Source organism: Streptomyces sp. NPDC048352 (assembly GCF_040651895.1).
Classification (GTDB): domain Bacteria; phylum Actinomycetota; class Actinomycetes; order Streptomycetales; family Streptomycetaceae; genus Streptomyces.
The window spans coordinates 10,101-65,005 of the sequence record NZ_JBEZKZ010000036.1 but is presented as its reverse complement, the minus strand read 5'-3'; the positions used below and the strand labels follow the sequence as shown (position 1 = coordinate 65,005).

Below are 54,905 nucleotides of genomic sequence, written 5' to 3'. Positions count from 1 at the left end.
CGGTCTTGACCGCCTCGGCGGCGGCGCGTACCTCGGCAACAGTGGGCAGAGCGGCATCAGACATAGTGCAGACGCTATCCGTAGGGGGCCGGTGCCCGCACAATAGATGCGATGCCGGAATACGAATTCGTCGACGTGTACGTGCCTCGCGGGACGCCCCGCAAGGAGGCGACCCGCCTGCTGACCGATCATGCGGAATACGGGAACTGGGAGCTGGAGCGCCTGACCCTGCACCGGGACGGCAGCCGCCGCGTGCGGTTGCGCCGCCGGATCATCCGCCAGGTCCGCGCGACCTGGTGACGCGGGCCCCGCTGCCGGGGCCCGCGTCGTGAGTGCCCGTCAGGCGGCGTTGCGGGCGCGCCGGTAGAGCACGGCGCCGGCCAGCAGCAGGCCGCCGGCGAGCGGCACGCCGGCGGTCAGGGCGTCGCCCGAGCCGGTGGCGGCGAGCTGGGCGTGGTGGCCGGCCGGGGCGGCGGGCTCGGCCGGGGTGACCGGGCCGGTGGGGGTGCCGGGCGAGGCCGGGGTGCCCGGGTTCGCGGGGGTGTGTCCGGCCGGGGTGCCGGGGTTGCCCGGCGTCTGACCGCCCGGCGTACCGGGGTGCCCGGGCTCGTCCTCGTCGCACGGCTCGTCGTCCCCGCCGCCCGGGTGGCCGGGGTGCCCCGGGTGGCCGGGGTGCCCGGGCTCTCCCGGATTCCCGGGGTGACCGGGGTGGCCCGGGTGGTCCGGGTGCTCCGGATGTCCGGGGTGGCCCGGGTGCTCCGGGTGGCCGGGGTGCTCCGGGTGGCCGGACTGACCCGGGTACCGCGGGTTGCCCGACTGGTTTGCGCAGCGGTTCCCGAAGGCCGGGTTCAGCGCCCCCACCACGTTCACCGTGTTGCCGCAGACGTTCACCGGTGTGTCCACCGGCGCCTGCACGTTGTTCCCGGACAGCAGGCCCGGAGAGTTCGAGGCGTGCCCGGACGCCCCCGAGTCCGCCTGGGCCTGACCGCCGGCGAACGCGAGGACACCTCCCGCGGCCGCCATGGTGATCAGCGTCTTCCTCGTGACCTGGACCGGTCGTCGCATCTGTACTCGTCCCCTGGTGTGTACGTACCGTTCGGCACGCAGGCCGTACGGGCTCCCCCGCCCGCCGCGCCGAATGTGAGCGGCCGGGCCGGAAAAGCCCGGCGGCCCCGGAGCGCTGGCAGCGCCCCGGGGCCAGAACTTCAGATGCGTCAGGCGTTGACGCAGGTGTTGCCGAAGGCCGGGTTCAGCAGCGCGATCACGTTGACGGTGTTGCCGCAGACGTTGACCGGGATGTGGATCGGGACCTGGACGACGTTGCCGGACAGGACACCGGGGGAGCCGACGGCCGCAGCCTGGGCACCCGCGTCGGCGACAGCCAGACCCGCACCCGCGAGCACCAGACCACCAGTGGCAGCCGCAGCGGCAGCAACCTTCTTGAGCATTGTTCCTCCTAGTAGGCAAGTGCGGTCCCAGCCGCGGACCGCATCACCTGTAACGAGGAGGACTCACCGGGGCTACGAGCGTATGAGCGCATTCACTCTTCTCAGTGGAATGCGCACACCTTCCCGAATCTGCGGCGTTATCGGGCGTCAGGCACCAGGCCGCACGCGTCGCGCGTCACGCGTTGTCGAGGAACCGGTCGAGGACGCGGACGCCGAACTTCAGGCCGTCCACCGGCACCCGCTCGTCCACGCCGTGGAACATGCCGGCGAAGTCCAGCTCCGGCGGCAGCTGGAGCGGCGCGAAGCCGAAGCAGCGGATGCCGAGGTCGTCGAAGGACTTGGCGTCCGTCCCACCGGAGAGCATGTACGGGACCGCCCGCGCGATCGGGTCCTCGGCCTTCAGGGCGCCCTGCATGGCGTCCACGAGCCGCCCGTCGAAGTCCGTCTCCAGCGCCTTGTCGGCGTGCACGTCCTCGCGCTTGACGCGCGGGCCGAGGATCCGGTCGAGGTCGGCGAAGAACTCGTCCTCGTAGCCCGGCAGGAAGCGCCCGTCGACGTGCGCGGTGGCCTGGCCGGGGATGACGTTGACCTTGTAGCCGGCGCCGAGCATCGTCGGGGCGGCGGAGTTGCGCAGGGTCGCGCCGACCATCTTGGCGATCCCGCCGAGCTTGGCGAGGGTGGCGTCCATGTTCTCCGGGTCGAGCGGGGTTCCGAGCGCGTCCGAGAGTTCGTCGAGGAAGGATCGAACGGTCTTCGTCACGCGCACCGGCCACTGGTGGCGGCCGAGGCGCCCGACGGCCTCGCACAGCTCGGTGATGGCGTTGTCGTTGTTGGTCATGGAGCCGTGGCCCGCGGTGCCCTCGACCGTGAGCCGCATCCAGTGCATGCCCTTCTGGGCCGTCTCCACCAGGTAGAGGCGCAGGTTCTCGTTCACGGTGAAGGAGAAGCCGCCCACTTCGCCGATGGCCTCGGTGACGCCCTCGAAGAGGTGGGGGTGCTTGTCCACGAGGTGCCGGGCGCCGTACGTGCCGCCCGCCTCCTCGTCCGCGAGGAAGGCCAGCACGATGTCCCGGGGAGGCTTGCGCCCGCTGCGCATGCGGTCGCGCACGACGGCCAGCGTCATCGCGTCCATGTCCTTCATGTCGACCGCGCCGCGGCCCCACACGCAGCCGTCGGCGATCTCGCCCGAGAAGGGGTCGTAGGTCCAGTCGGCGGCGTTGGCGGGCACCACGTCGGTGTGCCCGTGGATCAGCAGGGCCGGCCGTGAGGGGTCCTCCCCCTCGATCCGGGCCACGGTCGAGGCGCGCCCCTTGTGCGATTCGAAGATCTGCGGCTCCAGCCCGACCTCGGCCAGCTTCTCGGCGACCCACTCGGCCGCCTTGCGCTCGCCGGGGCCCGAGTGGTCCCCGTAGTTGCTGGTGTCGATCCGGATGAGGTCCCGGCAGAGGTCGACGACCTCGTCCTCGCCGGAGACGGCCTTGCCCGCGCCCGTTGCGCTCACGCTGTTCCTCCCACTGATCAGTACCGGCTACCGCCCCCATCCTCCCGCCCCGGGCCCGTCCGCCCAAGGGCGTTCCGGGCCCGCCGGGGGGTGTGATCGAGGACCCCCGGCGGTTTGGTAATGTTTTCCATGTCGCAACGGCCCGCGAGGGACGTGAGGCGCACACCCGGTCCGGGTGGCGGAATGGCAGACGCGCTAGCTTGAGGTGCTAGTGCCCTTTATCGGGCGTGGGGGTTCAAGTCCCCCCTCGGACACATGTGAGAAGGACCCCGCTGAGGCGGGGTCCTTCTTCGTTTCGCCCCGGTGGCGGCCGGAAACGGGCCGCGTAGGGGCCGGCGAGGGCGGGGACGAGCCGCCCCGGAATGTTTGGTAATGTTTTCCACGTCGCAACGGCCCGCGAGGGACGTGAGGCGCACACCCGGTCCGGGTGGCGGAATGGCAGACGCGCTAGCTTGAGGTGCTAGTGCCCTTTATCGGGCGTGGGGGTTCAAGTCCCCCCTCGGACACATGTGAGAAGGACCCCGCTGAGGCGGGGTCCTTCTTCGTTTCGCCCCACACACGGGAGAGGCCCCCGGGCCGGGATGCGGGATCCCGGCCCGGGGGCCTCTCGCGTACGGGCCGGTCAGCCGTTGGCGGCGGCCAGTTCGGCGACGCGGCGGCGGACCAGGAACCAGCCGCCGACGAGTGCGGCGGCGATGCCCGGGAGGAACATGACCGTGGTGCGGCCGACGCCGCCGTCGCTCCACATCAGGACCAGGACCGCAGCCAGGAAGACCAGGGTGACGATCTGGGTGTAGGGGGCCCAGGGAAGGCGGTAGGCCGGGCGGTCGAGCTCGCCGTTCTTCGCGCGGCGCCAGAAGAGCAGCGAGCAGAGCATGACCATGGCCCAGGTGCCGAGGATGCCGATGGAGGCGAGGTTGAGGACGATCTCGAAGGCCTCGCCGGGCATCCAGTAGTTCAGGCCGACGCCCGCGACGCCGAAGGCGGCGGTGAAGAGGACGCCGCCGTAGGGGACCTTGCCCTTGTTCATGACGCCGGTGAACTTGGGGGCGGAGCCGGACATGGCCATCGAGCGCAGGATCCGGCCGGTGGAGTAGAGGCCGGAGTTCAGGCTGGACAGGGCGGCGGTCAGGACGACCAGGTTCATGATGCCGGCGGCACCGGGGACGCCGAGCTTGTCGAACACGGTGACGAAGGGGCTCTGGTCGGCCGAGTACGCGGTGTACGGGAGCAGGAGGGCCAGCAGGACCACGGAGCCGACGTAGAAGAGGCCCACGCGCCACATGATCGAGTTGATCGCCTTCGGCATGATCTTCTCGGGGTTCTCGGTCTCGCCGGCGGCGACGCCGCAGAGCTCGACGGAGGCGTACGCGAAGACCACGCCCTGGACGACGAGGAGCATCGGCAGGACGCCGGAGGGGAAGAGGCCGCCGTTGTCGGTGATGTTGGCCAGGCCGGGGGTGTTGCCGCCGATGTCGTGGCTGGTGGCGACGAGGTAGATGCCGACGATCAGGAAGACGACCAGGGCGGCGACCTTGACCAGGGAGAACCAGAACTCCATCTCGCCGAAGTACTTCACCGAGATCAGGTTCGCGGTGAGGACGACGGCGAGCGCGATGAAGGCGAGCACCCACTGGGGGACGTCGGTGAACATCGACCAGAAGTGCGCGTAGGTCGCGGCGGCGGTGATGTCGGCCACGGTGGTGGTGGACCAGTTGAGGAAGTAGAGCCAGCCCGCCGTGTAGGCGCCCTTCTCCCCCATGAACTCGCGCGCGTACGAGACGAACGCGCCCGAGGAGGGGCGGTAGAGGACGAGCTCGCCGAGCGCCCGGACCACGAAGAAGGCGAAGACGCCGCACACGGCGTAGGCGATGGCCAGGGAGGGGCCGGCGCCGGCGAGGCGGCCTCCGGCGCCGAGGAACAGGCCGGTGCCTATCGCCCCGCCGATGGCGATCATGTTGATGTGGCGGGACTTGAGGTCCTTGCTGTAGCCCTCGTCACCGGCGTCGACAGGGCGGGGGGACGCCGTGGCGGCGGGCTCGGTCAAGGTGCGATCGCTCATGCGGAACTTCGCCTTCGTGGGGTCGGACAGGCAGGCCGGGCCGGGCGCGGGAGAGCTGGGTGGGGTCCCCGTGCTGCGGTTCCGGTGATTTTGTCGCCCCAGGAGACCATGAGCTCCGGCTACCCGCCAAAATCGGCCTCATACGCGCGGAAGCCCCCGGCGACCTTGGAAACGGTCTCCGGGGGCTCCCCACGGGTACGAATGCGAGGCCCGGGGCCTCAGGGACGCGGGGTGGCCTCCGCGGCCTGGTCCAGCCGGAAGGCCTCGTTGCCCAGGCCGATGCGGGCGTGGACCTCGGGGCGGCGTGATTTGAGCAGCAGCCCGTGGACCAGTCCGCCCAGTGCGGCGACGGCGATGATCGCGGGCAGGGCCCAGCTCAGCGCGGACCCCTCCTCGGCGCCGACCAGCAGGGCGAAGTCCTTGACGGTGTAGACGGCGATGCCGACGAGGGCGAGCCCGGCCAGGCCCGCGGCGGCCAGCCGGCGGACCTGGGCGGCGGCGGTGCCCCGGCGGACGAAGAAGGCGATGACGGCGAAGGAGGCCGCGGCCATCAGGGTGGTCACGCCGAGGGCGCCGACGCTGCCCATCCAGGTGAACAGGTGCAGCACGGGGGCGGTGGGGTCGCCGGTCGGCATCGAGTCCGTGACGGCGAAGAGGAGGACGACCACGGCGGCGACGACGGTCTGCAGGAGGGATCCGGTGGCGGGGGCGCCGGTGCCCGGGTTGGTGCGGCCGAAGCGGGCGGGCAGCAGGCCCTCGCGGCCCATGGCGAAGGCGTAGCGGGCGACGACGTTGTGGAAGCTGAGCATGGCCGCGAACATGCCGGTGACGAAGAGCACGTGCAGGACGTCGGTGAAGGTGGCGCCGAGGCGGCTCTGGGTGAGCTCGAAGAGCAGGCCGGGTCCGGCCTCGGCGGAGGCCTTGGTGATCGCGGCGGGTCCGGTGGCGACCGAGAGGGCCCAGGCGCTGAGGGCGAAGAAGACGGCGACGAAGCCGATGGCGAGGAACATCACCCGGGAGACGACGAGGTGCGGCTTGCTGGTCTCCTCGGCGTAGACCGGGGACTGCTCGAAGCCGACGAAGGCGGCGATGCAGAAGCACAGTGCGGTGCCGAGGCCGGCTCCGCCGAGGGTGGAGGGGTCGAAGGCCTCCAGGGAGAGGCCTTCGGGGCCGGGCTTGCCGAGGGCGGCAAGGTCGAAGACGACGACGAGGGCGCACTCGATGAGGAGCAGGACCCCGAGCACCTTCGCGTTGAGGTCGATCTTGAGCCAGCCGAGGGCGCCGGTCGCGGCGACCGCGAGCAGGGCCGGGATCCACCAGGCGAGCCGGACGTCGAGGTAGGTCGCGAAGAGGCCGGATATCTCGAAGCCGAGGATGCCGTAGACGCCGACCTGCATGGCGCTGTAGGCGACGAGGGCGACGAGGGAGGCGGCCGCGCCGGCGGTGGGCCCGAGGCCGCGGGCGATGTAGGCGTAGAAGGCGCCGGCGTTGTGGACGTGCCGGCTCATCTCGGCGTAGCCGACGCCGAACAGGGCGAGGACGACGCCGAGGATGACGAAGAGCAGCGGCTGGCCGACGATGCCCATGACCCCGAAGATCGTGGGCATGACACCTGCGACGACCATCAGGGGCGCGCTGGCGGCGAGGACGGAGAGCAGCAGTCCGGCGGTGCCGAGCCGGTCGGCACGCAGGGCGCGGTCCTGGCCCTTGTACGTGCGGATCTCGGCCGCGGAGTCGGCTGGGAGCGTGGTGGATCTGCCCGTCGGCATGGCAGGGTCCTTTCGGGGGTGACTGGTCAAGCGGTGCCGAGCGCGGTGCTGCGCGCGGCGAGGAAGGCCTTGTGCGGATCGCGGTCCGGGTAGGACCAGGGCGCGCGGGTGGCGTGGCTTCCGATGCGGTGGAAGAGGGCGGCCGCTTCGGCGGGGCGGCCCTCGCAGAGCTTGGCGTGGGCGAGGAAGTTGAGGTCGACCCGGTTGCGGGGGTGGTCCTCGCGCTCCCATTCCAGCCACCAGTCGAAGGCGGACCGCAGGACCTGGCGGGCGCGGCGGCCGGTCCAGTGCTCGGCGGCGGCCTCGCCGGTGGCGCTGCCGCGGGCGGCGGCGAGGACCCGGAACCGCTCGGCGTGGGCGATCACGGGCAGCACGGCGAGCGGGGAGTCGGCCGGGGACTCCTCGGCGGCCCAGGCGGCGAAGTCGTAGACCTCGTGGAGCGGGTCGTGGCCGGAGGCGGGGGCGCGTTCGGCGAGCTTGGCGACCATGAGGTGGTGGGCGTGGTGGTGCTCGCGGTGGCGGGCCCGGACCTGGTCGAAGTGGCGGCTGAACTCCTCCTCGGTGCCGAAGGCGCGGGCGAGCATGAGGAGGCCGAGCCAGGGGGTGGGGTCGGCGGGGAGCAGCGCGGCGGCGCGGCGGCAGGCCTCCTCGGCGGCCTCGGGGGTGCCCTTGCGGCGCAGGGCGGTGAAGACGGAGGCGCAGGCGAGGAGGGTCGCGGCGTCGGCGCTGTCGGGTTCGGCGAGCAGCCACTCGCCGGCCCAGGCGGTCGCGGCCGGGGTCTCGGCGAGGACGACGACGCGGTGGCCGCGGCGGTCCCAGTCGTCGCCGGTGGCGACGAGGAGGGTGCGGGCCTTGGCCCAACGGCCCTGGGTGAACTGGCTCCGTACGCCGACGAGCTCGGTGTCGCACAGGGCCGGGTCGAAGAGCTGGGCGTCCCGCTTGCGGGCGCGGCCGAGGGGCGGCGGAGGCGGGGACATCCGCGGGTTCCCTCCAGGACGCGGGCGCGGGTGGACTCCGTACGCGGGAGCGCGCACGGCGGTACGGTGTGGCAGGTGGTGCGGGTGGTACACGGGGAGTGCCGACGGCGCGGCTTGATCATGCCGGTGAGCGATCCGGATGATCACACACAGCAAACCGGTAGGCACAGCTCCGAGTCAAGGTCCGGTCCAGCGGGTGGCGCGATTCAACTGGTGATCTAAAGGGGCGAGTTGGGACGCATGCGACGCTTCGAAATTCGGGTGTGACCTGCGGGAACGGTTCGTAGGGTGGTTCCATGACGAGCCGTGACGATCTGCCGCCCTTCGAGCTGGGCTTCCCGGGAGAACTGCGCGACCGGCTGGTGGCCGCCGTGCTGAGCGGGGCGAAGACCACGACGACGGCCCTGCTCAAGGCGTACGAGGCCGAGGGCGAGCCGCTGCCCCGGCCCGGGGAGCGCGCGGTGCTGGTGGACTCCGGCGAGCAGCCCCTGGCCGTCGTGGAGCTCACTGACGTCCGGGTGCTGCGGCTGGCCGAGGTCGATCTGCGGCACGCGCTGGACGAGGGCGAGGGTTTCGCCTCGCTGGCCGAATGGCGCTCCGCGCACGAGCGGTTCTGGCACGGCGAACCGTCGCGCACGGCGCTGGGCGACCCGGCCTTCACGGTGGACGACGACACGCTGGTGGTGGCCGAGCGCTTCCGGGTCCTCTAGACACGACCCGGGGATCCGGCTCCCTCAGGCGACCGCCCCGGCTGCCGCTCGGCCGGCGGCGCGGCCCGAGAAGATGCAGCCGCCCAGGAAGGTGCCCTCCAGGGCGCGGTAGCCGTGGACGCCTCCCCCGCCGAAGCCGGCCGCCTCGCCGGCCGCGTAGACGCCGGGCAGGGGGTCGCCGGTGGGGGTCAGGACGCGGGAGGACAGGTCGGTCTCCAGGCCGCCCAGGGACTTGCGGGTCAGGACGGAGAGCCGGACGGCGATCAGCGGGCCCGCGGCCGGGTCCAGGATGCGGTGCGGGGCGGCCGTGCGGATCAGCTTGTCGCCGAGGTACCTGCGCGCGCCGTGGATGGCCGTCACCTGGAGGTCCTTGGTGAAGGGGTTGGCGATCTCCCGGTCGCGGGCGGTGATCTCGCGCCGGACGGTGGCCTCGTCGAGCAGGGCCTCCCCGGTGAGCTCGTTCATCCTGCGGACCATCGCGGACAGGTCCCGTTCCACGATGAAGTCGGCGCCGTGGTCCATGAAGGCCTTGACCGGGCCGGGGACGGACTGCCGGGCGCGGTTGATCACCTCGCGGACGGACTTCCCCGTCAGGTCGGGGTTCTGCTCGGAGCCGGAGAGGCCGAACTCCTTGCCGATGATGCGCTGGTTGAGGACGAACCAGGTGTGGTCGTGGCCGCTCCGCACGATGTGGTCGAGGGTGCCGAGGGTGTCGAAGCCCGGGAAGAGCGGTACGGGCAGCCGCCTGCCGGTGGCGTCGAGCCACAGCGAGGAGGGGCCGGGCAGGATGCGGATGCCGTGCCGGGCCCAGATCGGGTTCCAGTTCTCGATGCCCTCGGTGTAGTGCCACATCCGGTCCTTGTTGATGTGGCTGGCCCCGGCGGCCTCGGTGATGCCCAGCATCAGGCCGTCCACGTGCGCCGGGACCCCGGAGAGCATCCGCGCCGGCGGGGTGCCGAGGCGGGCCGGCCACTGCGCGCGCACCAGGTCGTGGTTGCCGCCGATGCCCCCGCTGGTGACGATGACCGCCTGGGCCCGCAGGCTGAAGGCGCCGACGGCCTCGCGGCTGCTCGCGGTGCCCCGTACGGCGTCCGAGGGCGCGAGGACCTCACCGGTGGCGGTGTCCACGGCACCCGCGGTGGCCGACAGCCCGGTGACCCGGTGGCGGAACGCGAAGCGGACCAGCCCGCGGGCCGCCCCGGCGCGCACCCGCCGCTCGAAGGGCTCCACCAGGCCGGGGCCGGTACCCCAGGTGATGTGGAAGCGGGGTACCGAATTGCCGTGGCCGTTGGCGTCGTAGCCGCCGCGTTCGGCCCAGCCGACCACGGGGAAGAAGCGCACCCCCCGCGCGTGCAGCCAGGGCCGCTTCTCCCCCGCGGCGAAGTCCACGTACGCCTCGGCCCAGCGGCGCGGCCAGGCGTCCTCCTCGCGGTCGAACCCGGCGGTGCCGAGCCAGTCCTGGAGGGCCAGGTCGCGGCTGTCCTTGATCCGCATGCGGCGCTGCTCGGGCGAGTCCACGAAGAACAGCCCGCCGAACGACCAGTGCGCCTGCCCGCCGAGGGACTGCTCCGGCTCCTGGTCGAGGAGGATCACCTTGCGGCCCGCGTCGACCAGCTCGGCGGTGGCCACGAGACCCGCGAGGCCCGCTCCGATCACGATCACGTCAGCGTCGTACGTCATGCCTGCCGGTCCTCCGGTCGGTCGGTGGTGGGGCAGATCCTTGGCTACGGAGCGGTAACCAGTCAACAGCGGTGGTTGGATGGCTCCGTGGATCCCGCTGAAGAGGTACTGGACGTGGTGGACCGGGACGACCGGGTCGTCGGGCAGGCCCCCCGGGGCGAGGTGTACGCCCGGGGGCTGCTCCACCGGTGCGTGTTCGTCCTGGCCGGGGACGCGCAGGGGCGGGTGTTCGTGCACCGCCGGACCGCGTCGAAGCTGGTCTTCCCCTCGCACTACGACATGTTCGTCGGCGGGGTGCTGGGCGCCGGGGAGGAGTACGCGGACGCCGCGCTGCGGGAGGCCGAGGAGGAGCTGGGGGTGAGCGGGCTGGCCCCGCCGGAGCCGCTGTTCAAGTTCCTCTACGAGGGGCCGGGCGGTGCCTGGTGGTCGTACGTCCACGAGGTGCGGTGCACCCTGCCGGTGGCTCCGCAGGCCTCGGAGGTGGACTGGTACACCTGGCTGCCCGAGGAGGAGCTGGACCGGCGGGTCGCGGGCGGCACGTGGGCGTGGGTGCCGGACGGGCTGGAGGCGTACCGCAGGCTGCGCGCCTTCCGGGAGGGCGGGGCCTGATCCGGCGGGGCACGGCCCGGCGCGCCGGGTGCGCGAGGGGGACGTAGATTGGCCACGTGATCGACTTCGTCAAGGACGTGCGGCTCTGGTTCGCACCGGAGCAGCTGCGGGACGAGGGCGAGACGCCGGACTACCGCTTCTCCCTCGCCAACGAGCGCACCTTCCTGGCCTGGATCCGGACCGCGCTCGCGCTGGTGGGCGGCGGGTTCGCGGTGGACCAGTTCCTGCCGGACCTGCGGTGGGCCGTGCGGGTGGGCATGGCCTTCGCGCTGCTGGCGGTGGGTGCGGCGTGCGCGCTGCGGGCCGTGAACCACTGGGTGCGGTGCGAACGGGCCATGCGGCGGGGCGAGGACCTGCCGCTGTCGCGGTTCCCGGTGGTGCTGAGCCTGGGGGTGGGGGTGGTGGCCGCCGCGATGGTGGTGGTCGTGCTGCTGGGCTGGACGGCCGGGCGGTGAGCCGTCCGGCGGCGGCCGGGCGTGACGCGGGGCTCCAGCCCGAGCGGACGCGGCTGGCGTGGCGGCGTACGACGCTGGCCTGCTCGGTCACCGCGGTCCTGGCGCTGCGGCAGGCGCTGCACGGGACCGGGTCGAGGGTGGAGGTGGCCGCGGCGGCGGTGATCGCCCTGATCTGGGCGGCCTTCCTGTGGGTGGCGCACCGGCGGGTGCGCCGGCTGGCCGGGCCCCGGCCGCCGGCGCTCGCGCCCCGGGTGGCGCTGGGGGTGGTGCTGTGCTCGGTGGGGCTGGCGGTGTTCGCGATGGCGTTGATCGTCTGAGCTGCTCGTCCGATGGTCCGGCTTCCACCGAGCGACTGCGACACCCGGGCGGACACACCGGGTGATACCGGGCGGGCGCACCAGGCCGTCTCTTTCGGATCTTGCCGGTTAAGCCCGCGTCGTCCGGTGCCGTGCATCGCAAGGCGGAGAGGCTCCCGATTACTGGACGTCCTCGGGTGCCTCGACAACGCGGCGAGGTGCGGTGCCGGGCGACGCGGGTCAGGCAAGATCCGGAAGAGACGGCCTGGCCTCTGCGGCATGACCACGCTGCACCAGGAACATCCCACGCACGCCCACGCGCACGGCCCCGCCTGCGGGCACCCGGCGGTCGAGCACGGCGACCACCTCGACTACGCGCATGACGGCCACCTGCACCGGCGGCACGCGGGGCACTGGGACGAGTGCGAGGCCCCGACGCACTCCCCGCACGCGGAGCACGGCCACGAGCACGGCGAGGGCTGCGGGCACGACGCCGTCCCGCACGGCGACCACCTGGACTACCTGCACGACGGCCACCGGCACGCCGAGCACGCGGGCCACTACGACGACCACTGACCCGCCCCGGGTGGTGCTCCCGGTCAGGTGCCGCCCCCGCTCTCCCCGGCCGGGACCCCGGCTGACAGGATGCTGACCGCCTGTCACAGCGACCCGGGGAGAGCGCCCATGACCGTCGATGAGCCGTACGTCGTCCAGCCCGCGGCCGGGGTGTACGCCTACGTCCAGCCCGACGGGGGCTGGTGCCTGAACAACGCCGGCTGGATCAGCGACGGCGGGCGGACCCTGCTCGTCGACACCGCCGCCACCCAGCGGCGGGCGCTGGCCCTGCGCGAGGCGGTCGCGGCGGCCGGCGTGCCGATGCCCCGGACGGTGGTCAACACCCATCACCACGGTGACCACACCTACGGCAACGGCGTCTTCGCGCCCGAGGCCGTCGTCGTCGGGCACGACAACGCGCGCGCCGAGCAGCTCGCCGCCGGGCACCAGCTGGAGCTGATCTGGCCCGGGACCGACTTCGGGGCGATAGAGATCACCGCGCCCGACCTGACGTACAGCGACCGGCTGACCCTGCACGTCGGGGACACGGAGGTGCAGGTCATCCACCCGGGCGTCGCCCACACCACCGGGGACTCCGTCGTGTGGCTGCCCGGCCGGCGGGTGGTGTTCACCGGCGACCTGGTCTTCGCCGGGGGCACGCCGTTCCTCGCGATGGGCTCCCTGGCCGGATCGCTGCGGGCGCTGGAGCTGCTGCGGACGCTGGGCGCGGAGACCGTCGTACCGGGCCACGGGCCGCTGACCGACGCCTCGGCGTACGAGGCCACCGAGCGGTACCTGCGGTACGTGGCCGAACTGGCGCGGGAGGGCCGCGAGAAGGGGCTGACCCCGCTGGAGGCGGCGCGGGGGGCCGAGCTGGGCGAGTTCGCCGGTTGGCGGGAGAGCGAGCGGCTGGTGGCGAACCTGCACCGGGCGTACGCGGAGCTGGCAGGCGAGCCGGAGGGGGCGCCGCTGGACATCATGGCGGTGCTGAGGGACATGACGGTGATGAACGGCGGCACGCCGATCCTGTGCCACGCGTGACGCGTGGGGCGCTTGGGTGACGCGTCACGCGGCCGCTGGTGGTGGCGCGGGGCCTGACGGCGGTGCGTGGCGCGTGACGTGAGGGCTCCGGCCGGAGGAGTTGTTCCGGCCACCCTCTGGACGGCATACCGACTGGTCGGCATGATGGCGGGACCGACCATCCCGTCGTCGACCCGGTACGGAGGCGCACCCCATGACCCCAGCCGATCCCCGAGGCCTCGATCTGGAACGGCTGCGCGGCCATCTCGACGCCGCCCGGCCCGGGCTCGCGGCCGGGCCGCTGAGCGGCCGGCTGATCGAGGGCGGCCGGTCCAACCTCACGTACGCCGTCACCGACGGCAGCACCCGCTGGGTGGTGCGCCGGCCGCCGCTCGGGCACGTCCTGGCCACCGCGCACGACATGCGGCGCGAGCACAGGGTGATCTCGGCCCTGCACGGGACGGCCGTCCCGGTGCCCGGGCCGGTGCTGCTGTGCGAGGACGAGGAGGTGCTGGGGGCGCCGTTCTACGTCATGGAGTACGTGGACGGGGTCCCGTACCGGACGGCCGGGCAGCTCGCGGAGATCGGCCCCGAGCGCACCCGGCGGGCGGTGCTGGGCCTGGTGGACACGCTGGTCGACCTGCACGCGGTGGACCCGGAGGCCGTCGGCCTGGGCGACTTCGGCCGGCCCGAGGGCTTCCTCGACCGCCAGCTGCGCCGCTGGGGCAAGCAGCTCGCGGCCTCCCGGGGGCGGGAGCTCGCCGGGATCGACGAACTGCACGGGGCGCTGGGGCGGGCCCTGCCCCGCTCCCCCGCCCCGACCGTGGTGCACGGGGACTTCCGGCTGGACAACGTCCTGATCGGGGGGCCCGACGACGCGATCCGGGCGGTGCTGGACTGGGAGATGTCCACCCTCGGCGACCCGCTGACGGACCTCGGGCTGCTGGTGATGTACAGCTCGGACCTGGGCCTGCCCGCCTCCCCGGTCAGCACGACGAGCGGGGCGCCGGGCCATCCGGCAGCCGCCGAGCTGATCGAGCGGTACGCCGCCCGCTCGGGACGGGACACCGGGGCGATCGCCTGGTACACGGCCTTCGCCTGGTTCAAGCTCGCGGTGATCCTCGAAGGCATCCACTACCGCTACACGCTCGGCCAGACGGTCGGCGCGGGCTTCGACCGGATCGGCGAGCTGGTCCCGGTCTTCATCGCACACGGACTGACCACCCTCCAGGAAGGCTAGGAGCCGGCAGCATGGACTTCGCATTCGACAGCAGGACCGGGGAACTCCGCGAGCGGCTCCTCGCGTTCATGGAGGAGTACGTCTACCCGGCGGAGCCCGTCGCCGCCGAGCAGCGCGCGCGGCTGGCCTCGCCCTGGGACACCCCGGCCGTCTTCGGTGACCTGAAGGCCGAGGCGCGCCGCCAGGGGCTGTGGAACCTCTTCTTCGTCGACCAGCACAGCCTGCCCGACGGGGAGTACGGCGCCGGCCTGACCAACCTCCAGTACGCCCCGCTGGCGGAGATCACCGGCCGGAGCCCGCATCTGGCGCCGATGGCCACCAACTGCGCGGCGCCGGACACCGGGAACATGGAGCTGCTCGCGCAGTTCGGCGACGAGCAGCAGAAGAAGCAGTGGCTGGAGCCGCTCCTCGCCGGTGAGATCCGCTCCGCCTTCGCGATGACGGAGCCGGAGGTGGCCTCCTCGGACGCCACGAACATCGAGACCCGGATCGAGCGGGACGGCGACGCGTACGTGGTCACCGGGCGCAAGTGGTACATCTCGGGGGCGATGAACCCGGACTGCAAGGTCTTCATCGTGATGGGCAAGACCGACCCCGACGGCGCCGATCCGCGCCGCCAGCAGTCGATGGTCCTGGTCCCGCGCGACACCCCGGGGGTGGAGGTGCGCCGGGCGATGACGGTGTACGGGTACGCCGACCACGACCACGGCGGGCACGCCGAGGTGGTCTTCGACGGGGCGCGGGTCCCCGCGCGGAACCTGATCGGCGAGGAGGGCGCCGGCTTCGCCATCGCCCAGGCCCGGCTCGGCCCGGGCCGGATCCACCACTGCATGCGGCTGATCGGCATGGCGGAGCGGGCCGTCGAGCTGATGTGCCGGCGCGCGGTGGGGCGTACGGCCTTCGGGAAGGAGCTGGCCGCGCAGGGAGTCGTACAGAACTGGATCGCGGACGCCCGGGTCACCATCGAGCAGCTGCGGCTGCTGGTGCTGAAGACGGCGTGGCTGATGGACACGGCCGGCAACCGGGGCGCGCACACCGAGATCCAGGCCATCAAGATCGCCACCCCGCGCGCGGTCGTGGGGATCCTCGACCAGGCGGTGCAGCTGCACGGGGCCGCCGGGGTCAGCCAGGACCTCCCGCTGGCCGAACTGTGGGCGGCGGCGCGGACGCTGCGGCTGGCGGACGGCCCGGACGAGGTACACCAGCGCTCGCTGGCCCACCGCGAGCTGCGGCGCTACCGCGCCTGAGCCGGAGGGAGCCGCCCCGCGCCCTCAGACGGCCGCGGGGCGGCCCGACGCCGCCTCGATGACCTCGTCCAGCACTTCGCGGGAGCGCAGCAGATCGCCGATCATCCGGTCGATCCGGTCCCGCTCGGTGGCCAGTTCGGCCACCAGCGCGGGCGTGGCGCGCACCGACGGGCCGCCGTCCTCGTCCCGCATGCAGGGCAGGATCTGCGCGATCTTGGAGCTGTGCAGCCCGGCCGCGTAGAGCTCCTGGATGCGGATGACCCGGTCGACGGCCCGCTCGGGGAAGTCCCGGTGCCCGCCGGGCGTCCGGTCGGACGCCAGCAGGCCCTGCTGCTCGTAGTAGCGCAGCGAACGCTCACCGACTCCGGTGCGCGCCGCCAGTTCACCGATCCGCATGGCCACCTCGGGGGAATCAGCCTTGAACCTGACACTGGTGTCAGGTTCTACGGTACCGGCATGACGCAGACACGACAGGGCCTCGCCGCATCCCGCCTCTTCTCCCCCGCCCGTCTGGGCGGCCTGGAACTCCCCCACCGGCTGGTGATGGCCCCGCTGACCCGCAACCGGGCCGGAGCCGACGGGGTTCCCGGAGACCTCATGGCCACCTACTACGCGCAGCGCGCCTCAGCCGGGCTGATCATCGCCGAGGCCACCACTCCCAACGCCGTCGGACAGACCTATCCGCACATCCCGGGCATCCACACCCCGGCGCAGATCGCCGGCTGGCGGCGGGTCACCGATCCCGTGCGCGCCGCCGGCGGACAGATGTTCCTCCAGCTCCAGCACGGCGGCCGGGTCGGCCACCCCGACACCAGCGGACACGTCCCGCTCGCCCCGTCCGCCGTGCGGTTCCCGGAGCCGCTGCACACCCCCGGCGGGCTCCGGGACGCCGTCACGCCCCGCGCGATGACGGAGGAGGACATCGCGTCCACCGTCGCCGACTTCGCGGACGCCGCCCGCAACGCGGTCGAGGCGGGCTTCGCCGGGGTCGAGGTGCACGCGGCCAACGGGCACCTGCTCCACCAGTTCCTGGCGCGGAACACCAACCTCCGCACCGACGCGTGGGGCGGATCGGCCGAGGGGCGGATCCGGTTCCCCGTCGAGGTGGTCCGGGCCGTCGCCGAGGCCGTCGGCCCGGAGCGGGTCGGCGTACGGATCTCGCCCGGGATCGAGGTCAACGGCGTGGAGGAGGGCGACGCCGAGGAGGTCTACCCGGCCCTCGTCACGGCGCTGGCCGAGCTGGAGCCGGTCTACCTGCACCAGGTCCACGCCGACCCGGACCGGCCCGCCTTCGCGGCACTCCGCAAGGCCTGGCCCGGCACCCTGATCGCCAACCCCGTGCTCTCCCACGAGGAGGTCGCCTCCGACGGCGGAAGGCGGCGGGGCGAGCGGCTGCTGGCCGAGGGCGCCGATCTCGTCGCCCTCGGGCGGGGGTTCCTGGCCAACCCCGACTTCGTGGAACGCCTGCGCACGGGCGCCCCGCTCAACGCGCTGCGCCCGGAGTCCCTGATGCACGTCCACGGCCCGGAGGGCTACACCGACTATCCGGCGCTCGGCTCCCGGACGGTTTAGGGACGCAGGGAGCGCAGGAGGAGGTCCGCGAGGTGGTCGGCGACCTGGTGGGGGGTGAGCGGGCCGTCCGTGCGGTACCAGGTGGAGAGGTGGTGGACGGAGCCGAAGTAGTAGTCCACCACCAGGTCGGCGGGGGTGGCCGTGGAGAACACCCCGGTGCGCTGCCCCTCCTCGACCAGCGCGCGGAACCGCTCGTGGTAGCGCCGGCGTTCCGCCCGGACCTGCTTGTACTTCTCCGGGCTGAGCTGGTGCATCGACCGGAAGAAGATCATCGCGTCGTCGAGGTTCTCGATCGTGGTGACCACGACGTCGGCGGCGGCCGCCCGCAGCCGCTCCTCGACCGGGGCATCGGATCCGGCCACGGCGTCGAGCCGCTGCTGCTGGAGGCGCAGCATCCGCGCGTACACCTCGTGCAGCAGGTCGTCCTTCGAGCCGAAGTAGTGGTAGAGCGCGCCCTTCGTCACCCCGGCCGCCTCCACGATCTCCTGGACGGAGGTGCGGTCGTAGCCGCGTTCGGCGAAGAGCCTGGTGGCGACGGCCAGCAGCCGCTGCGGCACCGGGGTCTCCCGGTTTCCGTCCTCGGGGCCCTCGGTGGTCCTGGCGGCCATGGTGCTCGCCTTCCTCTCCTGATCCTGACCTGTCCCGCGCTGTACGACCGTCCGGCGGTTTTCAGCCGCGCTCGCGCAGTTCTCGTCGCAGGATCTTGCCACTGGTGGTCTGGGGAAGAACAGGCAGGATCTCGACCCGGCGCGGGTACTTGTACGCGGCCAGGCGCTCCGCGCAGTACGCGACGAGTTCCGCCGGAGCGGCCGAGGCGCCGGGGCGCAGGCTGACGTACGCCTTGACGCTCTCCCCCCGGTACGCGTCGGGGACGCCGACCACGGCCGCCTCCCGTACGGCGGGGTGCGTGTAGAGCACGTCCTCGACCTCGCGCGGCCACACCTTGAACCCGGAGGCGTTGATCATGTCCTTCTTGCGGTCGACCACGTAGAGCCAGCCCTCGGGGTCCATGAACCCGACGTCCCCGGTGCGCAGTTCGCCGTCCGGGAAGGTCTCGGCGGTGGCCCCGGGCAGGCCCCAGTAGCCAGGGACGACCTGGGGGCCGCGCACGGCTATCTCCCCGGTCACTCCGAAGGGCACCTCGGCGCCGTGCTCGTCGAGGATCCGTACGAGGGTCTGCGCGCCCGGCACTCCGACCGAGAGGGTGCCGGTGGCGGGGTCGACGGGCGCTTCGAGGTGCGCGGGGACGGAGGCGCAGGGGGCGGTGCACTCGGTGAGGCCGTAGCCGTTGCGCAGGTAGAACCCGAAGGAGGCGCGGAGGCGTTCGACGAGCGCGGGCGGGAGCGGTGCGCCGCCGGAGGAGATCATCTGGAAGGAGGCGAAGTGCTCCCGGGTGGCGGCGGGGTGGGCGGCCAGGGAGGTGAAGGCGGTGGCCGGGCCGATGGTGTAGGCGGGCCGGTGCTCGAGGAAGGCGTCGAGGACGGCGCCGGGGTGGAAGCGGTGGGCGAGGACCAGGGTGCCGGCGTTGACGAGGCAGGCGGTGAGCTCGCAGACGAGGCCGGTGATGTGGAAGAGCGGGGCGAGCGCGAAGTAGCCGGCGCCCTCGGGGAGGGGGTGGCCGGTGACCTGCCGGGCGGCGTTGTAGGTGAGCGCCCCGTGCGGGTTCATGGCGCCCTTGGGGGTGCCGGAGGTGCCGGAGGTGTAGCTGATGAGGGCGGTGTCGGCGGCGCCGAGCCGGGGATCCGGCGGCGCGGGGTGGCCCTGGCGGGCCACGGTGAGCAGGTCCTCGGGCCCGGGCCCGCCGGGACCCGCCGGCGCGTCGGGCGCGTGCGGCGCTGCGGGCGTTCGCGGCGCGTGGGGTCCCGCCGGTGCTTCGGACGTGTGCGGTCCCGCCAGCGTGCGCGGCGTGCGGGGCTGGGGCCGCAGCTCGGGGTCAGCCGGTGTCGCGCCGGGGGGAGGTTCCGCGCAGTCGGGGGTGGGGGCGGTGGCCGGGAAGACGCGGGGGTCGTCGCGGGTCTGGAAGTCCCGGTCGCGCGCGGTCAGGGCGACCCGTACGCCGCTCTCCCGCGCCGTCTCGCCGAGGTACGCCTCCCACGCCCCGCCGTCGCACACCAGTGCGGCGGCGCCCGAGTCGCGCAGGATGTGCCCCGCCTCCCCGGCCTTGTACATCGGGTTGAGCGGTACGACCACCGCCCCCGCCTTCCAGGCGGCCAGCACCGCGAGCACGAAGTGCGGGGTGTTCTGGAGCATGACCGCGACCCGGTCGCCCCGGCCGATCCCCCGCCCGGCGAGGTGCCCGGCCAGGGAGTCGGAGAGGGCGTCGGCCTCGGCGTAGCCGATCCGGCCGTCGAAGTACGCGAGGGCCGTGCGCCCCGGGGCGCGGGCCACGGCGGCCCGGAACGCGTCGAGCACGCTCGCCGGCGGCGTGACGGGAGCCCGCTGGGCCTCGCTCAGCAGCCCCAGCCAGGGCCGGGCGGCGTACCCGGAACCGGACCCGGCTCCGGAGGGGGCCGTCACGAGCCCTCCCACTTCTGCTGGAGGCGGTTCATGGAGTGCAGCCACCGGTCGGGGTCGGTCGCGCGGGCGGCGTGGTAGTCCGCCACCTCGGGGTGCGGGAGGATCAAGAACCGGCCCTTCTCCATGCCGTCGAACAGCGCTTCGGCGACCGTGTCCGGCTCGATCGCGGTCGGCGCCAGGACCAGCTCGCCCGCCGAACCGGAGGCGGTCAGCATGTCGGTGCGCACCCCCTGGGGGCAGATCGCGTGGACCTGGACGCCCCGGTGGCGGTAGGTCAGCGAGAGCCATTCCGCGAAGGCGAGGGCACCGTGCTTCGTGACACTGTACGGGGCCGCTCCGATCATGGTCAGCAGCCCGGCGGCGGAGACGGTGGACACGAAGCGGCCGGCGCCGCGCTCCAGCCAGCCGGGCAGCAGGGCGCGGGCGGCGCGCACGTGGGCCATGACGTTGGTGTCCCAGGCGGCCTCCCAGACGGCCTCGTCCGCGAAGGCGTCGCCGCCCGAGGCGAGTCCGGCGTTGGCGCAGTACACGTCGACCGTGCCGCCGAGGGCCTCGCGGGCCTCGGCGACGACGGCGGAGGCGTCTCCGGGGACGGCGATCGCCCGGGTGCCGATGGCGTCGGCCACGGCGGCGGCCTTGGCGGGGTCGAGGTCGTTGACGACGACGGTGGCGCCTTCGGCGGCGAAGCGGTGGGCGAGGGCCGCGCCGATGCCGCCGCCCGCGCCGGTGACGACGACTCGCTGGTCCTGGTACGCGCTCACGGGGGTCACCTTTCGCCACTGCTCGCCGGACCGCTGCCGGATCCCCGGCAGACTAACCGGTCGGTATGTGCTGCCGGAAGGGGTGCGCGCCCTAGCGTGGCGGGATGACGCTGTCGCGACGCGGGGTGCTGGGACTGGCGGGGGCAGTGGGGGCTGCGGGAGCCGCGGCGGCCGTGGGGGCGGCCGGTCCCGCGGGCGCCGCCGGTGGCGAGCGGGTGCGTACCGGCTTCGAGCGGCTTGCCGCCGACGGGTACGCGGAACTCGCCGGCCAGCGGGTCGGGGTCGTCACCAACCCCACCGGGATCACCGCCGACGCCCGCCACCTGGTCGACGTGCTCCACGCCGACGAGCGGGTCTCGCTGGTCGCGGTGTTCGGGCCGGAGCACGGCTTCCGCGGCACGGCCCAGGCCGGCGGGTCGGAGGGGGCCGGACGGGACCCGGCGACCGGGCTGCCCGTGTACGACACGTACGGCAAGAGCGGGCGGGAGCTGGCGGACCTCTTCACCGCGGCGGGGATCGACACGCTGGTCTTCGACATCCAGGACGTGGGGGCCCGCTTCTACACCTACGTCTGGACCCTGTACGACTGCATGCGCGCGGCCGCGCTGGCCGGCAAGGCGGTGGTGGTGCTGGACCGTCCCAACCCGGTCGGCGGCCGGCGGGCGGCCGGGCCGGTGCTGGACCGGGCGTACGCGAGCTTCGTGGGCCGGGAGCCGATCGCACTGGCCCACGGGATGACGGCGGCCGAGCTGGCGCTGCTGTTCAACGGCGAGTTCCTCGGCGCGGACCGCGTACGGCTGCGGACCGTACGGATGTCGGGCTGGCGGCGGGAGTCCTTCTTCGGGGCGACGGGGCTGCCGTGGGTGCCGCCGAGCCCGAACATGCCCACCCCGGACACGGCGCTCGTGTACGCGGGGACCTGCCTGTTCGAGGGCACCAGCCTGTCCGAGGGGCGGGGTACGACCACCCCCTTCGAGGTGGTCGGCGCGGAGGGCGTCGACCGGCGGTGGGCGGAGGCGGCGGACGCGCTGGATCTGCCCGGGGTGTGGTTCCGGGAGACGTGGTTCACGCCCGCCTTCTCCAAGCACGCCGGGAAGCTCTGCGGCGGGGTCCGGCTGGTCGTGCACGACCGGGAGTCCTTCGACCCGGTGCGGGCCGGGATCGGGCTGCTGGTGACGGCGCGCAGGGTGTGGAGCGGGTTCGGCTGGCGGGCGGACCACTGGATCGACCGGCTGACCGGCTCGGACCGGGTGCGGACCATGGTGGACGCGGGCGCCGGGGTGGAGGAGGTCGCCGGCGCCTGGGCGGCCGGGCTGGCGCGGTTCTCGGCGGTACGGGAGGAGTATCTGCTCTACCCCTGAGCGGCCGGCGGGCGCGCTCCGGCCCTGACACCGGCCCCGGCCGTCTCCGGCGGACCGGTGCCGTCGGGGGTCTGGCCGCGGCGGCCTCCCGGCGGGATGCTGCGAGCACCGCAGGCTGCTCGTGAAGGGGGAGGCCATGGTGGACAGCGGTGTCGTGCCGGCAGCCGGGATCGGTGTGGGCCCGTACCAGGAGCTGACCTTCGACGTCCAGGGCGACGTGGACCCGGCCACGCGGGCGGCGGTGGCCCGGATGGAGGCGACGGACCTGCTGGTCTTCGCCCACGGCTGGAACAGCGACCGCTCCACCTCGACCCGGCTCTACGACCGCTTCTTCGCTCCGTTCCCGGGGCTGGTGGGGGCAGGGGTGCGGCTGGGGTACGTGGGGGTGGTGTGGCCGTCGATCCGCTTCTCGGACGAGCCGATTCCGGATTTCGATCCCCCCGGCGCCCGGCCCGGCGCGGAGTACGGGACGGCCCTGGACGGTGCCACGCGCGCGGCGCTCGGGGTGTTCTGGCCGGGGCGGGAGGCGGAGCTGGACCGGGCCGGCGAACTGCTGGCGCAGCGGCCGGAGTCGGCGGCGGCGTTCGCCGAGTTCGGGGCGCTGGTGCGCCGGCTCGTCCACGCCGATCCGGCGGGGCAGACCCTCGGCCCGGACGTTCCGGCCGTCTTCACGCTGGACACCGTCGAGGTGTGCCGGGTGCTGGCGGGGGCCCTCGCCGAGGCTGAGGCGGCCGCCACCCCGGCCGGGGCGGATCCGGCCGGGGCGCTCGCCGGGGGTGCGGTGGCCGCGGCCCCGGGACCCGCGCTCGGGGGCGGGCTGCGCTCCCTGTGGGGCGGGGCCAAGGAGTTGCTGCGCCAGGCCACGTACTACGAGATGAAGAAGCGGGCCGGGGTGGTCGGCGAACACGGGCTCGGGCCGGTGCTCACCGACCTCGCCGGACGCCGGCCGGCCCTGCGCGTCCACCTGATCGGCCACAGCTTCGGCGCCCGGGTGGTGTCCTTCTCGCTGCGGGCGGTACCGGACGCGGCGCGGCACGTGAAGTCGCTGACGCTGCTCCAGGGGGCCTTCTCCCACTACGCGTTCAGCGAGCGCCTCCCCCACGACCAGCGGCGCGGGGGCGCCCTGCGCGGGCTCCAGCACAGGGTGGACGGCCCGGTGGTGGCCTGCCACTCCGCCCACGACTCGGCCCTGGGCGTGTTCTATCCCCTGGCCTCCCGGATGGCGGGTGATTCGGCCGGACTGCTCGGTTTCGACGAGCGGTGGGGCGCGGTCGGGCACGACGGGGTGCGGGCGGTGCCCGGCGCCCCGCGGCTGGGCCTGGAGGCGGCCCTGCGGGGCGGCCTGCCGGAGGCCGGTTGCGTCAGTGTGGACGCGGGCTCCGTGGTCCGCCGGGGCGGGGCTCCGTCGGGGGCGCACAGCGACATCTGCCATGCGGAACTGGCCCGGATCGTGGTCGGCGCGGGACGCATGGGGCGCTGACTTCCGGCCATGTGCCACCGGCACGCCTCGACCGCCCCCGCATGCGCCCGCATCTCCCCGGGCATGTTGGGCACGTCGCGGGGGGTTGCTTCGTTCGACGGAGTGACGCGGTCAGGTGTGGGCAGGGGCACGGCGGAGGTGAAGGTACGTTGGCAGGTTTTCGGAGTCTGGCCTATCAGGTGCGTGACGCACGCAATGACCGGGCCCTGCGGCGCCACTCGCTGCGCCGCTGCCTGGAGCGCTTCGCGCCCTACGGGCACCGGGCGACGTGGTGGCACCTGTGCGACCGGCACGGGATCGCCCCCGAGGACCGGGGGGCGGATCCCCTGCGGCTGGTGGCGGCGCTGGAGGAGCTCGAGGAGGCGCGGGCGGTCTGGCTGGAGTACGAGCGGCTGTTCGCGGAGCGGCGCAGACGCGAGAAGCACGACGGGGTCCGGCGGCCGGAGTGGGCCTGGGGCGGCAGCGGGGACGCCGTGGTGCGGTGTGCCGACCCGGGGGTGCGTCCGGAGGGGACGCTGGGCGAGGTGCTGCGGCGGCTGGTGACGGCCCTGGAGTCGGAGCCGGGGACGGCGTGCCCGGTCTGCGGCGAGGAGGAGCTGCGCTGGCCGGCCGCGCTGGCCGGGGCGGGCGCGTGGGCCGGGGCGTGGGCGTGGGACGGGCCGGTGTGCGGGGGCTGCGGGATCGTGGTGCCCCGGCCGGCGCTGGTGGACACGGCGGTGGTGCACGAGGCGGCGGGGGCGGCGTGAGCGGACTGCCGGGCGGCCCGCCGGAGGGGATGCTCCAGGTCGCGCTCAACGGTTCGCGGGGCGCGGCCGACGGGGCGGCGGTGCCGCTGTCCCCGGGGGATCTGGTCCGGTCGGCGCTGGACGCGGTGGCCGCAGGGGCCTGTGAGGTGCTGGTGCACCCGCGGACTCCGTGCGGGCGGGAAAGCCTCTCGCCCCGGGTGGTCGGGCCGCTGCTCGAGGAGTTGCGCGGCGCGGGGGTCCGCGTACCTCTGACGGTTCCGGCGGGTGTCGGCGCCGAGCCGGATCCGGCGGGGCGGCTGGAGCGGGTGCGGTCCTGGACGGTGCTGCCGGACCGGGCGACGGTGCCGTTCGCGGAGCCGGGCGCCCGGGAGCTGGGGCAGGCCCTGCTGGCGCGCGGGGTGGCGGTGGACGCCGTCGTGCCGCTGGGGGGCGGGGCCGGGCCGGAGCCGCTGGCCCGGTTCCTGGAGTGGGCCGCGCCGGGACGGGTCCGGTTGGTGGCGGAGCTGGCGGAGGCCGATCCGGCGCTGGTGGCGGGCCTGCGCTGGCTGCCGCCGGTGCCGGTGGTGCTGTACGGGCGGGAGGGCGCCGCCTGGCCGGTGCTGCGGCTGGCCGCGCGGTGCGGGGCGGGCGCGCGGATCGGCGTGGCGCAGGTGCTGCACCTTCCGGACGGGCGGCCGGCGCGCTCGAACGCCGAACTGGTCTCGGCCGCCCTGGGGTTGCGGGGCGGGGCCGCTACTGCGACAGCCGGGAACCGGTGAGGCGCTCGCCGAAGACGTCGTCCGGGTTGGAGAGCGCGCAGTTCTTCAGCGAGAGGCAGCCGCAGCCGATGCAGTCGGACAAGTGGTCGCGCAGACGGCTGAGTTGCTGGATGCGCTGGTCGAGCTCGCCGCGCCAGTTCTCCGACAGCCGGGCCCAGTCCTCCCGCGTGGGGGTGCGCTCCTCCGGCAGCTCGGCCAGCGCCTCGCGGATGCTGGCGAGCGGAATGCCCACGCGCTGGGCGGCGCGCACGAAGGCGACCCGGCGCAGCGCCTCACGGTTGTAGCGCCGCTGGTTGCCGGAGGTGCGGCGGCTGCTGATCAGCCCCTTGGCCTCGTAGAAGTGCAGGGCGGACACGGCCGCTCCGCTGCGCGCGGACAACTGGCCGACGGTGAGTTCGTGGACGTTCTCGGGAATCTGCGGCACATCGCCGAGCCTAACCGGAGATCCGTTGACAGACGCACCAGCCCCCCAGCATGCTGAGCAAGCGCTTATTCGTCTGGGCGGCCGGCATCTGGAGCCGGTCCCGGCATCCGGTACCAGCAGAAGCAGACAGGGGCAGGGCATGGCCGAACCGAGGATCTTCACGTCCGCCGAGGAGCTGCGCGCCGGCATCGGCGAGCCGCTCGGCCCGAGCGGGTGGCTGGAGGTGGACCAGAAGCGCATCGACCTCTTCGCGGACGCGACCGGGGACCACCAGTGGATCCATGTGGACCCGGAGCGGGCCGCCGACGGACCCTTCGGCTCGACCATCGCGCACGGCTACCTGACGCTGTCGCTGCTGCCGAGCCTGGTGCCGCAGATCATGCGGGTCGAGGGCATGCGGATGGGCATCAACTACGGCGTGGACAAGGTGCGTTTCCCCGCCCCGGTACCGGTCGGCTCGCGGCTGCGCGCCACCGCCGTGATCACGGCGGTCACCGAGGCGGGGGACGGCGTACAGGTCGCGGCCACGGTGACCGTCGAGCGGGAGGACGGCGAGAAGCCGGTGTGCGTGGCGGAGTCGGTGTCGCGCTACTACTTCTGAGCCGTCGCAGCGGCCGGGCGCGCGCCCACCATCCGCAGGACGAGGTCGGCGTACAGGGCGCCGACCTCGTCGGGCGTGCGCTGCCCGGCGGCGCTGAACCAGCGGGCCACGTCGATGCACAGGGACAGCACGGCGAGGGTGGTGCCCGGGACGTCCGGGACGTCGAACTCCCCCGCCCGCACGCCCTCGGCGATGATCCGGCGCACGGCGGCGTCGCTCAGCCGGCGCAGGGCGACGATCTCGCCGCGGTGCTCCGGGGCGAGGGCGTCGAGCTCGTACTGGACCACGCGGGCGGTGGTGTGGTGTGCGGCGTGCCAGCGCACGAAGGACCGTACGGCCGCGTCGAGCCGGTCGGCGGCGGCCCCCGGGCCGGAGGCGGCGGTCTCGAGGATCTCCAGCGCCTTGTCGTGGCCTATCCGGCTGATCCGGTGGAGCAGCTCTTCCTTCGTCTTGTAGTGGATGTAGAGGGCGGCCGGGCTCATGCCGGCGCGGCCCGCGATGTCGCGGGTGGTGGTCGCGTGGTAGCCGCGCTCGGCGAAGGCTTCGACGGCGGCCACGAGCAGCCGCCGCGCGGCGTCGGGGGTGACCTCCGACCACGGCTGGTAGCCGCCGGTCGTCTCCGCCGCGCTGTCCATCGCTCGCCCACCCTCTTCGTCCTGTAGGAAGACACCAGCTTACCGGAGGGTGAGCAAGCGCTTAGCGCCTGGCGCGGACGGTGGCCGGCGGGGCTGCTTCTGCTCTCCGTGCCGCTCGGTTACTTCTGCGCGTAGGGGTCGTACTCCGCCAGGATCTTCTCCATCCGGGCCTGGTCGACCCGGCTGACGATCTGCGTCGCCTCCTGGCGGTCGCGGACCACCTTGGCGAGGGTGAAGGCCGAGGTGGTCAGGTAGAGCACGGCGATGCCGAGGAAGGCCCGGACCCAGCCGCTGACGTCCATGTTGTAGATCCCCACGGCCACGGCGGCCATGGCGATGCCGAAGGAGGCGACGGCCTGGCCGTAGTACGCCCCCGTGTTCTGCTGCTTGACCGGTGTCTCGTTCATGGGTCCAGCATCGGACGCCGTGACGCGGAGCACATCCGCTCGGATACTCAGACGGGTACTCAGCCCGGCCCGCCACTCCCGCGACGGGTGGTCAGAAGGCGGAAACCCCGGTGCGGGCGCGGCCGATGAGCAGCTTCTGGATCTGGCTGGTGCCTTCGTAGAGGGTCATGACGCGGGCGTCGCGCAGCAGCTTCCCCGCCGGGTACTCGTCGATGTAGCCGTAGCCGCCGTGCACCTGGAGGGCGTTGCCGGCCGCCCGCACGGCGGCCTCGGAGGCGAAGAGCTTGGCGGTGGAGGACTCGGTGGCGAAGGGCTGCCCGCGGTCGATCAGGTCGGCGACCCGCCAGGTCAGCAGGCGGGCCGCGTCCACGTCCACCGAGATGTCGGCGATCAGCTCCTGGACCAGCTGGTGGTGGGCGATCGGCTTGCCGAACTGCTCGCGCTGGGCCGCGTACGAGACCGCCGCGTCCAGCGCGGCCTGGGCGATGCCGACGCAGCCGGCGGCCACCGACATCCGGCCCTTGGCCAGGGCCGACATGGCCACGGAGAAGCCCTTGCCCTCGGGGCCGAGCATCGCGGAGGCGGGGACGCGGACGCCGTCGAGGGTGAGTTCGGCGGTGGCCTGGCCGCGCAGGCCGAGTTTGCCGTGGACCTCGCGGCGGGTCAGGCCGGGGCTGTCGGCGGGGACGAGGAAGGCGGAGATCCCGCGGTGGCCGGGGGTGGCGGCGTCGGTCCGGGCGAAGAGGAGGACGACGTCCGCCCAGGTGCCGTTGGTGATGAACATCTTGCTGCCGCTGATGACGTACGCGTCCCCCTCGCGCACGGCGCGCGTGGTGAGGGCGGCGGCGTCCGAGCCGGTCCCGGGCTCGGTCAGACCGAAGCAGCCGAGCGCCTCGCCGGAGCACAGCCGGGGCAGCCAGACCCGCTTCTGCTCCTCGGTGCCCCAGGCGGCGACGGTCTTGGCGACCAGGCCGAGGGAGACGGAGACGATGCCGCGCACGGCGGAGTCCCCGCGGCCGAGTTCCTCGGTGACGAGCACGTAGGAGAGGTGGTCGCCGCCGGAGCCGCCGTACTCCTCGGGCACGGTGAGGCCGAGGAAGCCGACGTCCCCGAGCTTCTTCACGATCGAGCGGTCCACGCTCTCGGCGCGGTCCCACTCGGCGGCGTACGGGACGATCTCGCGCTCGGTGAACGCGCGGGCGAGGCGGCGCACGGCCTCCTGCTCCTCGCTGAGCTCCAGGTTCACGGGGGGTCCTCCCGGGCGTGGTCCGGCTGCCGGGCCTTTAACTAGCACCGGTAGTTTATGGCGGGGCAGGGCCTACTATGTGGCGCATGGCCAGACCGCGCAAGCCCCTCCTCAGCAGAGACCGCATCGTCGAGGCGGCGGGCGCGCTCGTGGACGCCGAGGGGCTGGACGCGGTGTCGACGCGACGGCTGGCCGCCGCTCTCGGAGTCAGCGGGCCCTCGCTGTACAACCACTTCCGCACGAAGGACGCGATCCTGGAGGCCGTTGCGGACGCGGTGAGCGCGAAGGTCGACTTGTCGATGTTCGAGTCCGTCGGGGGCTCCGGTGGAGACTCCGGGGAAGCCCCCGGCGGCGTGGGCGGGAAGGACTGGCGGGGGGCCCTGTACGACTGGGCGCACTCCTACCGGGAGGCCCTGTCCGACCACCCGAACATCGTGCCGGTGCTGGCGCGCGGCCCGGGGCGCCGCCCGGCCGGCCTGCGGCTGGCGGACGCGGTGTTCGGGGCCATGACGGCGGCGGGGTGGCCACCGGCCCAGGCGACCCGGATCGGCGCGCTGATGCGGTACTTCATCCTGGGCTCGGCGGTGGCCTCCTTCGCCCGGGGGTTCGTGGACGACGAGACGGCGTACGATCCGGCGGACTACCCGCACCTGGGCCAGGCCCACCTGCTGGCAGAACGTCAGCGGGAGGTGGACGAGGGCGCCTTCGAGACGGGCCTGACGGCGCTCCTGGACGGCCTGGCCCTCCAGTACGAGGCCCTGCGGGCGGCCGCGCCGCAGACGCGGGAGGCGGCGCAGACGCGGGAGGCGCCACAGACGCGGGAGGCATCGCAGACGCGGGACGCGCCGCAGACGGGGGACGCGCCATCCCGGCGGGGTTAGAAGACCACCAGCGAGCGGCCGCCCTTGCCCGCGGTCATCGCGTCGAAGGCGGCCGGAATGCCCTCCAGGGTGATGCGGTCGGTGACCATGGAACCGAGGTCGAGGCGGCCGGCCCGGACGTGTTCCGCGATGACCGGCAGGTCGCGGGCCGGGTCGCTGTTGCCGTACACGCAGCCGGTGAGGGTGCGGGCGAAGTGGAAGATCTCCAGCGCGTGGAAGCCGACCTGCTGCTCCTTGCCGCCGATGCCGACGACCGTGGTGCGGCCGCCCCGTCGGGTGGAGTCCCAGGCCGTGCGGATCGTCCCGGCGCGGCCCACGCACTCCACGGCGACGTCGGCGCCCTGCCCGCCGGTGAGGGCGCGGATCTGCTTGGCGGTGGTGTCGCCGGCCAGCACGAAGTCGGTGGCCCCGGCGGCGCGGGCCAGTTCCTCCTTGGCCGGGGAGACGTCGACGGCCACGACGGGGCCGGCCTGGGCGATCCGGGCCGCCTGGAGGGCGGCGAGTCCGACCCCGCCGACGCCGAACACCACGACCGACTCGCCCGGGCGGACCTGGGCGCTGTGGTGCACGGCGCCGTAGCCGGTCAGTACCGCGCAGCCGAGCAGGGCGGCCTCGGCGAGCGGGATCCCGTCGGGCGCGGGCAGCACGCAGTTCGCCGCGACGACGGTCTCCTCGGCGAAGGCGGCGACGTTGAGCCCCGGGTGCAGCTCGGTGCCGGCGGTGTCGTGGGCGTAGACCGCGCCGACGCCGGTCAGGGCCTTGGCGCAGAGCCAGACCTCGCCGATCCGGCAGTGGTGGCACTCCCCGCAGGACGGCGCCCAGTTGAGCACCACCCCGTCGCCCGGGGAGACGTGGGTGACGCCCTCGCCGACGGCGAGGACCGTCCCCGCGCCCTCGTGCCCCAGGACGGCGGGGACGGGGACCCGCATGGTGCCGTCGGTGAGGGACAGGTCCGAGTGGCAGACCCCGGCCGCGGCGAGCCGCACCCGGACCTGCCCGGGGCCGGGATCGGGCAGCACGATCTCCCGTATCTCCAGCGGGGCTCCGACGGCGGGCAGGATGGCGGCGCGGACCATGGTCGTCGTCTCCGTGTCTCGGGGGCTGCTCGGGCTCGGGGGTGGCGGGTGGGGCGCGGCGCACGGCGGCGCCGCCGGGTCAGAACTGCAGCGACTTGGTCTGGAGGTACTCCCCCAGGCCGTGCGCGCCCAGCTCGCGGCCCACGCCCGACTGCTTGTAGCCGCCGAAGGGCGCGAGCACGTTGAAGCGGCCGCCGTTGATGTCCACCTGGCCGGTGTCCATGCGGCGGGCGAACGCCACGGCCGTCTCCTCGTCCGCCGCCCACACCGCGCCGCCCAGGCCGTAGACGGTGCCATTGGCGATGCGCAGGGCGTCGTCCTGGTCCTCGTACGGGAGGATCGCCAGCACCGGGCCGAAGATCTCCTCCTGGGCGATGGTCATGTCGGGGGTGACGTCGGCGAAGACGGTCGGGGCGACGAAGTAGCCGCGCTCGTGGGGCGCGTCGGGGCCGCCCGCGACGAGGCGCGCGCCTTCCGCGACGCCCTTGCCGATGTACGAGCGCACGCGGTCGCGCTGGGTGGCGTTGACGACCGGCCCGAGGCGGGTGCCCCGGTCGCGCGGGTCTCCCGAGGGGTACGTGGCGACGGCGGCGGCCGCGAGGGCGACGGCCTCCTCGTGCTGGTCCCGGTGGACGAGCATGCGGGTGAGCGCGTTGCAGCTCTGGCCGGTGTTGTTCATGACGTGTCCGACGCCTGCCGCGACGGCCTTGGCCAGATCGGCTCCGGGCAGGATGACGTTCGCCGACTTGCCGCCCAGCTCGAGGGCGACGCGCTTGACGGCGGCGCCGGCGATGGCGCCGATCTTCTTGCCGACGGCGGTCGAGCCGGTGAAGGAGACGAGGTCGACTCCTTCGTGCTCGGCCAGCGCCTGGCCGGCGACCGGGCCGGTGCCGGTCACCAGGTTGAAGACTCCGGCCGGGATGCCCGCCTCGTGCACGGCTTCGGCGAAGAGCTGTGCGGTCAGCGGGGTGTCCTCGGCCGGCTTGAGGACGACGGTGCAGCCGGCGGCGAGAGCGGGTGCCACCTTGGCAACGACCTGGTGCAGGGGATAGTTCCAGGGCGTGATGGCCCCGACCACACCGACCGGCTCCAGGAAGACGGTGGAGTTCCCGACCCTCTCCTCGAAGGCGTGGGAGGCGGCGAGTTCCGCGTACGAGGAGGCCACCGCGACCGGCGTGCCGACGTGCACGGCCTCCGCGAAGCCGACCGGGGAGCCCAGCTCGGCGGTGATGGTGTCGGTGAACTCGCCCCTGCGGGCGACGATGGCGTCGCGCAGGGCACCGATCAGGGCGGCCCGCTCGGCCGGGGCGGTGGCCGCCCAGCCGGGGAAGGCGGCACGGGCGGCGCGCACGGCCGCGTCCACGTCCTCGGCCGTACCGGCCGGGACGGCACCGATGACCTGCTCGTCGGCCGGGTTGACGACCTCGATCCGGCCGGTTCCGGCGGCGGGCCGCCATTCCCCGCCGATGTACATCCCGTCGTGGGCCTTCATGGCATTCCTCCCGAGCACGGACGAGCGCGTGGACCTGATCTCGCTCCCACACCCTACAAACTAGCGACGGTAGTTTTTGGTCGGCGGGTGGTCCACCGGTCAGATGATGCCGAAAAGCATCCCTGCCGCCAGGACCAGGAGGGAGGTGAGAACCGCCCATTTCACGGTGAAACGGGTGTGATCGCCGAACTCGACCCTGGCCATGCCGACGAGGACGTAGACGGCCGGAACCAGCGGGCTGGACATGTGCAGGGCCTGTCCGACCAGGGAGGCGCGGGCGATCTCCAGCGGCGAGACCCCGTGGGCCGCGCCCGCCTCCGCCAGGACCGGCAGGACGCCGAAGTAGAAGCCGTCGTTGGACATGAAGTAGGTGAGGGGCAGGCTCAGCAGGCCCGTGACCAGGGCCATGTGCGGCCCCATGCCCTCCGGGATGGCCCCGACGAGCCAGTCGGCCATGTGCTTGACCATGCCGGTGCCGGTGAGGACGCCGGTGAAGACGGCGGCGGCGAAGACCATGCCGGCGACGTTGAGAACGTTGTCGGCGTGGGCGGCGATCCGGGCCTTCTGGTCGGGCATGTGGGGGAAGTTCACGGTGAGGGCGAGGGCCGCACCGAGCAGGAACAGCACCGGGATCGGCAGCAGCTCCATGATCATGGCGGTGAGCAGGGCGGCGGTCAGGCCCGCGTTGAACCAGTAGAGGCGCGGGCGCAGGGTCGGGCGCTGCGGGTCCAGCCCCTGGAATCCGTCCCCGTCCCCCTCGGACAGCACGGCTTCGGCACCGGAGCCGGCGGCGGGGGCGCAGGCCGGGGCGGCGGTTTCCTTCGCGCCCGAGCCGGCCGTCACGAGGGCCTCCTCGGCGATCGCCTCGCCCGGCATCACCAGCGAGCCGACCCGGCGGCGCTCCCTGACGCCGAGGACGTAGGCGAGGACGAAGACGCCGAGCAGGCCGACCGCGAGGGCCGGGATCATCGGGACGAAGATGTCCGCCGCGTCGAGCTTGAGCGCGGTGGCCGCGCGGGCGGTGGGACCGCCCCAGGGCAGGGTGTTCATCACCCCGTTGGCGGTCGCGGCGACGCCGGTCATGACCACCAGGCTCAGGCCGAGCCGCTTGTAGAGCGGGTACATGGCCGACACGGTGATCATGAACGTGGTCGATCCGTCGCCGTCGAGCGAGACGATCGCGGCGAGGACAGCCGTACCGACCACCACCCGCATCGGGTCGGCCTTGCAGAAGCGCAGGATGCCCCGGACGACCGGGTCGAACAGTCCGACGTCGATCATCACGCCGAAGTAGACGATGGCGAACATCAGCATGGCGGCGGTCGGGGCGAGTTTGCCGACGCCGTCGATGACGTAGTCCCCCAGGTGCGCGCCCTTTCCGGCGAACACGCAGAAGAGCGCGGGGATGAGGACGAGCGCCGCGATGGGCGACATTTTCTTCAGCATGATCAGGACCAGGAAGGTCGCGATCATGGCGAAGCCGAGGAAGGTCAGCATGCAGGGACGGTAGGTGCCGCTTCCTTACGCCAACAAGACGTCCACGCGTGAGCAATACGAGCAAAACCCCAGCTCAGGGCAGGGGTGTGACGGTGACGGGGAAGCCGTTGAGCACGGCGGTGCCCGACAGCGGGTCGAGCCGGGTGCCGTCGAGCAGCTGGTTGACGTTGACCCCCGGTTCGGCGCCGGCCACCGCGAGGCGGGTTCCGGGCCGGTCGTGGCCCCAGCCGTGCGGGAGGCTGACGACGCCGGTGCGGACGGTGTCGGTGACCTCCACCGGCGCGTCCAGGCTGCCGCCGTCTGCGGTGATCCGGGCCCGGCCTCCGTCGGCGAGGCCGAGACGGTCCGCGTCCTGGGGATGGACCTGGAGGGTGCAGCGGTTGGAACCTCCGACGAGGGCCGGGACGTTGTGCAACCAGCTGTTGTTGGAGCGCAGATGGCGGCGGCCCACGAGCACGAGGGCGGCGGGGCGGGCGGCGAGCGCCGCGCGCAGCCTGGGGAGTTCGGCCGTGATCGGCTCCGGGAGCAGCTCGATCCTGCCGGTGCGGGTCCTGAGCACGCCCGGGAGCCGGGGGCGCAGCGGGCCGAGGTCGATGCCGTGCGGGTGGGCGAGGAGCCGCTCCAGGCTCAGCCTGGCCGTCTCTTCGGGCGCGCCCGCGCTGGTCTGCGTACCGCCTGCGCCGGGAGCCGCGGCCCCCTCGCCGCCGGGCTGTCCGGCGGCGCCGAACAGGTCCCCGTACGGGCCCAACCGGAGCATCAGGTCGAGCCTGCGCTCCGGACCGTTCTCGCCGGTGAGGAGCCCGGCCAGGCGGGCCGGGTCCGCTCCGTACAGGGGCGAGCGGCGGTCGGCGGTCTCCTTGGCGAGCGCGGCCTGGATCGCCATGTCGTCGACGGCGGACGGCTCGGCGGAGCCGTGCATGCCGGAGACGGCCAGGACGAGGCGTGCGTGGATCTCGCACTCGTCGAGCCGGTCCGCTTCGAGGGGGACGGCGGGCCGGGTGTAGCGGACCTGGTTGCGGATGGCGAACCCGTTGAAGGCGAAGTCGTGGTGGGCGCTCTGCGAGGGCGGTGGCGGGGGCAGGACGACGTGGGCGTGGCGCGAGGTCTCGTTGAGGTACGGGTCGACGCTGACCATGAAGTCGAGGCCGGCGAGGGCCGCGTCGAGCCGCCGGCCGTCGGGGGCGGACAGCACGGGGTTGGCCGCGATGGCGATCAGGGCGCGGACGCGCCCCTCTCCCGGGGTTTCGATCTCCTCGGCCAGGGCGGCGGTGGGCAGTTCGCTCTTGACCTCGGGGTGGCCGCTGACCCGGCTGCGCCAGCGGCCGAGCGCGAACCCCCTGCCGGGCCCGGCGGGCCGGGGCCGCGGGCCGGCCGCCGGGAGCGGGAAGAGGGCTCCGCCCGGGCGGTCGAGGTTGCCGGTGAGGATGTTCAGTACGTCCACCAGCCAGCTGGCGAGCGTCCCGTACTCCACGGTGCAGCTGCCGATCCGCCCGTAGACGGCGGCGGTCGGGGCGGCCGCCAGCTCTCGGGCGAGGGCGCGTATCCCGTCGGCCGGCAGGTCGCAGGCGGGGGCGACCGCCTCGGGAGTGAAACTCGCGAGGGCGTCGGAGAGTTCCCCGAGTCCTTCGGTGTGCTTCGCGAGGGCGCCGGGATCGGCGAGCTTCTCGGTGAGCAGGGTGTGGGCGAGCGCGGCCAGCAGCAGGGCGTCGCTGCCGGGGCGCGGGGCGAGGTGTCGGTCGGCGAGCCTGGCGGTGCGCGTCCGGCGCGGGTCGACGACGACGAGCGTGCCGCCCCGGGCCCGCAGGGCCTTGAGCCGGCCCGGGAAGTCGGGGGCGGTGCACAGCGAGCCGTTCGACTCGACCGGGTTGGCGCCGATCAGCAGGAGGAAGTCGGTGCGGTCGAGGTCGGGCACGGGGATGGCGAAGGGGTCGCCGAACAGGAGCCCGCTGGAGACGTGTTTGGGCATCTGGTCGAGGGTGCTGGCGGTGAAGAGGTTGCGCGTGCCCAGGGTGTTGACGAGGAGCGGCGGGTAGAGGGCGCCGGCCATGGTGTGGACGTTGGGGTTGCCGAGCACGACGCCGACGGCCTGGGCGCCGTGCTCCCGGACGAGGGCGGGGACGGCGGCGGCGATGGCGTCGAAGGCCTCGTCCCAGGTGGCCTCCCGCAGGCGCCCGTCGCGGCGGACGAGGGGGGTGCGCAGGCGGTCGGGGTCGGAGTCGAGGGCGCCGAACGCGGCTCCCTTGGGGCAGACGAAGCCGCGGCTGAAGACGTCGTCGCGGTCGCCCCGGGCTCCGGTGACCGTGGTGCCCTCGATGGTGAGGGTGAGGCCGCAGGTGGCTTCGCACAGGGGGCAGATGCGCGGGGCGGTGCGGGGCATGGGCACTCCTGGGGGCGGCTGCGTCGCGGACCGGTGGCGCGGCCGCACGGCGCGGGCTGGCGGGGCGGGGCGGGCACGGCGAGCATACCGACCGGTAGGGACGGCGGGGAGGGGGTTGCGGCAGCCCGTTCCGCTCCTGCCCGGGGGCGGGGGGGCGGGGCCCGTGCGGGCCGGTCAGTCCAGGACCCGGGCCAGGTAGGCGTGCATCATCGCCCGGGTCTCGGCCACGATGCCGGGGTCCCCCGCCGGGTCGGCCCGGAAGGCCAGTTGGACCAGCGCGTCGGTCGCCTCGACGGCCACCAGGACCGCCCGGGCCAGGTCGGCGCCGGGGGTGAGCCCCAGGTGGGCGCACAGGAGCGCCGTCAGACGGGCGGCGACCATGTGGTTGGGGTCGGAGGCGGGGCCTCCGGCGGGCTCGGAGGCGGGCGGGGCCGGCACCCCGAAGTCGACCAGGGCGAAGCCCGGGACGCTGCGCTTCATGGCCAGGTACTCGTCCAGCACGGCGTCCACGACGGGCCGCCAGTGCGTGCCCGGCACGTCGGCGAGCCGCCGCTGGATGCCTTCCGCGTACTGCTCCAGGTTGCGCTGGGCCAGGGCGACGGCCATGGCGCGCTTGTTCCCGAAGAAGCGGTAGACCGAGCCGATGGGCACCCCGGCGCGCAGGGCGACGGCGCGGGTGCTGAGGTTCTCGTAGCCGGTCTCGTCGAGGAGTTCGGCGCAGGCGTCGAGGATGCGGGCGAGGCGGTCGGCGCTGCGCTGCTGGACCGGGGTCCTGCGCAGGGGGTGGGCGGGAGGCACGGGGTCCATCATGCCGCTCCTGGTCCGTGGGTCCAGTGGTGCGGGCGCCCGGTCCTCAGTTCAGGAGGAGGGTGAGCCCGCCGATCGTGTACGTGATCATCAGCGCGAGCAGCGGGAGTTGGCCCGCCACCGCCCTGGCCGGCGGGAAGAGGCGTACGGAACGGTCGTGGGCGGCGATCACACCGAGTACGTGACCGGTGACGACGGCGATCACCTGGAGGGCGGCGAGACCGCCCGGACCCAAGGGGGGACTGGGATCGGGGCCGTTGTCAGTACCGAGTGCCATGCTTACTGTGCGTGGTCCTTCGGTGACGAGGAGGGAGAAGTAGTGGGCGATGAGATAGCCGAGGGCGATCGGCACGAGTGAGTGCGCGAAGGCGGTCAGCGGTCGGGGGTGCGGGCCGCTGACGAGGCGGGTGGCCGCCGCGCACAGGCAGTACAGGGTGGCGACGAGGCCGATGGAGGCGAGCAGTCCGAGCGTGGCCGTGGGGGTGCGGCCCAGGGGGGAGGTCTGAAGGGTGTTGATCCAGGCGGGGTTGTCCGAGTAGCCGTCGTAGGCGGTGGAACCGAGCAGGACGCAGACGGTGGCGACGAGTCCGGGCCGCTCGGGCGTCGCGTCGAGTCCGTGGAAGGGGTTGCGCAGGACCAGGCGGCCGTCGCTACGGCGGCCGAGGGGGGAGAGCCGGGCCAGGAGGTCTGAGTAGGCCTCGATGGCGTCGGCGTCGGCGAACCAGCTCTCGCCGAAGCGGGCGGCGAGGAGCAGCTGGGCGGCGGCATAGGCGGTGAGGGCACACAGGAGGGTGGTGGTGGATGCGGGATCGGGAGCGACGAGTTCGAGCCAGGTGAAGCCGAACAGCGCGGCGGCGGCCGGCCACTGGCCGATCCGGGCCGGCAGGGGGCGGCCGGACCCGGGCGGGCGGCGGCGGACCCGGGAGAGCAGGCGGTGCAGGGTGCGCAGCGGGTTGAGCAGGCGCCAGACGGGGCCGAGGAGAAGGGAGGCGGGCACGATCCCGACCCACAGCAGGACGTAGACGGCGCCGGGAGCGGGGTTGCGGCCGGGGTCGTCGGGACCGAGGAGGAGGTGGAGGAATACGGCGAGGGCTGCGGCGAGACCGAGCCCGCGCAGGGCGGTGCGGGTGGCCGGCGCGTCGGCCACCCGCTGGAGCCCGGCGGGCAGGGCGAGGCCGGAGCGGTCGCCGCGGAAGCGGGATGCGGACCACAGGAGGCCGAGCGCGAGGAAGGAGACGAAGAGCGCCGCGAAGGCACCGGCGAAGGCGTAGAAGGGAGAGATCGGCAGGTCGTGCTGGGAGCCGATCCCGTGCGCGAGCAGGGTCGACGGGTCGGCCGGGTGAAGGACCACGCCCTGGCCCGGCCCGGGGCCCGGCTGCGCGGCGGGCCATCCCGGGACGGCCGCGGCACCGGCCTGGAGGGCGGTTCCGGTTCCGGGGCTTCCCCGGGTCGGCAGGCTCAGGGGGGTCACCGGACGAGGAGCTGGGTCAGGACGAGCCGGGACTCGTGGGTCTCGACCTCGAAGAGGCCCGTGCGGTCGGCCGTCAGGACCAGGGTGCCCTCCTGGCCCGCGGGCAGAGCGAGTTCCTTGTCGTAGCCGTGGACGTGCAGGGTGTCGGCGCGGTCGCTGGTGACGCGCAGGGCGAGGCGCTCGCCGCGCTTCAGCTCGGTGCGGCCGGTGGCGGGGACGACCTTTCCGTCCCGGACGGTGAGGGTGACGGTCCGGTCGGCGTGGGGCGCCGGCGAGGCCTGCGGGGGTGCCGGGGAGCCGGTCGGGGCGGGTGCGGGATGGCTGTGGGTTCCCTGGCCCGGGGGGCCCGCGGTCAGCGCGGCCGTCGCTTCGACCGGCTTGCCGGCGACGGCCCAGGCGGTGTGGTCGTCGGCGTACAGGCGGACGGTCAGGGTGTGCGCGCCTTCGGGGACCTGCACCGCGGGCAGGTGGAACCACGGGCCGTACACGCGGGCCAGTTTGCGGCCGTCGAGTTCCAGGTGGGCGTGGCCGGTGCCGGGGAGGGCGGCGCCGCCGGTGCTGTCGGGGGTGAAGCGGAAGCGGGTCACCTCCAGTTGGAGGTTCCATCCGTCCTCGGAGTCGGGGCGGGCGGTGAGCTTCACCGCGGGCGCGCCGGCGGCGGGGACCTCGCGCAGGCGGTGGCCGCCGCCGTCCTGGGTTTCGAGCAGGGTGCCGACGCTGCCGGAGGCCTGTTCGTGGGTGGTGCCGGGTTTGTGGTGGGTGGTGGCCCGGCCGCCGCATCCCGTCGCCGCTCCGCCCGCGAGCAGCAGGAGGAGCGCCAGCAGCGCCGCCGTGCGGGCCGAGCGGCGGGGCGGGCAGGTCCGGGGGGCGGGCGTCCGGCACACGTCGCACCGGATGCGGGTCTCTGCGGGCACGGTCACTGCGGGCCTCCGGTCGTAGGGCGGGGCGGACTGGTCGGGGCGGACTGGTCCAGCGCGGGCTCCCGCCCGGGCCGGGGCTTCCGCGCCCGCGCGGGGTTTCCCGCCCGGGGCGGGCCGGGGCGGGGCTTCCCGCCCCGGGCCGGGGTTTCCGGGCCGGGGCGGGGAGGGCCGGGAGACGTCGTTCGGGCGTCAGGGGGCGGCGGGCGGCGGTTCGGCGGTGGCGCTCCGGGCCGGGGCCGGGCCTGCCGGGACCGGGGTGCGGTCGCCCGCCGGGGCGTCGCCCGGGCCGGCGGGGCGGGCGGGCGCGGCGGGGCCCGGGCGGGCCGACGCGACGACCGCCCACAGCACCCACACCACCGCGACCAGGGCCCGTACCCAGGCGGGGCTCAGCGGGATCCACGGGATCATCAGCACGGCCTTGTCGAAGGCGTCCAGGAGGGTGAGGGCGCCCAGGAGCAGGGTGAGGCGCGCCAGCCAGGGGCGTCCGGGGCGCAGGGCCAGGCCGGCGCCTACCCACCACAGGCCGAGCAGGAGCAGGGCCAGCGCCGGGACGGGGGTGTCCACCAGCGGCATCGTGGAGCCGGCCACGTCCAGGGCCAGGCCGGCCAGGCCCAGGAGGGTCGCCGCCGTGCCCGTCCGCGTCCCGCGCAGCCGCCGCCACCACAGCATCCCGCCGACCAGCAGCAGCACCGCCGCCACCGCCACCGCGAGTTGCGTCTCCACCCGCTCCAGCCCCCGGGCGCCGTACCAGTCGCAGCCGGCCGGGAGCTTGCGGGCCTGGACGCTGTAGTCGGCGCAGACCAGCAGCTGGACGAGCTTCACCGGCTCGCCCACCAGCCGGGCCGAGTCCCCGCTGACGGCCCCGCGTTCCTTCCCGCACTGCGGCAGGGTGCCCGGGGTGGAGCCGTCGGGGCCGTCCTGCCAGCAGTTGCCCCTGCCCTGGCCGTCCCACCACACGTCGGTGCCGTTGGGCCGGGTGGCGCCGGACCGGTCCTTGCCGAGGACGTTGCCCGCGTACCGGTTGTGGTGGGAGGTGTCGGTCTGCTTGGACCACTGGTCCTCTCCCCGGATGAAGGCGGGGACGGCGCTGAGGAAGAAGCCCGCGCGCCGGTGCCCGTACACCCAGTTGTGCTCGTAGAGGTTCCAGTTGCCGCCGGCGGTGATGATGCCGGTGCCGGGCGGCATGGAGATCTGCGGGCAGACCACCCCCTGCTCGTAGCCGCGTTCGGCGGGCGGTTTGGCGCAGGTGCCGTCGGCGACGTGGGGGTAGTAGTCGGCGTTGTTGTCGTGGATCAGGTTGCGTTCGAAGCGGGCGTGGTTCTGCGGGAGTCCGGGGTGTCCGGGGAAAGCGCTGTCCATCGAGGCGCCGCCCATGTTCTGGTCGAACTCGTTGTCGTGGACCCACACGGAGTCCCCCGCGGTCCCGGAGTAGCCGACCATGTTGTGGTGGCTGCGGCAGCCGGTGATCTCGATGGAGTAGCGGGGCACGTCGTAGCCGCGTCCGTCGTTGATGTCGGAGGCGCTGCCGGGGTAGATCCCCGAGTCGCCGTTGCCGTAGGACTCGCAGTTCTTGTAGAGGCCGTGGTCGCTGGCGAAGGTCAGGAAGCCGTATTCGTCGTTCCAGCGGGTCAGGACGTCGTCGATGACGAAGCCGTCGCCGGCGAGGACGTACAGGGAGTTGAAGGTGGTGCGCTGCGCGGTGAAGTTGCGGAAGTAGATGCCGTTGGACTTGTCGGCGCGGATGGCGTTCAGCTTCTGGTACCCGGCGTCGACGACGACGTCCGTGCGGGCGGCGCCGGTGCCCTCGATCTGCAGGTTCGTCTTGCCGAGGATGGCGACGAGGTTCTGGTTGTGCCGGCACTTCTCCTGCTGCTCGTACGACAGGATCTGGTAGCCGAGTGAGGAGTCGGGCGCCTTGAGTGCGGCGCACTCCCCCGTCGGCTCGGGCCGGGAGGGCTCCTCCTCGTAGAGGCCGGGCAGGATCGCGATGTTCATCCCGGGCCGGTCGACGGCGTCCACGGCCTCCTGGAGGTGGCGGTAGCCGTTCTGCTCGCAGCGCGCGTAGAGGTCGAGGTTGCGCCGGCGCAGCTCTGCCGGGAAGCCGGATATGCGGCGTTCGAAAGCGGGCCGGTCGGTCTTGCAGACCAGCAGGTCGGGCTCGGCGGCGCGGTAGGCGGGGACGGATCCGGTGCCGTCGGGCAGGGCGACGGGGCGCTCCTCGTGCGCGCGGGCGGCCGGCGCGGCGGCGAGGAGGGACAGGAAGGCGAGGAGGGCGGCGAGGAGCGCCGCCGGCACGGCAGGGAACCTGCGGGTCCACGACATGCGCGAGAGAGTAGAGCAATGTTCATCTTTTTGGATCCCCCTGCGCGCGAGGTTCTCGCAGCCTCCGCGCGCGAGGTTCTCGCAGCCGCCGCGGGCGGGGTTCGTGGAGCGGCCGCGCGCCGGGTTCCGGGCCGGCGGCCGCGAGACGGCGTTGACGTGGGCGGCTCGGAATCCTACTGTCAGCCATAGGATTCCTTCGACGGAGCGGGAGCACCCATGAGTGAGCAGGCCAGGAAGACGGCGGAGGCGCTGGAGTACCTCACCGGCTTCGGGAACGAGCACAGCTCGGAGGCCGTGCCCGGCGCGCTCCCGATCGGCCGCAACTCCCCGCAGCGCGCCGCCCTCGGCCTGTACGCCGAGCAGCTCAGCGGCAGCGCCTTCACCGAGCCGCGCCGCCACAACCGCCGCTCGTGGCTCTACCGGATCCGCCCCTCGGCGGCGCACCCGGCCTTCACCCGCGTGGACAACGGCGCCCTGCGCACCGCGCCGTTCAACGAGAGCGTCCCGGACCCCAACCGGCTGCGCTGGAACCCGCTCCCCGACCCCGCCCCCGGCACCGACTTCCTGGACGGCCTGTGGACCCTGGGCGGCAACGGCGACGCCACCCAGCGCACCGGCATGGCCGTCCACCTCTACAGCGCCAACGCCTCCATGGCCGACCGGGTCTTCAGCGACTCGGACGGCGAGCTGCTGATCGTCCCGGAGCGCGGCGGTCTGCTGCTGCGCACCGAGTTCGGCCTGCTCAGCGCCGGCCCCGGCGAGGTGGCGCTGATCCCGCGCGGCGTCCGCTTCCGCGTCGAGCTGCTCGACGGCGACGCGCGCGGGTACGTGTGCGAGAACTACGGGCAGCCCTTCGAGCTGCCGGACCTCGGTCCGATCGGCGCCAACGGCCTGGCCGCCGCCCGGGACTTCCGCGCACCGGTGGCGGCGTACGAGGACGTGGAGCGCCCCACCGAGGTGGTCAACAAGTTCTGCGGCAACCTCTGGTCGGCGACCTACGGGCACTCCCCGCTCGACGTGGTGGCCTGGCACGGCACGCACGTGCCGTACGTCTACGACCTGCGGCGCTTCAACGTGATCGGGTCCATCAGCTACGACCACCCGGACCCGTCGATCTTCACGGTGCTGACCTCGCCCTCCGACACGCCGGGGCTGGCGGGCGTGGACTTCGTGGTGTTCGCCCCGCGCTGGCTGGTCGGCGAGGACACCTTCCGCCCGCCGTACTTCCACCGGAACGTGATGAGCGAGTACATGGGCCTGATCGAGGGCGCCTACGACGCCAAGGCCGAGGGCTTCGTGCCGGGCGGGGGCTCGCTGCACAACATGATGTCCGCGCACGGCCCGGACCGGGAGACCTTCGACAAGGCCAGCGCCGCCGAGCTGAAGCCGCAGAAGATCGACGACGGCCTGGCCTTCATGTTCGAGACCCGCTGGCCGATCACCGCCACTCCCCAGGCTGCGGAGGCGGAGCACCTCCAGCGCGGATACGACGACGTATGGAAGGGTCTCCAGCGCCACTTCCGTGCCTAACATGCCCCTGCCGGACCCTGTCGGCCCCGCCCGGCCCGCCACCTCGCCGCGTCACCTGTGAATCCACCCGTACGGAGAACGACCCGTGACCGCCTTCGCCCCCGACTCCCTGGTGCTGAACCGGAAGCTGCCGCTCTGGTACCAGGTGTCCCAGTCCCTGCGCGCCTCGATACTGGGGCGCACTCCGGACGCCTCGCTGCGGCTCCCGACCGAGGAGCAGCTCGCCGGGCACTACGGGGTGAGCGTGCTGACGATGCGCCAGGCGCTCAAGGAGCTGGAGGGCGAGGGCCTCATCAGCCGGCACCGGCGGCGCGGCACCTTCATCGAGCCGGGTGCGATGCGCAGCGCCCCGGTGCGGCTGCTCGGCTCGGTGGACGCGATCGTCGCCCAGCAGTCGGGTGAGCGGACGACGGTGCTGGGCCACGAGCGCACGCCCGTGTCCGGGGAGCTCCTGGAGCACTTCCCGGACGCGGAGGAGGTGGTCACGTACCGCAGGCTCCGGCGCGACGGCGAGAGCGGTGAGCCCACCAACTGGGCGGAGAACGCCGTGCGCCCGGAACTCGCCGAGGCGGTGGACCTGGCCGATCTGGAGCGCTGGCCGATGACCAAGGTGCTGCGCGACGTGGTCGGCGTACGGATCAGCCGCATCACGGACACCGTCGAGGCGCGGCTCGCCGACCCGGTGACGGCGGAGCTGCTGGAGGTACCGCTGCTGAGCCCGATCCTGCACTACACGGGCGTGACCTACGACGAGGACGGCAGGGTCGTCGACGTGGCCCGGATCCGGTACCGGGGCGACCGGTTCTCCTTCACGGTGACCGTCGAGGCGCCCTGACCACGGCCGGCGGCGAGAGGTTCCGACCACGGTCACCGGCGGGCCCTGGCCTGCGGCGGCCCGCCGTCGTCACTTCGCTTCCTTCTCGTCCTTCTCCTCCGCACCGCGCTCGCCCTCGGCCTGGGAGGGCGTCGTGCGCATGGTCTGCGGGTGCCGCTCCCGCTTCTCCCGCTCGTCCATGTCCTCGTCGAGCCGCTCGCCCTCGGCCTGCGACGGGGTCGAATACTCGTCGTACTGACTCATGGCCGGCTCCTCCGTGCAGCTGCGTGCCACATACGTGACGTATGCGTACATAAGGAGCGTAACGCTTCGGCCGGGACACGGCCCGGCCCCGGCGGCCCGTCGCTACCATCTGCCGGGTGAGCGCTGACGTACCGCTGCTGGACGATCTGATGCCCTGGGCCGTGGCCGGCCTGCGCCTGGGCCGCGACTGGGTGGCGGCGCCCGATCCCGCCGTGCTGCGTGCCCGCTGGGAGGCGCTGACGGGCGCCGAAGGGGCGGAGCGGGAGCGGCTGTTCCGCCCGAGCCGGACCCGTACGCCCTCCGCCGGAGCGGCCGCGCTGCCGGGCCAGCGCTCGGCCACCGCCCGCTTCGCGGACGCGCCGGGTCCCTTCCCGGACCCCGTACGGGTGCTCCGCGCACCCTTCGACGAGCAGTGGCTCCTGCCCGACCAGCGGCTCATCGACTCCGCCCGCCCCGAGCTGTGGCGGGTCCTGGACGCGCGGCAGCTGTTCCTGCTGGAGGCCCCCGGCCTGCTGGTCACCGCCCACCTCCCGGCGGGCCGGCTCGGCCGGATCCGCCCGCTGCACCGGCGACCCGGCGGGGCCGAGCCGAACCTCGCGCCGGGCCTGCCGGCCCTGCTGGGCGCCCGCCACGGCGGCCCGGTCACCCCTGAGGACGTCCTGTGCTGGATCCTGGCCGCGGGCCGGCCGGGCCCGCGGGGGTACGAGGTCCCGCTCGCGGCCGATCCGGAGCACTGGCGGGCCGGGCTGGAGCTGGGCCGCCGGCTGCTGTCCGTCCAGCTGCGCGGGGCCCCTGGCGGGGAGCCGCCCCGGCTGCCCGGAGGGCGGCGGCCGTACGTGCGCGCGGCCGTCACGGCGTGGCCGGACGGGCTCGGGTACGACCCGGAGACGGAGACGCTGACCCTCGGGGACGGGGCCGTGTCCCCCGTCCCGGCGGGCGCCTGGGAGTACGAGGTCCAGGGGGTCCGGGTGGTCGAGTCCTGGTTCGCCGCCCGCGGCGCGCCCCGCGCCCCGCAGGCGCGGGGCCTGGAGGGGCTGGGGCCGGCCGCGTGGCCGCAGGCCTGGACCTCGGAGCTGCTCGCCCTGGTGACGACCTTGGCACTGCTGGCCGATCTGGCCCCGGAGCGGGCGGCGTTCAACCCCGGGCCGCTGCTGCCGGCCGCGGAGCTGGAGGCCGCCGGGGTGCTGCCGCCGCCGCGCTGGGCCCGGCGGCCGGCGTCGGTGCTGGACCATCAGGAGGAGGGCCCGGGCGGGCAGTTCGCCCTGCTCTGACCCCGGCGACGCACCCGCACGCCGGCCGTCGCGGGAATCGGGGGCCAGGCGCCGCGCCGCACCCGCGCGCCGGCCTTCGCGCGACCCGGGGGCCCGGCGCCGCACCCGCGCGCCGGCCTTCGCGCGACCCGGGGGCCCGGCGCCGTGCCCCATCGCGCGGGCGCCCCGGGGCCGGCCTCAAGCGTCCCAGGCCGCCAGCAGCCGGGACACCGCACGGTCGAAGGCCGCCGTCATGTCCGGCCCGGCGGACGTCACCGGGGCGCCCTCGCCGAGGGCCTCCGCGAGCCGCGGGTACTCCCCGGTTGCCAGCCGGGAGCCGAGCCAGGCCGCGCGTACGCCCTGCTCGGCGGCCTCGCTCCAGGGCAGCGCGCGGGCCCGTTCGGCCAGGGCGAGCTCCCCCGCCACGAAGGTGGCGACCATGCCGTTGATCGCCGCGATCAGCTCCAGCTTCTCGCCCCCGGGAGCCTCCAGCGGCTCCAGGCAGGCCAGGCAGTACTCCAGGTACCGCAGGGCCTGGGGGCCGAAGCCGTAGACCGGGCTCAGCAGCCGGGGAAGCCAGGGGTGGCGGCGCATCAGGGCGCGGGTCTGTCGGGTCAGGGCGAGCAGGTCGGCCCGCCAGTCGCCGCTCGGCGGGGCCAGCTCGTACTCCCCGCTGACCGCGTCGACCATCAGCTCGTACAGGTCCTCCTTGCGGGGGACGTAGTTGTACAGGGACATCGTCCCGGCGCCGATCCCCGCCGCCACGCGCCGCATGGAGACGGCGTCGATCCCCTCCGCGTCGGCGATCCGCACCGCCTCGGCCGCGATCGAGTCGCGGCTGTGCGCGGGCCTGGGCCCGCGGCCGGCCCGTTGCGGCCGGGCCCAGATCACTTCGGGTTCGGCTGGGCGCCCGCCGGCTGTCATCGGTCACATCACCTCGTCGTCGTCTCGGGCTCCCATCTTAGTTACGTACAGCGTACGGAGTGGGGTAGGGTGCGGCGCATGACAACTACGTACGCCGTACTTAGTGAGGGTCTGGAGAAGCACTACGGCGAGGTGCACGCCCTGCGCGGGCTGGACCTGGCCGTTCCGGAGGGCACCGTCTGCGGGCTGCTGGGCCCCAACGGCGCGGGAAAGACCACCGCCGTGCGCATCCTCACCACCCTCACCGCGCCCACCGCCGGCCGCGCCCTGGTGGCCGGCCACGAGGTCACCGGCGACCCGGCCGCAGTACGCCGCGCCATCGGGGCCACCGGCCAGTACGCCTCCGTCGACGGGGACCTGACCGGCCGTGAGAACCTCCGGCTGTTCGCCCGCCTCGCCGGCCTGCGCGGCCGGGCCGTACGCGCCCGCGCCGACGAGCTGCTGGAGCGCTTCGGGCTCGGCGAGGCCGCCGACCGGGTCGCCTCGACCTGGTCCGGCGGCATGAAGCGGCGCCTGGACCTGGCCGCGGGGCTCGTCACCCGCCCCCGCGTGCTGTTCCTCGACGAACCCACGACCGGCCTGGATCCGGCGGCCCGCGAGCAGATCTGGACCGCCGTGCGCGACCTCGCAGACTCGGGTACCACGGTGCTGCTCACCACCCAGTACCTGGAGGAGGCCGACCGCCTCGCCGACGGCGTCGTCGTCGTGGACCGGGGCCGGGCCGTCGCCACCGGCACCCCCGCCGTCCTCAAGGCCCGCATCGGCGCCCGCGCCGAGGTCACCGTCGCCGAGCCAGCCGCCCTCGCGGGCGCGGCCGCGGTCCTCGACCGGCTCACCGGCGGCCGCCCCGCGCTGGACGAGGAGCGGCTCACCGCCGCGGTGACCGTCCTGGACGCCTCGCTCACCCTGCCCCGGATCATCCGGGAGCTGGACACCGCCCAGATCCTGGTGACCGACGCGAGCCTGCGCCCGCCCACCCTCGACGAGGTGTTCCTGCGCCTCACCCGGACCCCGGCCCCCCTGCAGGAGAAGGAGAACGCGGCATGACCACCCTGCTGTCGGACGGCGGCGCCGTCCTCACCCGCCAGCTCCAGAAGGCCCGGCACGCCCCGGCCCTGCTGGTCCTGACCCAGACCATGCCGATCATGATGCTGCTGTTCTTCGGGTACGTGTTCGGCAGCGCGCTCGCCATGCCGGGCGCCGAGTACCGCGAGTTCCTGGTGCCCGGGCTGCTCGCCGCGACCGCCGCGAACGGCCTGATGACCGGCATGTTCACCGCCGCACAGGACGCCCACCGCGGGGTGACCGACCGCTTCCGGACGCTGCCGATGAGCCGGGCCGCGGTCCCGCTGGGGCAGACCGCCGCCGACCTGCTGACCACGGCGGTGTCGATGGTGCCGCTGATGCTGGTGGGGCTGGCGATGGGCTGGCGGGTCGAGAACGGCCTGCCGGGGGCGCTGGGGGCGCTCGGCGTGCTGCTGCTGTTCCGCTTCGCCACCGCCTGGGTGGGGACGTACCTCGGGCTGGTGAGCCGCAGCGAGGAAGCCGCGGGCCAGCTCGGCAGCGCGACCTTCGTGCTGCCGATGCTGTCCAGCGCCTACCTGCCGACGGCCGGACTGCCCGGCTGGCTGCGGACGGTCGCGGAGTGGAACCCGATCAGCGCCGTCGCCACCGCCGTACGGGAGCTGTGCGGGAACGCGGGCGGTGCGGGCGCGCCCGGCGCCGCGTGGCCGGCGGCGCATCCGGTGGCGGGCGCGGTGCTGTGGTCACTGCTCCTGCTGGCGCTCTTCGTGCCGCCGACCGCGCGCCGGTTCGCGCGCGGCCGGGACTGAGGAAGGGTCAGGGCGCGGTCGCCGCAAGGCGTCACGGCACCGGCGTGACCGGCACCTGCACGGTCACCGGGACCGTCGCCGTCTGCGGGTTGCCGTCGAGCGCGTCCGTCAGGGACGTCCGGGTGTCGGCCGTGAAGCGGCAGCCGACGACGGCGAGCCCGCACACCCGGTAGCGGACGACCACCGAGGCGGTGGCACCGGACCGGATCGAGCCCACCGTCTGCGGTACCGGCCCGAGCCGGGTGATCCCGGAGCCCGTGGGCAGGGCGTCGAGGAGCTTGACGTTGAAGGCGTCGCCGGAGCCCGTGTTCCGGATCCGGTACTCGACGCTCAGCGTGCGGGTGAGGTAGTTGCCGATCCCGCCCCAGTAGGCGCGGTGGGTCACGGCCACCTGCGGCTGGAGGAGCGAGACGCTCCCCAGGAGGTCCAGACCCCACGGCTTGTCGGTGCCGGGGGTGGCGTCGGCGTTGAGGCTGAAGCTTCCGCTGCCCGAGGCACCCCGGTAGGCGTTGGCCGGGGTGGTGTTCGACACGACGTGCCAGGCTCCGGTCCCCGACGCCGTGGTCCCGTTGTACGAGAGGCCAGGGGCGTCGCAGCTGCCGCCGTCCAGCTGCACGGTCACGAACCCCCGTGCGTTGGCGATGGTCACCTGGGTGTCGGCCGCGGGGAGCGCGGCCTGGGTGCCGCCGACCCGGAAGGGCAGGTGGACGGCCATCTGGCTGGGCAGTGCGGAGAAGACCCCGGGGCCCAGCGCGGCGCCGCCCCCGACCGTCCGGCCGTCGGTGAGCGGTCCGGCCGGGCAGCCCGGTGCGCTCGTCACGACGCCGTCGGCGCCGGACCCGCTCACGGTCACCGGATCCGGGCCCCGCCCGGCCGCCCCGGCTGGGACCACCGTCACCGCCAAGCCCGCCAGCAGCGCTGTCACGACGACCGCCGCCCGCCGGGCTGCGGAGCGGGCGGGGGATGCGGCGGCGGTCGGGGCTCTCATGGGCGACCCTTCGGTACGGCGCGACGGCGGACGCCCGCACCTTAGGCATACAATCCGGACATTCCGCTGGACTTGGGCCCCGGACACGGGTGACAGACCCCGCTGTCACCCGGTAGGCAGGCCCCATGGCTACCGAACCCCTCCCCCTCGACGGCATCACCGTCGTCGCCGTCGAGCAGGCCGTCTCCGCTCCCTTCGCCACCCGCCAGCTCGCCGACCTCGGCGCCCGGGTGATCAAGGTCGAGCGTCCTGACGGCGGCGACTTCGCCCGCGCCTACGACACCGCCGCCCACGGCCTGGCCTCGCACTTCGTCTGGGCCAACCGGGGCAAGGAGTCCCTGGCCCTCGACCTGAAGGACCCACGGGGGCTGGAGGTGCTGCACGGCCTCCTCGGCGGCGCCGACGTGTTCGTGCAGAACCTCGCCCAGGGCGCCGCGGCCCGGCTCGGGCTCGACGCGGCCGCGCTGTGCGCCCGTTACCCGCGCCTGGTCGCGGTCGACGTCTCCGGCTACGGCGCGCAGGGCCCGTACGCCCACAAGCGCGCCTACGACATGCTCGTGCAGTGCGAGGCGGGGCTGGTCTCCGTGACGGGCACCCCGGAGCGGCCCGTGAAGGCGGGGATCCCGGCCGCGGACATCGCCGCCGCCATGTACGCCTTCTCGGGGGTGCTCGCCGCCCTGCTGCGCCGCGGGGTCACCGGGCGCGGCGGGCCGGTGGAGGTGTCGATGCTGGACGCGCTCGCGGAGTGGATGGGGCATCCGCTGCACCACACGATGCACGGCGGGGAACAGCCCGTACGGACCGGCCTGGCGCACGCCGTGATCGCGCCGTACGACGCCTACGCGACGGCCGACGGGGACCGGGTGCTGCTGTCGGTGCAGAACGACCGGGAGTGGCGGCGCCTCGCGGTCCAGGTGCTGGACCGGCCGGACCTGGCGCAGGACCCGGCGTACGCGACGAACGCGGCCCGCACCCGGGGCCGGGAGAAGACCGACGCGGTGGTGGCCGAGGTCCTCGGCCGGCTCGGGGCGGACGAGGCCGTCGCACGGCTGGAGGCGGCCGGGATCGCCTGCGCGCGGCTCAACTCGGTGGAGCGGCTGGCCGCGCACCCCCAGCTGGCGGCACGCGAACGCTGGCGGGAGGTGGACACCCCGGCGGGCCCGCTGCGGGCGCTGCTGCCGCCGATCGGGCTGCCGGGTGGCGCGGAACCGCGGATGGGCGCGGTGCCCGCGCTCGGCGAACACACCGACGCCTTGCTGCGCGCCCTGGGGATGACGGGCGCGCAGATCACGGCACTGCGCCGGGACGGTGTGATCGCCTGAGGCCGGGGGTGACGCCGGGACTGTCCGGGGTCACCGGACGGGGGACGGGCCGGGGTGCAGCCGGACGGGGGACCGGCTGCGCGGGCTGTTACGAGCGGCGGCTGCCGAAGAGCGTGCGCCGCAGCCTGCGCAGCGGTGCGAAGAGCGCGACGCGCGCGCTCCGGCTCCGCTGGACGTGGGTGTGGTCGCGCGCGGTCAGCTCACGCATCAGCAGGGTCGCCTCGGCGACCTCGTGGTGCGGGGCGGCGGGTCCGCCCAGCACGGCGAGGTGGCGGTCGAGGCGCGAGCTGACCGCGCTGCTGCCGCAGGTGATGGCAGGCACGCGGGGCGGCCTGCTGCGCATTGCTATCTGTTCCATGTCTCTCCCCACCCGTACGAGGGCACCCGGCCCGGGCAGGTTAACCCTATCGCCCCGGCTGCGCCCGCGGGTATCCCGGTGGTGTGAATTACCCCTGTAATTACGGGTAGTTGACGATTACTCAGCGGAGTCACCCGTCACTCTCCGTACCAATGGGGTGACTTGGGGGGCCGGCCGCAGCGGTCGGTGACAGGGCCGTCACGGCGGGGGCGGCCCGGCGGGTCCTGCGCTAACTTGGAGTGATCACCCGGTGGCACAGGGGGGTTCGCGTGAGTGGGAACGAAAACGGGGAGGCCGGGCGTGTCATCGCCGGCCGGTACCGGTTGCTCGGCGAGCTGGGCCGCGGCGGCATGGGACTCGTGTGGCGGGCCCGCGACGAGGTCCTGGGCCGGGAGGTCGCGGTCAAGGAGGTACGGGCCCCCGCCGGACTGGACGCGGCCGAGGTCGAGCGGCTGTACCGGCGGCTGGAGCGGGAGGCGTGGGCGGCGGCCCGCATCTCGCACCGCGGGGTGGTCATGATCTACGACGTCGCGAGCGAGGGCGGCCGGCCCTGGATCGTGATGGAACTGGTGCGCGGGCTCTCCCTGGCGGAGGTGCTGGAGGGCGAGGGCCCGATGAGTCCGCAGCGGGCCGCGGACATCGGCGAGCAGGTGCTGGCCGCGCTGCGCTCCGCCCACGACGCGGGGGTGCTGCACCGTGACGTGAAGCCGGCCAACGTCCTGGTCGCCAACGACGGGCGGGTGGTGCTCAGCGACTTCGGGATCGCCCGGCTGGAGGGATCGGCCGCGCTCACGATGACCGGAGAGGTGATCGGCTCCCCCGAGTTCCTGGCACCGGAGCGGGCGTTGGGCCGTGAGCCCGGCCCCGAGTCGGACCTGTGGTCGCTCGGGGTGATGCTGTACGCGGCCGTGGAGGGGGTCCCGCCCTTCCGCGCGGAAACCCCGGTGGCCACCCTGCAGGCCGTGGTCGACGCGGAGTTGCCCCCGCCTCGCCGGGCCGGGCCGCTGGGACCGGTGCTGGAGGGGCTGCTGCGCAAGGACCCGGCCGCGCGGCTGCCCGCCGCGGAGGCCGCCCGGATGCTGCGGGTGGTCGGCGCGGGCGGGACGGTACGGGAGGCGGGCGGGCCGGTGTCGGGGCCGGGCGCGCCGACGGCCACCACGCGGGCGGCGTACGACGCGGGGTACGGGCCGACCCGGTCGATGCCGGTACCGGTACCGGTGGCGCCGGCGGAACCGGAGCGGCCCGGGCGGGGGCAGCGGCGGGCCGGGGTGGTGCTGGCCCTCGGGATCGCGGTGCTGCTGCTGGCCCTGGCCCTGCTGGGGTGGCTGCTGCTGCGGGACACCGGGGGCGGGCGGGGGCCGGGCGGCGGCCCGTCGCCGTCGGCCTCCGCGTCGGCGCCGGCGTCGGCCTCCGCTTCGGCGTCCGAGTCCGCGTCCGAGTCCGCGTCCGCCAGTGCGATGCCCGCGCAGAGCGTCACCCTCTACGTCCACACCGTGCGCGCCGCGTACGGCGGGAGCTGCCCGCCGCCCGAGGTGCTCGCGCCCGCCTTCACCGGCACCATCGAGGTGGCCCGGACCCCGGCCGTGGTGGAGTACCGCTGGGTCAGGCGCGAGGGGGGTGCGGGCGCGGCCGCGGAGTGGCGCAGCATCGCGTACGAGGCCGGCGGGGCGCGTACCCGCCAGCTCGACCACACCGAGCCGGGTGACGGCGAGCCGGCTGGCGCGGGCGTCCGCGACGCGGTCCGGCTGGAGGTGCGCGCGCCGGCGCAGACGGCGTCGGCGTGGCTGGAGTACTCCGTGACGTGCGAGGAGGAGACCCCGACGGGCGGGGCCTCCTCCCCCGGCTCCCCCGCCCCCTCCGGTTCACCGGCGGAGACGGCGACGCCTTCCCCGGCGCCGAGCGCCGGGGTGAGCCCTTAGGCCTGGCCGTCGCGCCCGGCCCAAGGGCTCGGCCCTCAGGCCTGGCTCGAGAAGACGGGCAGGTAGCCGCTGGACTGTCCGGTGGCGGTGGGGTGGTAGGACTCGCCGATGTTGGTCCAGTTGACGCTGTGCAGCCAGGCGCTGCCGGAGCAGATCTCGTGTCCGGTGAAGGCGCCGACGACCGAGGCGAAGGCGTAGCCGTGGTCGGCGGCGCGTTTGGCGATGGCGGCGTTGAGGTAGTCCGCCGCGCCGTTGATGGCGGAGCGCTCGCCCTCGGTGAGGCCGGCGACGCAGGTGCCGTTCAGCTTGTAGAAGCGGGGGTAGCCGAGGACGACGACCCGGGCGGCGGGGGCGCGGCCGCGGATGGCGTCGTAGACCTGGTCGAGTTGTCCGGGAAGGGTGGAGTCGACGTACCTCTTGGCTTCGTTGACGCGGCTGACGCAGGTGGATTCGGACTGCAGGACACAGGTCGTCATCACGTCGGAGAAGCCCGCGTCGTTGCCGCCGACGGTGATGCTGACCAGGTCGGTGCCGGAGTTGAGCGGGCCGAGCTGGTTGGCGAGGACGTCACCGGTACGGGCTCCGGAGCACGCGGTGAAGGCGAAGGTCTGCGGGGAGTGGGCGGCGGCCCACAGGGCGGGGTAGGCGCGGGTGGTGCGCTTGCAGCTGCCGCTGGAGCCGTCGTAGTTGCCGGCGCCGACGCCGGAGGAGTACGAGTCGCCGAGGGCGACGTAGCCGAAGTCGGCCTGTGCGGCGGCCGCCTGGCCGGCGCCGAACAGGGCGGCGCCCGCGGCGAGTAACAGGGAGGAGGCCAGGGCGGCGAGGCGCGGCATTCGTTTGCTCATGTGGGCGGCTCCTTGTGGGGGGTTACTCCTGAGTCCGTGGTACAAGGAGCCGGGGCTGTCTGGAAGTGTTCATGCCAAGAATGTTCGGCGCAGGATTGGCGTGGACACATGGCCGGAATCTTCACGCGCGATGTGTTTGAAGAGGGAACCCGGGCACCCGTCCGGGGAAACACAGGTGCATGGGGGCAGTTCGTGCCGGATCATGGGCGCCATGCCAGCAGACCCGCATGACGCGCTGCCGATCCGGCTCCATGTCGACGACAGCGACTCACCGTCGGACGTCGTCGACGCGCTGTTCCTCGGCCGGTTCGCGACCGGCGAGCAGCCGTACGCGCAGAGCGTCACGATCGAGCGGGTGAAGGCGGAAGCCACCCTGCTGCCCCCGCGGGCCACCGTGCTGCGCGCGGCACGCGACACCGACCGCAGCGCGACGCTCGCCGAGGGCGAGGGCTGGACGGTCCTCGTCTCCCGCTGGAGCCGGGGGGCGGACGTGACCGTGACGGCGGTCAGCGACGAGCTCGCGCAGAAGGTGCTCGGTGAGGCCACGGAGGGCGCCCGGGACGAGCCCGAACCGCAGCCGGAGAACGTCACGATGGGGTTCTGGTACGTCTCCCCGCGCCGCGGCCCGTACCGCACGACCCGGCAGATCTCCGCCGGCACCTGGGAGGAGGTCCGGCCGAACTACACGGAGCCGGTGGCCCGGGCGATGGACCGGCTGATGAAGGTCACCCCGGACGACATCGCGGGCCGGCTGCTCCTGCTGCACGGCCCGCCGGGCACCGGCAAGACGTCGGCGCTGCGCACGCTCGCGCGGTCGTGGCGGGACTGGTGCCAGGTGGACTGCGTCCTGGACCCGGAGCGGCTGTTCAACGACGTGGGCTACCTCATGGACATCGCCATCGGCGAGGACGAGGGCACGGCGAAGGGGAGGTGGCGGCTGCTGCTCCTGGAGGACTGCGACGAGCTGATCCGCGGCGAGGCGCGGCACACGGCGGGACAGGCGCTGTCCCGGCTGCTGAACCTGACGGACGGTCTGCTGGGGCAGGGCCGCAACGTCCTGGTCGGCGTCACGACGAACGAGGACCTGGAGCGGCTGCACCCGGCGGTGGTCCGGCCGGGGCGGTGCCTGGCACGCATCGAGGTCGGCCGGCTGACCCACCCGGAGGCGGTGGAGTGGCTCGGCACGGACGAGGGCGTCTCCCGCGAGGGGGCTTCGCTGGCCGAACTCTTCGCCCTCCGGCGCGGCACGGGCCCGGGGGCGGTCCTCCCGCCCCAACCCCACTCGCCGGAGGCGGGCCTGTACCTCTGATTTTCCACGCGCCGCTCGCACGGCTCGGCCGCGAGCGGCCTTCCCTTTCCACGCGCCGCTCACACGGCTCGGCCGCGAGCGGCCTTCCCGGCTTCGCGCCGCTGCGCCGGACTCCGTCCGTCGACCCGTCAGGCGGGGCCGGCGCCCCTCAACAGGGGTGGTCCGTCGCCTGCGGGTGGTGGGCCGCTGCGCGGGCTGGTTCCCCTACCCGCCCTTCGCCCGTTCCCCGGGGCCCAGCCCCGGACCCCTGGGGGCGCAGCCCCGAACCCCTGAGGGCCCAGCCCCGAACCTTCGGGGGCGCAGCCCCGGACCTTTGGGGCACAGCACCGGACCCCTGGGGGCAGCCCCGGACCTTCGGGGGCACAGCCCCGGACGCTTGGGGCGCAGCCCCGGACCCCCAAGGGCGCAGTCCCGGACCCCTGGGGCACAGCCCCGGACCTTCGGGGGCACAGCCCCGGACCTTTGGGGCTTAGCCCCGGACCCCCAAGGGCGCAGCCCCGGACCCTCGGGGCACAGCCCCGGACCCTCGGGGCACAGCCCCGGACCCTCGGGGCACAGCCCCGGACCCTCGGGGCACAGCCCCGGACCCTCGGGGCACAGCCCCGGACCCTCGGGGCACAGCCCCGGACC

Annotated in this window: 53 protein-coding genes and 2 tRNA genes (1 of these 55 only partly in view); 26 read left to right on the top strand and 29 right to left on the bottom strand. The window is 74.1% G+C overall.

Translation table 11 applies throughout. The features are described 5' to 3' along the window. On the bottom strand, positions 1-64 hold the 5' end (the start) of the coding sequence (locus AB0D45_RS19900; RefSeq protein ID WP_362460701.1) for a hypothetical protein. Its footprint begins 641 nt before the window's first position; only the first 64 of its 705 coding nucleotides appear in the window; it begins with the start codon at positions 62-64; its stop codon lies off the left edge, out of view. Positions 65-111: 47 nt separating this feature from the next. On the opposite strand from AB0D45_RS19900, the gene AB0D45_RS19895 reads away from it, so the two are divergent. After that, complete coding sequence (locus AB0D45_RS19895) at positions 112-300, top strand: DUF5703 family protein (protein WP_361611335.1); 189 nt, start codon at positions 112-114, stop codon at positions 298-300. 39 nt (positions 301-339) lie between these two features. Here AB0D45_RS19895 and AB0D45_RS19890 read toward each other — a convergent pair whose 3' ends face one another. The 3 genes from AB0D45_RS19890 to AB0D45_RS19880 form a co-directional block, all read right to left on the bottom strand. Next, on the bottom strand, positions 340-1,065 hold the full coding sequence (locus tag AB0D45_RS19890) for a chaplin family protein (RefSeq protein WP_362460699.1): 726 nt from the start codon (positions 1,063-1,065) through the stop codon (positions 340-342). A 149-nt stretch (positions 1,066-1,214) separates the two neighbouring features. Then, positions 1,215-1,448 carry a chaplin gene (locus AB0D45_RS19885; protein WP_361611389.1) on the bottom strand — a complete coding sequence of 78 codons (234 nt, stop codon included), beginning with the start codon at positions 1,446-1,448 and terminating at the stop codon, positions 1,215-1,217. 175 nt (positions 1,449-1,623) lie between these two features. Further along, positions 1,624-2,949 (bottom strand): M20/M25/M40 family metallo-hydrolase, encoded by a 1,326-nt coding sequence (locus tag AB0D45_RS19880; protein ID WP_361611391.1) that lies wholly within the window; start codon positions 2,947-2,949, stop codon positions 1,624-1,626. Positions 2,950-3,118: 169 nt separating this feature from the next. Between AB0D45_RS19880 and AB0D45_RS19875 the strand changes: the two genes are divergently transcribed. Beyond that, positions 3,119-3,203: transfer RNA gene (locus AB0D45_RS19875), tRNA-Leu, on the top strand. A gap of 167 nt (positions 3,204-3,370) precedes the next feature. Further along, positions 3,371-3,455 (top strand) — tRNA-Leu (locus AB0D45_RS19870). A gap of 116 nt (positions 3,456-3,571) precedes the next feature. Here AB0D45_RS19870 and AB0D45_RS19865 read toward each other — a convergent pair. The 3 genes from AB0D45_RS19865 to AB0D45_RS19855 form a co-directional block, all read right to left on the bottom strand. Beyond that, the gene (locus AB0D45_RS19865; protein ID WP_362460695.1) at positions 3,572-5,011 is read right to left on the bottom strand and encodes an amino acid permease; all 1,440 of its coding nucleotides are present in this window, start codon (positions 5,009-5,011) and stop codon (positions 3,572-3,574) included. 218 nt (positions 5,012-5,229) lie between these two features. Then, positions 5,230-6,780, bottom strand: coding sequence for an APC family permease (locus tag AB0D45_RS19860; protein ID WP_362460692.1), 1,551 nt, complete (start codon positions 6,778-6,780; stop codon positions 5,230-5,232). A 26-nt stretch (positions 6,781-6,806) separates the two neighbouring features. Further along, positions 6,807-7,757, bottom strand: a complete 951-nt coding sequence (locus AB0D45_RS19855; protein ID WP_362460690.1) for a hypothetical protein — start codon at positions 7,755-7,757, stop codon at positions 6,807-6,809. A 296-nt stretch (positions 7,758-8,053) separates the two neighbouring features. On the opposite strand from AB0D45_RS19855, the gene AB0D45_RS19850 reads away from it, so the two are divergent. Then, entirely contained in the window at positions 8,054-8,467 is a 414-nt protein-coding gene (locus AB0D45_RS19850) for an ASCH domain-containing protein (RefSeq protein ID WP_362460687.1), read from the top strand. Between the two features lie 24 nt (positions 8,468-8,491). On the opposite strand, the gene AB0D45_RS19845 is transcribed toward AB0D45_RS19850, so the two are convergent. Next, positions 8,492-10,147: an FAD-binding dehydrogenase gene (locus tag AB0D45_RS19845; RefSeq protein ID WP_362460684.1), complete on the bottom strand. Its 1,656-nt coding sequence runs from the start codon at positions 10,145-10,147 to the stop codon at positions 8,492-8,494. A gap of 87 nt (positions 10,148-10,234) precedes the next feature. Here AB0D45_RS19845 and AB0D45_RS19840 point away from each other — a divergent pair, with 87 nt between their 5' ends. The 7 genes from AB0D45_RS19840 (at position 10,235) to AB0D45_RS19810 (ending at position 15,569) form a co-directional block, all read left to right on the top strand. Continuing rightward, a complete protein-coding gene (locus AB0D45_RS19840; RefSeq protein WP_362460681.1) occupies positions 10,235-10,756 on the top strand; it encodes an NUDIX domain-containing protein in 522 nt (173 codons plus the stop codon). A 56-nt stretch (positions 10,757-10,812) separates the two neighbouring features. Beyond that, a complete protein-coding gene (locus tag AB0D45_RS19835) occupies positions 10,813-11,211 on the top strand; it encodes a DUF202 domain-containing protein (protein WP_361600042.1) in 399 nt (132 codons plus the stop codon). Beyond that, entirely contained in the window at positions 11,208-11,528 is a 321-nt protein-coding gene (locus AB0D45_RS19830; protein ID WP_362460678.1) for a DUF202 domain-containing protein, read from the top strand. The genes AB0D45_RS19835 and AB0D45_RS19830 overlap by 4 nt, the downstream gene beginning before the upstream one ends. A gap of 258 nt (positions 11,529-11,786) precedes the next feature. Further along, a complete protein-coding gene (locus AB0D45_RS19825) occupies positions 11,787-12,083 on the top strand; it encodes a hypothetical protein (protein ID WP_362460675.1) in 297 nt (98 codons plus the stop codon). A 108-nt stretch (positions 12,084-12,191) separates the two neighbouring features. After that, entirely contained in the window at positions 12,192-13,103 is a 912-nt protein-coding gene (locus tag AB0D45_RS19820) for an MBL fold metallo-hydrolase (protein WP_362460672.1), read from the top strand. A 193-nt stretch (positions 13,104-13,296) separates the two neighbouring features. Then, positions 13,297-14,322 carry a phosphotransferase family protein gene (locus AB0D45_RS19815; RefSeq protein WP_362460670.1) on the top strand — a complete coding sequence of 342 codons (1,026 nt, stop codon included), beginning with the start codon at positions 13,297-13,299 and terminating at the stop codon, positions 14,320-14,322. Positions 14,323-14,333: 11 nt separating this feature from the next. Next, on the top strand, positions 14,334-15,569 hold the full coding sequence (locus AB0D45_RS19810; protein ID WP_362460667.1) for an acyl-CoA dehydrogenase family protein: 1,236 nt from the start codon (positions 14,334-14,336) through the stop codon (positions 15,567-15,569). Positions 15,570-15,593: 24 nt separating this feature from the next. Here AB0D45_RS19810 and AB0D45_RS19805 read toward each other — a convergent pair whose 3' ends face one another. Next, complete coding sequence (locus AB0D45_RS19805) at positions 15,594-15,965, bottom strand: MerR family transcriptional regulator (RefSeq protein WP_362460664.1); 372 nt, start codon at positions 15,963-15,965, stop codon at positions 15,594-15,596. A gap of 60 nt (positions 15,966-16,025) precedes the next feature. On the opposite strand from AB0D45_RS19805, the gene AB0D45_RS19800 reads away from it, so the two are divergent. Beyond that, complete coding sequence (locus AB0D45_RS19800) at positions 16,026-17,141, top strand: alkene reductase (RefSeq protein WP_362460661.1); 1,116 nt, start codon at positions 16,026-16,028, stop codon at positions 17,139-17,141. Here AB0D45_RS19800 and AB0D45_RS19795 read toward each other — a convergent pair. From AB0D45_RS19795 to AB0D45_RS19785, 3 genes are all read right to left on the bottom strand, one after another. After that, positions 17,138-17,749 carry a TetR/AcrR family transcriptional regulator gene (locus AB0D45_RS19795; protein WP_361600018.1) on the bottom strand — a complete coding sequence of 204 codons (612 nt, stop codon included), beginning with the start codon at positions 17,747-17,749 and terminating at the stop codon, positions 17,138-17,140. The two genes, AB0D45_RS19800 and AB0D45_RS19795, sit on opposite strands and share 4 nt — an antisense overlap. 61 nt (positions 17,750-17,810) lie before the next feature. Then, complete coding sequence (locus AB0D45_RS19790; RefSeq protein ID WP_362460657.1) at positions 17,811-19,658, bottom strand: AMP-binding protein; 1,848 nt, start codon at positions 19,656-19,658, stop codon at positions 17,811-17,813. After that, a complete protein-coding gene (locus AB0D45_RS19785) occupies positions 19,655-20,428 on the bottom strand; it encodes an SDR family oxidoreductase (RefSeq protein ID WP_362460653.1) in 774 nt (257 codons plus the stop codon). Before AB0D45_RS19785 ends, AB0D45_RS19790 begins: the two co-directional genes overlap by 4 nt. Positions 20,429-20,523: 95 nt before the next feature. Here AB0D45_RS19785 and AB0D45_RS19780 point away from each other — a divergent pair, with 95 nt between their 5' ends. From AB0D45_RS19780 to AB0D45_RS19765, 4 genes are all read left to right on the top strand, one after another. Next, complete coding sequence (locus AB0D45_RS19780; RefSeq protein ID WP_362460650.1) at positions 20,524-21,780, top strand: DUF1343 domain-containing protein; 1,257 nt, start codon at positions 20,524-20,526, stop codon at positions 21,778-21,780. A gap of 136 nt (positions 21,781-21,916) precedes the next feature. After that, positions 21,917-23,260: a serine-threonine protein kinase gene (locus tag AB0D45_RS19775; RefSeq protein WP_362460648.1), complete on the top strand. Its 1,344-nt coding sequence runs from the start codon at positions 21,917-21,919 to the stop codon at positions 23,258-23,260. Positions 23,261-23,409: 149 nt separating this feature from the next. Next, the gene (locus AB0D45_RS19770) at positions 23,410-24,006 is read left to right on the top strand and encodes a hypothetical protein (protein WP_361600003.1); all 597 of its coding nucleotides are present in this window, start codon (positions 23,410-23,412) and stop codon (positions 24,004-24,006) included. Continuing rightward, positions 24,003-24,764, top strand: coding sequence for a 3-keto-5-aminohexanoate cleavage protein (locus AB0D45_RS19765; protein WP_362460645.1), 762 nt, complete (start codon positions 24,003-24,005; stop codon positions 24,762-24,764). The genes AB0D45_RS19770 and AB0D45_RS19765 overlap by 4 nt, the downstream gene beginning before the upstream one ends. On the opposite strand, the gene soxR is transcribed toward AB0D45_RS19765, so the two are convergent. Further along, positions 24,739-25,188 carry a redox-sensitive transcriptional activator SoxR gene (gene soxR / locus AB0D45_RS19760; RefSeq protein ID WP_362460642.1) on the bottom strand — a complete coding sequence of 150 codons (450 nt, stop codon included), beginning with the start codon at positions 25,186-25,188 and terminating at the stop codon, positions 24,739-24,741. The genes AB0D45_RS19765 and soxR overlap by 26 nt on opposite strands. A gap of 139 nt (positions 25,189-25,327) precedes the next feature. Here soxR and AB0D45_RS19755 point away from each other — a divergent pair, with 139 nt between their 5' ends. Continuing rightward, complete coding sequence (locus AB0D45_RS19755; RefSeq protein WP_361599994.1) at positions 25,328-25,789, top strand: MaoC family dehydratase; 462 nt, start codon at positions 25,328-25,330, stop codon at positions 25,787-25,789. Here AB0D45_RS19755 and AB0D45_RS19750 read toward each other — a convergent pair. From AB0D45_RS19750 to AB0D45_RS19740, 3 genes are all read right to left on the bottom strand, one after another. Further along, positions 25,780-26,424, bottom strand: a complete 645-nt coding sequence (locus AB0D45_RS19750) for a TetR/AcrR family transcriptional regulator (protein WP_361599991.1) — start codon at positions 26,422-26,424, stop codon at positions 25,780-25,782. The two genes, AB0D45_RS19755 and AB0D45_RS19750, sit on opposite strands and share 10 nt — an antisense overlap. A 119-nt stretch (positions 26,425-26,543) precedes the next feature. Continuing rightward, entirely contained in the window at positions 26,544-26,831 is a 288-nt protein-coding gene (locus AB0D45_RS19745) for a YiaA/YiaB family inner membrane protein (RefSeq protein ID WP_362460638.1), read from the bottom strand. 91 nt (positions 26,832-26,922) lie between these two features. Then, positions 26,923-28,077, bottom strand: a complete 1,155-nt coding sequence (locus AB0D45_RS19740) for an acyl-CoA dehydrogenase family protein (RefSeq protein ID WP_362460635.1) — start codon at positions 28,075-28,077, stop codon at positions 26,923-26,925. A gap of 86 nt (positions 28,078-28,163) precedes the next feature. On the opposite strand from AB0D45_RS19740, the gene AB0D45_RS19735 reads away from it, so the two are divergent. Then, positions 28,164-28,958, top strand: a complete 795-nt coding sequence (locus AB0D45_RS19735; protein ID WP_362460633.1) for a TetR/AcrR family transcriptional regulator — start codon at positions 28,164-28,166, stop codon at positions 28,956-28,958. On the opposite strand, the gene AB0D45_RS19730 is transcribed toward AB0D45_RS19735, so the two are convergent. From AB0D45_RS19730 to AB0D45_RS19695, 8 genes are all read right to left on the bottom strand, one after another. Continuing rightward, positions 28,955-30,034 carry a Zn-dependent alcohol dehydrogenase gene (locus tag AB0D45_RS19730; protein ID WP_362460631.1) on the bottom strand — a complete coding sequence of 360 codons (1,080 nt, stop codon included), beginning with the start codon at positions 30,032-30,034 and terminating at the stop codon, positions 28,955-28,957. The two genes, AB0D45_RS19735 and AB0D45_RS19730, sit on opposite strands and share 4 nt — an antisense overlap. 79 nt (positions 30,035-30,113) lie before the next feature. Then, the gene (locus AB0D45_RS19725; protein WP_362460629.1) at positions 30,114-31,526 is read right to left on the bottom strand and encodes an aldehyde dehydrogenase family protein; all 1,413 of its coding nucleotides are present in this window, start codon (positions 31,524-31,526) and stop codon (positions 30,114-30,116) included. Positions 31,527-31,625: 99 nt separating this feature from the next. Beyond that, the gene (locus tag AB0D45_RS19720) at positions 31,626-33,023 is read right to left on the bottom strand and encodes a citrate:proton symporter (RefSeq protein ID WP_362460626.1); all 1,398 of its coding nucleotides are present in this window, start codon (positions 33,021-33,023) and stop codon (positions 31,626-31,628) included. A gap of 73 nt (positions 33,024-33,096) precedes the next feature. Further along, complete coding sequence (locus AB0D45_RS19715; RefSeq protein WP_362460623.1) at positions 33,097-35,400, bottom strand: molybdopterin oxidoreductase family protein; 2,304 nt, start codon at positions 35,398-35,400, stop codon at positions 33,097-33,099. Positions 35,401-35,574: 174 nt separating this feature from the next. After that, the gene (locus AB0D45_RS19710; RefSeq protein ID WP_362460620.1) at positions 35,575-36,207 is read right to left on the bottom strand and encodes a TetR/AcrR family transcriptional regulator; all 633 of its coding nucleotides are present in this window, start codon (positions 36,205-36,207) and stop codon (positions 35,575-35,577) included. Between the two features lie 46 nt (positions 36,208-36,253). Then, entirely contained in the window at positions 36,254-37,558 is a 1,305-nt protein-coding gene (locus tag AB0D45_RS19705) for a hypothetical protein (RefSeq protein ID WP_362460713.1), read from the bottom strand. A 116-nt stretch (positions 37,559-37,674) separates the two neighbouring features. Continuing rightward, complete coding sequence (locus AB0D45_RS19700; RefSeq protein ID WP_362460710.1) at positions 37,675-38,502, bottom strand: hypothetical protein; 828 nt, start codon at positions 38,500-38,502, stop codon at positions 37,675-37,677. A 285-nt stretch (positions 38,503-38,787) separates the two neighbouring features. Then, the gene (locus AB0D45_RS19695) at positions 38,788-40,920 is read right to left on the bottom strand and encodes a right-handed parallel beta-helix repeat-containing protein (protein ID WP_362460617.1); all 2,133 of its coding nucleotides are present in this window, start codon (positions 40,918-40,920) and stop codon (positions 38,788-38,790) included. A 216-nt stretch (positions 40,921-41,136) separates the two neighbouring features. Between AB0D45_RS19695 and hmgA the strand changes: the two genes are divergently transcribed. Further along, on the top strand, positions 41,137-42,450 hold the full coding sequence (gene hmgA / locus AB0D45_RS19690) for a homogentisate 1,2-dioxygenase (protein ID WP_362460614.1): 1,314 nt from the start codon (positions 41,137-41,139) through the stop codon (positions 42,448-42,450). An 85-nt stretch (positions 42,451-42,535) separates the two neighbouring features. Continuing rightward, a complete protein-coding gene (locus AB0D45_RS19685) occupies positions 42,536-43,285 on the top strand; it encodes a GntR family transcriptional regulator (protein ID WP_361599961.1) in 750 nt (249 codons plus the stop codon). Positions 43,286-43,354: 69 nt separating this feature from the next. Here AB0D45_RS19685 and AB0D45_RS19680 read toward each other — a convergent pair whose 3' ends face one another. Next, a complete protein-coding gene (locus tag AB0D45_RS19680; protein WP_361599958.1) occupies positions 43,355-43,528 on the bottom strand; it encodes a hypothetical protein in 174 nt (57 codons plus the stop codon). Between the two features lie 149 nt (positions 43,529-43,677). Here AB0D45_RS19680 and AB0D45_RS19675 point away from each other — a divergent pair, with 149 nt between their 5' ends. After that, positions 43,678-44,799, top strand: coding sequence for a type ISP restriction/modification enzyme (locus AB0D45_RS19675; RefSeq protein ID WP_362460707.1), 1,122 nt, complete (start codon positions 43,678-43,680; stop codon positions 44,797-44,799). 177 nt (positions 44,800-44,976) lie between these two features. Here AB0D45_RS19675 and AB0D45_RS19670 read toward each other — a convergent pair whose 3' ends face one another. Next, a complete protein-coding gene (locus tag AB0D45_RS19670; protein WP_362460610.1) occupies positions 44,977-45,702 on the bottom strand; it encodes a TetR/AcrR family transcriptional regulator C-terminal domain-containing protein in 726 nt (241 codons plus the stop codon). A 78-nt stretch (positions 45,703-45,780) separates the two neighbouring features. Here AB0D45_RS19670 and AB0D45_RS19665 point away from each other — a divergent pair, with 78 nt between their 5' ends. Continuing rightward, positions 45,781-46,749: an ATP-binding cassette domain-containing protein gene (locus AB0D45_RS19665; protein ID WP_362460607.1), complete on the top strand. Its 969-nt coding sequence runs from the start codon at positions 45,781-45,783 to the stop codon at positions 46,747-46,749. Continuing rightward, positions 46,746-47,534 carry an ABC transporter permease gene (locus AB0D45_RS19660; protein ID WP_362460604.1) on the top strand — a complete coding sequence of 263 codons (789 nt, stop codon included), beginning with the start codon at positions 46,746-46,748 and terminating at the stop codon, positions 47,532-47,534. Before AB0D45_RS19665 ends, AB0D45_RS19660 begins: the two co-directional genes overlap by 4 nt. A gap of 31 nt (positions 47,535-47,565) precedes the next feature. Here the strand turns inward: AB0D45_RS19660 and AB0D45_RS19655 are convergent, their stop codons facing one another. After that, positions 47,566-48,522: a hypothetical protein gene (locus AB0D45_RS19655; RefSeq protein WP_362460601.1), complete on the bottom strand. Its 957-nt coding sequence runs from the start codon at positions 48,520-48,522 to the stop codon at positions 47,566-47,568. A 125-nt stretch (positions 48,523-48,647) separates the two neighbouring features. Here AB0D45_RS19655 and AB0D45_RS19650 point away from each other — a divergent pair, with 125 nt between their 5' ends. Continuing rightward, positions 48,648-49,844, top strand: coding sequence for a CaiB/BaiF CoA-transferase family protein (locus tag AB0D45_RS19650; RefSeq protein WP_362460598.1), 1,197 nt, complete (start codon positions 48,648-48,650; stop codon positions 49,842-49,844). 88 nt (positions 49,845-49,932) lie between these two features. On the opposite strand, the gene AB0D45_RS19645 is transcribed toward AB0D45_RS19650, so the two are convergent. Then, positions 49,933-50,202 carry a hypothetical protein gene (locus tag AB0D45_RS19645; protein WP_362460595.1) on the bottom strand — a complete coding sequence of 90 codons (270 nt, stop codon included), beginning with the start codon at positions 50,200-50,202 and terminating at the stop codon, positions 49,933-49,935. A 269-nt stretch (positions 50,203-50,471) separates the two neighbouring features. Here AB0D45_RS19645 and AB0D45_RS19640 point away from each other — a divergent pair, with 269 nt between their 5' ends. Continuing rightward, positions 50,472-52,121, top strand: coding sequence for a serine/threonine-protein kinase (locus AB0D45_RS19640; RefSeq protein ID WP_362460592.1), 1,650 nt, complete (start codon positions 50,472-50,474; stop codon positions 52,119-52,121). Positions 52,122-52,156: 35 nt separating this feature from the next. On the opposite strand, the gene AB0D45_RS19635 is transcribed toward AB0D45_RS19640, so the two are convergent. After that, the gene (locus tag AB0D45_RS19635) at positions 52,157-52,966 is read right to left on the bottom strand and encodes an SGNH/GDSL hydrolase family protein (RefSeq protein WP_362460590.1); all 810 of its coding nucleotides are present in this window, start codon (positions 52,964-52,966) and stop codon (positions 52,157-52,159) included. A gap of 202 nt (positions 52,967-53,168) precedes the next feature. Here AB0D45_RS19635 and AB0D45_RS19630 point away from each other — a divergent pair, with 202 nt between their 5' ends. Next, entirely contained in the window at positions 53,169-54,275 is a 1,107-nt protein-coding gene (locus AB0D45_RS19630; RefSeq protein WP_362460588.1) for a DUF5925 domain-containing protein, read from the top strand. Positions 54,276-54,905: the final 630 nt, after the last annotated feature.

Excerpts from the sequence above, each read along its gene's own strand:
- AB0D45_RS19895 (WP_361611335.1), top strand. The coding sequence starts at position 112 with ATGCCGGAATACGAATTCGTCGACGTGTACGTGCCTCGCGGGACGCCC.
- AB0D45_RS19890 (WP_362460699.1), bottom strand. The coding sequence starts at position 1,065 with ATGCGACGACCGGTCCAGGTCACGAGGAAGACGCTGATCACCATGGCG.
- AB0D45_RS19885 (WP_361611389.1), bottom strand. The coding sequence starts at position 1,448 with ATGCTCAAGAAGGTTGCTGCCGCTGCGGCTGCCACTGGTGGTCTGGTG.
- AB0D45_RS19865 (WP_362460695.1), bottom strand. The coding sequence starts at position 5,011 with ATGAGCGATCGCACCTTGACCGAGCCCGCCGCCACGGCGTCCCCCCGC.
- AB0D45_RS19860 (WP_362460692.1), bottom strand. The coding sequence starts at position 6,780 with ATGCCGACGGGCAGATCCACCACGCTCCCAGCCGACTCCGCGGCCGAG.
- AB0D45_RS19855 (WP_362460690.1), bottom strand. The coding sequence starts at position 7,757 with ATGTCCCCGCCTCCGCCGCCCCTCGGCCGCGCCCGCAAGCGGGACGCC.
- AB0D45_RS19850 (WP_362460687.1), top strand. The coding sequence starts at position 8,054 with ATGACGAGCCGTGACGATCTGCCGCCCTTCGAGCTGGGCTTCCCGGGA.
- AB0D45_RS19845 (WP_362460684.1), bottom strand. The coding sequence starts at position 10,147 with ATGACGTACGACGCTGACGTGATCGTGATCGGAGCGGGCCTCGCGGGT.
- AB0D45_RS19825 (WP_362460675.1), top strand. The coding sequence starts at position 11,787 with ATGACCACGCTGCACCAGGAACATCCCACGCACGCCCACGCGCACGGC.
- AB0D45_RS19820 (WP_362460672.1), top strand. The coding sequence starts at position 12,192 with ATGACCGTCGATGAGCCGTACGTCGTCCAGCCCGCGGCCGGGGTGTAC.
- AB0D45_RS19815 (WP_362460670.1), top strand. The coding sequence starts at position 13,297 with ATGACCCCAGCCGATCCCCGAGGCCTCGATCTGGAACGGCTGCGCGGC.
- AB0D45_RS19810 (WP_362460667.1), top strand. The coding sequence starts at position 14,334 with ATGGACTTCGCATTCGACAGCAGGACCGGGGAACTCCGCGAGCGGCTC.
- AB0D45_RS19805 (WP_362460664.1), bottom strand. The coding sequence starts at position 15,965 with ATGCGGATCGGTGAACTGGCGGCGCGCACCGGAGTCGGTGAGCGTTCG.
- AB0D45_RS19800 (WP_362460661.1), top strand. The coding sequence starts at position 16,026 with ATGACGCAGACACGACAGGGCCTCGCCGCATCCCGCCTCTTCTCCCCC.
- AB0D45_RS19795 (WP_361600018.1), bottom strand. The coding sequence starts at position 17,749 with ATGGCCGCCAGGACCACCGAGGGCCCCGAGGACGGAAACCGGGAGACC.
- AB0D45_RS19780 (WP_362460650.1), top strand. The coding sequence starts at position 20,524 with ATGACGCTGTCGCGACGCGGGGTGCTGGGACTGGCGGGGGCAGTGGGG.
- AB0D45_RS19775 (WP_362460648.1), top strand. The coding sequence starts at position 21,917 with ATGGTGGACAGCGGTGTCGTGCCGGCAGCCGGGATCGGTGTGGGCCCG.
- AB0D45_RS19755 (WP_361599994.1), top strand. The coding sequence starts at position 25,328 with ATGGCCGAACCGAGGATCTTCACGTCCGCCGAGGAGCTGCGCGCCGGC.
- AB0D45_RS19750 (WP_361599991.1), bottom strand. The coding sequence starts at position 26,424 with ATGGACAGCGCGGCGGAGACGACCGGCGGCTACCAGCCGTGGTCGGAG.
- AB0D45_RS19745 (WP_362460638.1), bottom strand. The coding sequence starts at position 26,831 with ATGAACGAGACACCGGTCAAGCAGCAGAACACGGGGGCGTACTACGGC.
- AB0D45_RS19735 (WP_362460633.1), top strand. The coding sequence starts at position 28,164 with ATGGCCAGACCGCGCAAGCCCCTCCTCAGCAGAGACCGCATCGTCGAG.
- AB0D45_RS19730 (WP_362460631.1), bottom strand. The coding sequence starts at position 30,034 with ATGGTCCGCGCCGCCATCCTGCCCGCCGTCGGAGCCCCGCTGGAGATA.
- AB0D45_RS19725 (WP_362460629.1), bottom strand. The coding sequence starts at position 31,526 with ATGAAGGCCCACGACGGGATGTACATCGGCGGGGAATGGCGGCCCGCC.
- AB0D45_RS19720 (WP_362460626.1), bottom strand. The coding sequence starts at position 33,023 with ATGCTGACCTTCCTCGGCTTCGCCATGATCGCGACCTTCCTGGTCCTG.
- AB0D45_RS19715 (WP_362460623.1), bottom strand. The coding sequence starts at position 35,400 with ATGCCCCGCACCGCCCCGCGCATCTGCCCCCTGTGCGAAGCCACCTGC.
- AB0D45_RS19710 (WP_362460620.1), bottom strand. The coding sequence starts at position 36,207 with ATGGACCCCGTGCCTCCCGCCCACCCCCTGCGCAGGACCCCGGTCCAG.
- AB0D45_RS19695 (WP_362460617.1), bottom strand. The coding sequence starts at position 40,920 with ATGTCGTGGACCCGCAGGTTCCCTGCCGTGCCGGCGGCGCTCCTCGCC.
- hmgA (WP_362460614.1), top strand. The coding sequence starts at position 41,137 with ATGAGTGAGCAGGCCAGGAAGACGGCGGAGGCGCTGGAGTACCTCACC.
- AB0D45_RS19680 (WP_361599958.1), bottom strand. The coding sequence starts at position 43,528 with ATGAGTCAGTACGACGAGTATTCGACCCCGTCGCAGGCCGAGGGCGAG.
- AB0D45_RS19675 (WP_362460707.1), top strand. The coding sequence starts at position 43,678 with ATGCCCTGGGCCGTGGCCGGCCTGCGCCTGGGCCGCGACTGGGTGGCG.
- AB0D45_RS19670 (WP_362460610.1), bottom strand. The coding sequence starts at position 45,702 with ATGACAGCCGGCGGGCGCCCAGCCGAACCCGAAGTGATCTGGGCCCGG.
- AB0D45_RS19665 (WP_362460607.1), top strand. The coding sequence starts at position 45,781 with ATGACAACTACGTACGCCGTACTTAGTGAGGGTCTGGAGAAGCACTAC.
- AB0D45_RS19660 (WP_362460604.1), top strand. The coding sequence starts at position 46,746 with ATGACCACCCTGCTGTCGGACGGCGGCGCCGTCCTCACCCGCCAGCTC.
- AB0D45_RS19655 (WP_362460601.1), bottom strand. The coding sequence starts at position 48,522 with ATGAGAGCCCCGACCGCCGCCGCATCCCCCGCCCGCTCCGCAGCCCGG.
- AB0D45_RS19650 (WP_362460598.1), top strand. The coding sequence starts at position 48,648 with ATGGCTACCGAACCCCTCCCCCTCGACGGCATCACCGTCGTCGCCGTC.
- AB0D45_RS19645 (WP_362460595.1), bottom strand. The coding sequence starts at position 50,202 with ATGGAACAGATAGCAATGCGCAGCAGGCCGCCCCGCGTGCCTGCCATC.
- AB0D45_RS19635 (WP_362460590.1), bottom strand. The coding sequence starts at position 52,966 with ATGAGCAAACGAATGCCGCGCCTCGCCGCCCTGGCCTCCTCCCTGTTA.
- AB0D45_RS19630 (WP_362460588.1), top strand. The coding sequence starts at position 53,169 with ATGGGCGCCATGCCAGCAGACCCGCATGACGCGCTGCCGATCCGGCTC.